This window comes from Rhizobium leguminosarum (genome assembly GCF_004123835.1).
GTDB lineage: Bacteria > Pseudomonadota > Alphaproteobacteria > Rhizobiales > Rhizobiaceae > Rhizobium > Rhizobium leguminosarum_M.
Map to the genome: position 1 here is coordinate 1 of NZ_MZMU01000022.1, position 57,671 is coordinate 57,671.

The following is a 57,671-nucleotide window of genomic DNA, read 5'->3' on the forward strand; positions in this document are numbered from 1 at the left end:
CCGCCAAGCTTGCCGGCGTCTCCAAGGTGCTGCTCGCCGAAAGCGACGAACTCGCCAACAATCTGGCCGAACCGCTGGCCGATCTGATCGTCTCGCTCTCCGCCAGCTACGACACGATCATCTCCGCTGCCACCTCGGTCGGCAAGAACGTGCTGCCGCGCGTGGCAGCCCTGCTCGATGTCGCCCAGGTCTCGGAGATCATCGAGGTGATCTCTGCCGATACCTTCAAGCGGCCCATCTATGCCGGCAATGCCATCCAGACGGTGCAGGCGAGCGATGCCAAGAAGGTGATCACCGTGCGCACAGCTTCCTTCGCCTCCGCACCGGAGGGAGGTTCGGCAACGATCGAGGCGATCCCGGCGGTTACCGATCCGGGGCTTTCGACCTTTGTCGGCGATGCGCTGTCGGCCTCCGACCGGCCGGAGCTGACGTCTGCGAAGATCATCATCTCCGGCGGCCGGGCACTCGGCTCGGCGGAAAAGTTCAGGGAAGTCATCCTGCCGCTTGCCGACAAGCTCGGTGCTGCCGTCGGCGCATCCAGAGCCGCCGTCGATGCCGGTTATGCGCCGAACGACTGGCAGGTCGGCCAGACCGGCAAGGTGGTGGCGCCGCAGCTCTACATCGCCTGCGGTATTTCAGGCGCCATCCAGCATCTGGCCGGCATGAAGGATTCGAAGGTGATCGTCGCCATCAACAAGGACGAGGAGGCGCCGATCTTCCAGGTCGCCGACTACGGACTGGTCGCCGATCTCTTCGACGCCCTGCCGGAATTGCAAAAGGCGCTCTAGCGAGGGAGGCCGAACGTGGCGCGCGTCGTGGGACGTCCAATCAAACCTGGTGCCGACCTTCTCCTGAATGATGACGAAAAGCCGGCATATATACGGCTGCACGACATCGGGAGGGAAAGACGTTCTCGGCCGCTGCAGGAATTTCTCAATGATGTCGGCGGCCTGATGCTGTCGGCGGAGGCTCCAGCCGTCGCCAGCTTCGTTGCCGGCAAGGTCCTCCAGAGGCTGCTCAAGACCGGGAAGGTGCGTCCGGAGGGCGGGCCTCTTCCCGGCGCGCCCGAAGGGCTGAATGACGCCATCGGCCATCTTGCAAAATCGGGACGGAAATACGAGGCGATCGCCGGCCAGTTCCAGAGTCTCGCCGATAAGCTGGTCTGGAGACGCGGCCGCTCCGGTCCCTTCGCAAGCCTGAATTTTGGCAATACGCACTCCCATGCGGTCTTGGTCGGTCCCGGCGGCATGGAGGAACGCGCCGATCTCAGGGTCGGCGTGATCTACATGGATCGCTATACAAGATTTCCCGATCATGTTCAGACGCAGCCCCGCGCTTTCATTCTGCTTTCGCCGGGTGAAATCTGCCTTGGCAATTCCCAATGGTTCTCCGCCGGTATCGGCACGGTCTTTGCAAACGACGCCGGGCAATCCTTTGCGATAAGATGCACAGCCCGGCCACTGCTGGCGGTCTGGTGCCAGGTTGAGCGGGAGACGTGATGGGGTCCTTGGCGACAATGGGTCCGAGATGAACAAAAAGCTCGAACGCCAGAGCTTGAAGTCTCGGCGGTAACGCAGCGAAGCAGATCGGCGAGAAGCCGGTCGATCCGAATATGCAGCATCAGAATTCAATTTAAGAGGAAGGATATCAAAATGGACGTTCGCGCCGCCGTTGCCGTTCAGGCAGGAAAACCGCTCGAAGTGATGACTGTGCAGCTGGAGGGGCCGCGGGCCGGCGAAGTGCTGGTGGAGGTCAAGGCGACGGGCATCTGCCACACCGATGATTTCACTTTGTCGGGCGCCGATCCGGAAGGCCTCTTCCCGGCAATCCTCGGCCACGAGGGTGCCGGCATCGTGGTCGATGTCGGCCCCGGCGTCACCTCGGTGAAGAAGGGCGACCACGTCATTCCGCTCTACACCCCGGAATGCCGCGAATGCTATTCCTGTACCTCGCGCAAGACCAATCTCTGCACCTCGATCCGCGCGACCCAGGGCCAGGGCGTGATGCCGGACGGCACCTCGCGTTTCTCGATCGGCAAGGACAAGATCCATCACTATATGGGGTGCTCGACCTTTTCGAACTTCACCGTGCTGCCGGAGATCGCCCTTGCCAAGGTCAATCCCGACGCGCCGTTCGACAAGATCTGCTACATCGGCTGCGGTGTCACGACCGGCATCGGCGCGGTCATCAACACCGCCAAGGTGGAGATGGGCTCGACGGCGATCGTCTTCGGGCTCGGCGGTATCGGCCTCAACGTGCTTCAGGGTCTGAAGCTTGCCGGCGCCGACATGATCATCGGCGTCGACATCAACCCTGACCGCAAGGCATGGGGCGAAAAGTTCGGCATGACCCACTTCGTCAATCCGAAGGAGGTCGGTGACGACATCGTGCCCTATCTCGTCAACCTGACCAAGCGCAACGGCGATCTGATCGGCGGCGCCGACTACACCTTCGACTGCACCGGCAACACCAAGGTGATGCGTCAGGCGCTGGAAGCTTCCCACCGCGGCTGGGGCAAGTCCATTATCATCGGCGTTGCCGGCGCCGGCCAGGAAATCTCCACCCGTCCGTTCCAGCTGGTCACCGGCCGCAACTGGATGGGCACCGCCTTTGGCGGCGCGCGCGGCCGCACCGACGTGCCGAAGATCGTCGACTGGTACATGCAGGGCAAGATCCAGATCGACCCGATGATCACCCACACCATGCCGCTCGAAGACATCAACAAGGGCTTCGAGCTGATGCATGCGGGCGAGAGCATCCGCGGCGTTGTCGTGTACTGAGCCATGAAAACGATCTCGACCGAAAATTCTCATGGCGGCACTCAGGGCGTTTACGTCAATCGCTCGGATGTCTGCGGGTGCGACATGACTTTTGCGGTATTCCTGCCGCCGCAGGCCAAAGCGCGGAAGCTGCCGGTTCTATGGTACCTTTCCGGTCTGACCTGCACCCATGCGAACGTCATGGAAAAGGGAGAGTATCGGCGTCTTGCCGCAGAACTCGGTATGATCGTCGTCTGCCCCGACACCAGTCCGCGGGGCGATGCCGTTCCGGACGAACCGGATAATTGGCAGTTCGGCAAGGGGGCCGGCTTTTATGTCGACGCCACCGAACCGCCATTCGCGCAGAACTATCGGATGTACAGCTACGTCGTCGATGAATTGCCGAAGCTTATCGCCGCAGAGTTTCCGGTCGACATGACGCGACAGGGGATCTTCGGTCACTCGATGGGCGGACACGGCGCGATCACGATTGCGCTCAAGAATCCCGAACGTTTCGGCAGCTGCTCGGCCTTCGCGCCGATCAGCCATCCTTCCGTCTCCGGCTGGTCAAAGCCGGCATTCCGGAAATACCTCGGATCGGATGAGACGGCCTGGCGGGCATATGATGCCTGCTCGCTGATCGAAGACGGGCACCGGTTCCCGGAATTCCTCGTCGACCAGGGGACGGCGGATAGCTTCCTGGAGGATGGATTGCGCCCCGAAGAGCTCAGGCAAGCCTGCGAGACGGCTGGCATCAGCCTGCGGCTTCGCATGCAGGAAGGCTACGGCCACTCCTACTTCTTCATTTCGACATTCATGGAAGACCATCTGCGCTGGCACGCGCGGAGATTGGGAGACTGATTGCAGAGCTTGGCCGGGCATATCGCAAACGGCCCAGAAGGGGAGGAGAAACCCATGACCAGCATAGCCATACATCCGGCAGTGGATTCAGGCTTTCGGGCGACTGACGCTGCTTTCGCAGGCGGGACGCTCGTCTGCAAGTGCGCAAGCAACCCCGTGAAGGTCAGGATCAAGAGTGACATCGCCCACAATCATGCCTGCGGCTGCACGAAGTGCTGGAAGCCCGAGGGCTTCGTCTTTTCAGTCGTGGCAGTTGCGCCGACCGAAAGCGTCGAAGTTCAGGAGAATGGCGACAAGCTCGCCGTCGTCGATTCCGCCGCCTTGATCCAGCGTCACGCCTGCAAGGAATGCGGGGTGCATATGTATGGGCCGGTCGTGCGCGAACATCCGTTCCAGGGATTGTCGTTCGTCCATCCGGAACGCTTTCAGGAAAGCGGCTGGGCGAAGCCGGGCTTTGCCGCCTTCGTGTCGTCGATCATCGAAAGCGGCTTCGACCCCGCGAAGATGGACGCCGTCAGAACGCAGCTGAAGGCGTCCGGCCTCGAGCCTTACGATTGCCTCTCACCCGGGCTGATGGACTACATCGCAACCTGGATGGCCAAGAAGAGCGGCGTGCTAGTCGCTTAAGTCTTCCGGGGGGCGCCGCAAGCGCTCCCCGCCGCAATTCGCATATGGGGACATCCTGCGATGGCCGGCGGCCGGGCTTCGGAAGCATGGTGCTTAGGTCGGCCGCAAACATTCCCGCCGACTGCGACAATTCCATAGACTAGTTCCGTGGCGGCTCCCGCTTTGTCGGTCACTCCCGAACCGGCTGCGGCAAAGGCATTGCTACGGCGTGCCCTCCTTCGTCTCGGCCGCGACCGCTAAGCAGCGCTGTGGCTGGCGTCAGCGGCGCCGCGGCTTCTCGGCTTCCACGCCAAACACGAGATGACGCTCGAGCAGATCATGGCGTTCTCACAAAGACCATGTCCAAAGGAGGTCTACTGACGCTCGCGCACTTGTTCAAACTGGTGCAATAAAGTGAGACACTTTGCCTACTTCAATATGACGTACAGCAATTAGTCCTCCAATTGACTCTTCAAAATCGCAGATGTAAGTGCTGTTGGTTTTGAAATTGCAAGTAGAATATATGTGTCACTTGGGCGAAGGTGACTAAGAGAAAAGTTGACCGGCGGAACTTGGTACAAGTCGAGCCGATTTATGAATCTCAGTCCCGGGATTCCCGCGCCCGATCGGGTGCCTCAACCTTCCATAGTCTGATTATCGGTAGGAGCTCAGTTTGTCGGTTTTGCACAGCGACGATATTCTCTTCAGTCATGTCAGTGAGAACCGATCCGCCGCGGCCGTAAAGGGTGCCTTCTGGTCGGCACTCAGCACCCTCATTCCGACGGTCCTGACCTTCGCTGTTTTTGTGGTCACTTCTCGCGTCCTCCAACCTCAGGACTTCGGTCTTGTTGCGCTGTCGTTCAGCATTGTCTCCTTTGCAGCGAGTTTTGGGCCGACTGCTTTTGGCGAGGCGATCATCCAGAGGGCCGAGATCAGGCGCAGCCACCTCGATACGATATTCCTGCTTTCGCTTGGCTTTTCGTTCTTGGTCTACGGCGCCTTATGCCTGGCCGCTTCGTCGATCGCGGCATATGTCGGGCATAAGGAAGTCACCTATCTCATATACATCATGGGATTGAAGGTATTCTTCGACTTCACGGCCGTCGTTCCGAATGCGATCGTGAACAGGAAAATGTCCTTCCATCTGGTGGCCGTCCGCACAGTTATAGCGACCGTCACGTCTGCTTGCATTTGCCTTGTTTTGGTTCTCGCGGGTTTCGGCTTGTGGGCGCTCGCGATTGCACAGATCGCGGCCACGGCGGCATCATGCGGCGCTGCTTTCTGGGGTGCAGGGTGGTCGCCCGGACTTCACTTGAAGAGACAAAGCCTGAACGACCTCCTGCACTACGGCTTTTTTGCATCCGGCACTCGGTTTTTGCAGACGATGAGCTTGGACAACTTGATCATCGGCGTGCTCTTAAGCCCGTCGGCGCTCGGCATTTATAATTTCTCGAAGCGTTTGTTTGATATGATCAACAACGTCATCGCCGGGGGCTTAACATCTGTCACCCACGTCTTGCTGTCGTCGTTGCGGACCGATCCGAAGAAAGTTCGAGAAGCATTTCTCATGGCAACGTTTGGATGCGCTCTGGTTTCCTACCCCGTATTCATTGGCCTTGCCGCAGTTGCCGATGATGCGATCGCGACAATTTTCGGTGCGCACTGGATCGAGGCCGTCTGGCCGGTCCGGTTCTACTGCGTTATCGGGTTGATGGCCGGGATCGGCTACGTGCAGGCATCCTTGATCAAGAGCCAAGGAGAGATGGATTGGTGGTTTTACTACCAGCTGGCACGAAACCTCCTCACACTCCTGACGATCGCAATTCTCTATCCTTATGGCGTCACGACGATTGTTTTCGCCATAATGATCGAAGTTTTGTTGTTTTGGCCAATCACCAGCTGGAAGGTTTCGCAGCATATAGAGCTGAGTATCCAGGCATATCTGGCGCAATTCCTGCGGCCTACCATAGCCTCTGCAGGAATGGTTGCAGTCGTTTTCCTCCTCCACGAATTGCTCATTCATTGGTCCCCGTATCCACGCTTGGCCATAGAAGTCCTCGCAGGTGGCATCGCTTACTGCAGTCTAATATTCGTGCTGTGCAGGGCTCGTTTGAATGTCTTGATCGGCAGCATCAAGCAGGCTCGGCAGCGCAAAACCAAGGCCGGCGCGATGGTAAACCTGTAGCACATCAATAGCGATGGCCGGCACTGCTACCGACTTGTGTTGCAGGTCAACTCAACTGGCACCCAGCTGTCAAGTCTAAGTTCTGAACCGCCGCAGGATTTTGACCACCGGAGTGGGGTCTTCCGGCTTCATTCAGGGAGTTGGGCTGGTTACGCGTCCTCTTGTAGCCTCTGCGCCAATCCTCCATTTTTTCGCAGATGCTTACATGGGAGGAGTTCGATCTTGGCCCACTATTGCGTTGCGGTCGCTGTGATCCCCGGCTGCATATACTCTGGGAAAGGCGAATACGAAGCGATATGTTTGTCGGGCACGTTCTGCGACATAACGGCCGGCAACTGTATCGGCTTCGGTACTCGGCTTTGATGCGGTAGAGTTCGCTGATCCGCTTCAGGCCTCCTCAGCAATTGGCGTGGAGCCGTACGAGCAATCTCGACCAGCTTGCGCCGCGCATGCGCTCAACAGTAGGCAAGCCGGATATCGGGACCGATACGGTCCCGTGCGGTCAGGCGATTGTATCCCGCATATCGATCGACCTGGAGCACGCCTATAAACCCTTGCAATATCCTCCGAAGGGTAATTCAGGCAGTGGAATGTTGCGACTACCCTTAGAACTTCACCTTGAAACCTGCATTGAGGTTGAGGCTGTAGCTGTCAGCGAAATTGGACAAGCTGGTGTTGACGGAGACCTCACTGTAGATGGAGTACTTGTCATTATTCCAGTTATAGCTACTGCCAGCGCCGATGCCGCCCCAGGTTCGGTCATTCTCACTAGCAAATTGGACGCCTGATACTGCGACATCCGTCCCGTCCAGGAACTCATAATAAAGATTGGCGATGCCGTAAAGATGGGTACGGGTCGTCGTTCCTGAAGCGCCCTCCCAGGCATTTTCGTAATCTGCCGAAAGCCCCAGGCGGCCTTTAAGACTCTCACCAGCCCCGAGAGATACGTTGGCGCCGAAGGAGTCGGTGAAGTTATCGAAATTCACATTGGAATATGCGATCTGGGCCTGCGGGGTAAGCGTCCAGCTCTGGTTCAGCGCAAGTCTGTTGCCGGTCTCCAAGCTGAAGGCGTAGCCGAAACCGTCATTCCCTGTCGAGAGGCCACCGGCGATGTCGGAAGATAGGTCACTTTCATACCATGTCGCCTGCGCCTGCCCGTCAAGATAGAAGCCATTCTGACCATACCAGGTGAGCGTAGCGCCAATTCCATAGCCATCGGTATCGACTGTGCCATTGCCGAAGATGGAGGATACATCTGCGGATGCGTTGCCATAGTGAGCCGTGATGCCTCCCATGAGGGTGCCGCTGCCGCTTTCGTAAAGCTGTTTGTCCAGGCCGCCTTGGAACTTCCACGTATCCACATCGTAGTCAGCGGAACTCGTTGACGTTCTTGGATCAAAGCTTTCACGTGTGCCTTCGAAGCGCGCCCACAAGCCGCGTCCCTCGACGAAGGTCGGGCCTCCGTCCGACGGCTGCGGAGCCGGTTCCATCGTTCCGGGACCATCGCCCTGAGACAGCGTTCCATTGCCAGCTCCTGACCAATAGCGGTTGCCAAGACGTTGTTGCAGCGTTGGCAGTCCGTTTAGGCCGAGCAATGTCTGCGCGTACGCCTCATAAACGGGAACGCCGGGCTGGTAGAGCGGCAATGATGCCGGGTCAGCCGCGTCTAAAGCGGAACGAAGATACCAGTCACCATCGGTTGGCGTTGCGATGCCATTCTTGTATAGTCGGTAAGCGTAGGCGCCGCCAATAACGGCTTCCTCGCCCTGAAAGCGATAGTCTCCGTCAAGTGCAAAGTTGCCGGCGGAAGAGCCAGCAACATCGATCACCCTTATTCCTTCCACAGTCAGCGCTCCCTTGCCGCCAACATTATTGACGACAAGCGTCGTCGATCCTGACGTGTTACCCGCAACAACAAGCCTGTCGGTCGTTGATGCGTCATCGCCCAGCGCCGTGTTCAACCGTAAAGTGCCGCCTGCGCCCGCATAGTTGCCGCTGACAGTCAGCGTTGCTCCCGGCGCACCTCCGATATTGACCAAACCGGCATTGGTAAGCACGCTAAGGGTCTGATCAAAACCGGCCGCATCGAGGGTCCCGCCAGCAAGCACGGAAGTCGACGAAGTGGGGCTAAAGGCGTTGGTTGTGCCAGCGGCGAGCGTTCCGGCCTCGACCGTCGTTGCGCCTGAATATGTATTCTGCGCGGTCAGGATTGTCGTTCCGCCGCCGATCTGCCGGACGCTGCCGGAGCCTGAAATCACCCCGCCGAAACTCATGCTGTCGGAGCGATTGAAAGCAAGAGAACCGGTATTTGAGACATTTCCGACGATAGAACCGGAGGTGCCACCGTTGCCGAGCTGCAGTGTCCCGGCGTTGATGGTGGTTCCACCAGTGTAGGTATTGTTGCCGGCGAGGACCGTGGTGCCCGAACCGTTTTGTTCCACGGCACCCGAACCGGAAATAGTTCCAGGTACCAAAAATGCGTCGGAGCGGTTGAACGTGAGCAGGCTGTTGTTCAACACATCGCCTGAGATCGAGCCGCTAGTTCCGCCATTTCCAAGCTGGAGGGTACCTGCGGAAATCACGGTGCCACCACTGTAATTACTGTTACCCGTCAGAACGAGAGACCCTGTTCCTGTCTTCGTAAGTCTGCCCGGTCCGGTTACACCCTGTGCCAATGTCGAATTGAAGGCCTGTGTGTCAATCGTGCCGCCCCCGACATTCAGGGTCACTGCCCGGCTAGCCGATAAGTCGAAACTGCTGTTGAGTTGCAAGGTGCCGCTATTGAAGCTGACACCGCCTGTCGAGGCGCCCAGCGCATTGTCGGCCCCGACAGCGACAACGCCGCCATTGATGAAGGTTCCACCGGAATAGGTATTGCCTGCCGCGACAGAGGGTGCAAGCGTAAGGGTGCCCGCGCCGGTCTTTTCGACGGCACCGGTTCCGACGATCTGACCGACATAGGTGCCATTAACGGGCTGAGTGAACCGTACAAGGCCGTTATTGGTGATGTTGGCGACGTTGTTTGCGGGGACTAGCTGCGTTGGGAGAGCCTGTGCACGTGCTTCCAAGATACCAGCAGGATCGATGATGACCTGGCCGGTATAGTTGCTGTTTGTCCCCGTCAGAACAAGCGTGCCGTTTTGAACCGTAGCGACGGTAACACCGGTAATTGTGCCCGTCAGTGTCCACCTTCCAAGATCGTTTTTAACGAGGCTTTCAAACCCGGTGAAGTTGCCAGCCATGGACGACTGCCCGTCACCGCTGAGGAAGATTGCATCAGTGCCCAGGCCGCCGGTAAAATTGCCGGTAACGCTCGATCCTGTATATAGGCGCAAGATATCATTGCCGTTGGCGAGGTTGATACTGCCTCGAATTGTGCCTTTGTTGGTGAAGTCGAGCGCGCCGGCGCCCGATCCGCCGATGACGGTGCTTGTTGTTCCGTTTCCCGCTTCGATAATTCCGGTTTCATTATTGATCACGGTGTTCAGGCCGGACGTATTCTGAGACCAGATAGCGACAGCATTGTTCGCGTCGATGAGGCCACTGTTGGTAAGCACATTGCCGGTGCCCTGGAAGTTTACAGCTTCCGCGCTTCCCTGGGTCCCGAGGGCAAGGAGCTGCCCCCCCTGTTCAATCGTCACCGTGCCATTGTTGTTGACCTCAATGGCGTTGCCACCCGTGTTGAAATTGCCAATAGTGGAGACTGCCGTAGCGCTGACGAGGCCCCCACCGGCAATGGTGATGACCGCGCCGTTGCGCAGGCTGATAGCATTCAAGTCGCCGACAGCAACCTGCGAACCGGTTCCAACATTCACAGTGATGTTGTCTGCAGCAGCAGAATTGCCGGCGCCTACGGTGGTTGTAAACGGATTGGGAGCTGTCGCGTCGCAAGTGATTACACCTCCAAGTGTGACGCAATTCGCGAACGCCGTCGCCGGCGCCATGAATGAGCCTGCGATGAAGATTGCCGCGACGATCGACGAACGGGAGGCGCACGAAGCAAAGCCGGATGGGAGTTTCTGCATTCTCTATCTCCGAATCTTTTCTGCATCTTTTCTGCCTGCTTAACCTAAAACCGGCCGTCTGCCTGTGTTCGATCGGCAACAAAGTGGAACAAATTGAAACTCTCCCGCGCAGAATATTAATAGTTCGATTACAGGTAGCTCCGAAGTGCCGCTGAGGCCGCGGGTGGCCAATAACCGGCGGGGACCGGTAAGTCTTCGCGCGGTTGCGACCAATAATTGCAGTTGGATGTGGAGAGCCTCGGTGTGAAAACTGCTGGAGGCATCATTTGTGGACTGTTAGATAACATCTCGTAACGAGCGGCCGATTCACCCACATTCGGAGCCGCCCTCCGGTTTCTTTACCATTTGCTTCTGCGAGATTCCTGGGAAAGATGGAGAAGAGCGGCGCGACGTGCTTTAGCAGCGGGGTTCACGCTTGACCATGTGGAGGATCTTGCCGAGAAGCTCGTCGTATCCGAGGCATACGTGTCGCAGGTGAACGCGCGGAATGCGAGGCGTCGCGCTAACGACGCTCGACGAGATGACGCGCGTTTGGAATGTCACGATCGAAGGTTTGTTTGCGGCCACAGAAGACGATCTCGCCAGCGTGTCAACGTTTAAGGTCGCCGCGGGAACAGGAAAAGAAGGTTGCCGAGATGTCCTCCTGATTACCTGCTCTTGGTGGTCCAGATTAAACCAGAACCTTTCCTCTATGCCTTTGTCATTCGGGATTGGCGCGGGTGACCAGGCACAATACTATATTGGTCAACGATAGCGGTCCAATGACAGGGTTTTCAAAATTCGACGAGCGCGTTCGAAGGAGCAGGAGATGACTATGCGACCCGAGCAGCATCGACAGGCAGACGACGCCGCGAAGTCGGCTGGCCGGCTCAAGGTCGGTTTCGTTCTGGCGCGATCGTTCACGCTGTCCGCCTTCGCGCTCTTCGTGGACACGCTGCGACTTGCCAGCGACGAGCAGGATCGTTCCGGAAGGGTCCTTGCCGACTGGCAGGTGATCGGCAGCACGCGGCACCTGATCACCGCGAGCTGCGGCGTCCAGGTCGCTCCGACATCCGATTTCGTCGATCCGTCGAAGTTCAATTACATCGTCGTCGTCGGCGGCCTTCTGACGGTGGAGAACCCTGTCGACCAGCAGACCATCGCTTTTCTCAAGCAGGCGGACGCCAAGAAGGTGCCGCTGATCGGCGTGTGCACGGGTTCGTTCATCCTTGCTGCGGCAGGCCTGATGAAGCGGCACGAGTCCTGTGTGAGCTGGCTGCATTATAAGGAGTTTCGGGAGCGGTTTCCCGACCTCAGCGTTCGCTCCGATCGGCTCTTCAATCTCGATCGCCAGCGCGGATCGTGCGCAGGCGGCAGCAGTTCAGCCGACATGGCAGCGTTGCTGGTCCGAAAATGTATCAGCCGCGACGCCGAACGAAACGCGCTGGAGGTCCTTCAGATCGAAAAGGCCCGGGCTCCGGCCGACATACAGCCCCGGCGTCCGCTCTACGACGACTATGACGACGCCCGCGTCAAGGCGGCGATGATTACGATGGAACAGTTCGTCGACGGCAGCATGTCTATACAGAAGCTTGCCGCCACGGTTGGCCTGTCACGGCGGCAACTGGAGAGAATCTTCATCGACAAGACGGGGATGTCTCCTGCCAAGGCCTATAATCGTGTTCGCATGGAGCGGGCGAAATCGATCCTTGCCCAGTCGAAGGCGCCACTGATCGAGATTGCGCTGGATGTCGGCTTTGAAAACGCCTCGCAGTTCACGAGAACGTTCAAACGCACATTCGGGCAAACGCCGTCGCAGCATCGTGCAGCCGCTGCGAGAGCGCACTGAGCTTATTCAGATATCTTCCCACGGAAACGTGTCCAGCCGCTCAGCGCCCCTTGCCGTGATCAGAGCCTGGGTTTCCAGCTTGATGCTTTCGGATCCGGTTTCGGCGATCAGGCTTTCGATGTTGAGAACCATGCCCTCCTCGATGATACCGCTGAAGTCACGGTCGAAATCCGGATGCAGAAGGATCCCCGGCCATTCGTCCGCCATTCCGGTTCCGTGCAGAGCAAGCGTGTATCGATAAGGCTGGGATTTTACTGGAATCCGCCACGACAGCGCATTGAACTCTTCAAACGTCATACCGGGCTTCAGGATGGCGAGATTGTGCTCGATCTGATCCCTGGCTGCGGCGTAGAGTTCCTTCTGCTTGGCGTTCATCGCAACGTGTCCCGCGGTCCACGAGCGCGAGAGGTCGGCGCAATAGCCGTAGGGTCCGATCATGTCGGTGTCGAAGGATATCATCTCCCCGCGTTTGACGACGTAGTCCGAGCATTCCTGATACCAGGGGTTCGTTCTGGGGCCTGCGGTCAAGAGCTTGGTCTCGAGCCATTCGCCGCCGCTCCGTGCGTTTTCGAAGTGAAGCTCGGCCCAGATCTCTCTTTCGGTGCGGCCCGGCTCGGAAACCTCGTACATCCGCGCCATGCCTGCTTCGCAGACACGGATCGTCCATCTCATCAGCTCGATCTCCTCAGTGCTTTTGATGGATCGCGCCCGCTCAGCCAGCTCCTGACCGTCTAAGAGCATGAAGCCGCGTTCCCGCAATTCGAACGCGCCGGCGGGTTCGAGCCTGTCCACCGCCACGCGCTTGTTGCCGCCATTGCGGCTCAAGAGGTCCGCGACCTCGTCCGCCCAGGCTTTCAGGCGGGGTTCCATAAGGTTTCCGGCCGTGAAGAATATCCATGACTTCGCCGGCCGGATCTCGTCGATGCCGGGAAGCCCGTCATTGACGTGTTCGGCACCTTCGAATTCGAAAAGTATGGCCGGACCATCGGCGAGAATCAGAGCGTAGCGCGAGGCATTGTGCATCGTCCAAATGCTCATATTCGATGAATCGAGGGCATATCGGATGTTGACGGGGTCGTAGAGAAGCAGGGCGCCGCAGTCCCATTCGCGCATCTTCCTGCGCAGGCGCTCCAGACGATAGCGGCGAGCCCGATCGAGCGTCGTGGCCGGCAAAGGACTGATAAGGGGCCGATCCGCTCCGTCGGGATTGAGGTATGCCTGCTTTCGCTCATCTTTGAAGACCGTCGAGCCGGTCAGCTCAACGGAATTGCTTTCCTCTCGCAGCATCTCAGTCAGTCCCTTTTGTCGGTGAGTGACGGTGTTTAGCGCTCGATGACCAGATCGCTGAGCGGCTTGGAGCAGCAGGGCAGGAAGAAGCCCGCGTCGATTTCCCTCTGACGAATTCCGCCATTGTGGTTCATGTCGACGGTGCCTGACGTAAGCTTCGACTTGCAGGTGCCGCAGACGCCATTCGCGCAGGACGACGGGATCCTGACGCCTGACTTCTTTGCACAAGAGAGCACGCTCTGGTCGCCGGAGACGTCGATGCTGCGGGCTTGCTTCGAGAAGGTGACCTGAAAGACCTTGGCAGCTGCCTCCTGAACCACGGGGATCTCGGGTTCATCGATGACCGCTGCGTCGAAGCTTTCCTCCAGGTAGTTCGAGCCGGGCACGCCGAGTTCGGCGGCAATGGCGCGCGCTGCGGCCATGAACGGGGCGGGGCCGCAGCACATCACGGTTCGCTCAGTGATATCGGGAACCGCAAGCCGCATGTATTCTTTCGAAATGCGGCCGGTCAGACCGGGCCAGGACGGCTCGTCGGCAACGGTCTCGGGCAAGAAATGCAGGCGAAGGCCTTTCAGCCTGCGGGCGATGCAGGCCAGTTCGTCGCGAAAGATCAGGTCCTGCGGCGTCCGTCCGGCGTGCATGAAGACGATGTCGGCGGGTTCGCAACTGTCGGCGAGTTCCCGCAGAATGGACATGACGGGGGTAATGCCGGAGCCGCCGGACAAAAGCAGAAGCTTACGTCCCGACGTCTCGGGCCTGACGAAGTGGCCGAGTGGCCCGTTCGCCTTGATGGCCGTCCCCGGAACCAGGGTGTCATGAAGCCAATTGGAGATCTTGCCGCCGGGAACGCGCTTCACCGTCACGGAGAAGGCGTTCGTCCGATGCGGCGAAGACGAGATGCTGTAGCACCTGTTTTCAGTGTCTCCATTGTGTTCCAGGTCGAACAGAAAATACTGCCCGGCCTTGAACGCGAACCGCTTGCCCTCAGGGGAGGCAAAGGTGAACGTCTTGACGTCATGGGTCTCCTGCTGGACATCGAGGCAGACGAGCGCGTCGTCTTCTTCAGGGTTCCATAGGTCGTGAAGGGCGGCCCTGGCTGCGGGCATCTGCGGGCTCCTAGTATCCATGGGCGCGCATCCGATCGATGTACCAGCTGGCGAACTTGTCGAGGTTCGTCTCGGAAAAGCGGGAGTAGGGGCCCGGCTGATAGGCCGGGTCGAGAGCGCCTGCATGGGAGCGCGCCACAAGATCGGCGTCCTGGTCCGTCGTCGCCACCCAGACATCCGTCAGCTTGTCGAGATCGTAATCCACGCCTTCGACGGCGTCCTTGTGGACCAACCACTTGGTTCGGACCAGCGTCTTGCCCGCCGAGAGCGGAATGACGGTTGCCACCACGGCATGGTCGCCCATGAAGTGGTTCCAGCTGTTATGGCCCCAAAGATGCGTGTCGCCGAGATCCTTGCGGGTCATGTGCCCAAGAAGCTTGGAGGATGCGGCGGTGGCATCGTGGGTCTGGGATTCACCGGCGCCAGCGATGATCAGTCGCTGGGTGCGGAAGTTGGTGGCGCAGTCGGCGAGCTGCTCGACCGCAGCCGAGGGGAAGCCGTCAGACTCCCACGCCTTGGTCCGCTCTTCATACAGCCTGAAATGCTCCTCGGCCTGTTCGCGATCCTCCGGGCTCAGCGTTTCCGGGTCGAAGCCGAAGTCGAGATCGACGAAGGAGACGCAGAGTTCCGGATGGTTCGCGGAGCAATGGTAGCATTCGCGATTGTTTTCCATCGTGAGCTTCCAGTTGCCATCCTCGATAACATCCGTTTGGAAGGCAACCTTTGCGTTCCGGATGTCGTAGGGGGCAAGGCGCTCGACCATGGCCTGTTCGAGGAGACCAATGTCCTCGGGCGGATTGTCGGAGAGGCAGACATAAATCAGTCCGCCGATCGACTTGAACGTGACGGGCTTGAGGCTCCGACACTCCTTGTCGAAATCCTTGCCCATGTGAGGCGCGTAGCTGAGCTCACCCGTCAGTTCATATGTCCAGGTGTGATAAGGACAGACGAGTTTTGAGACGATCGTCTTGCCCGGATCGAGAAGGCGGGAGCCGCGATGGCGGCAGACATTGTGCAGGACGCGAATTTCTCCGTCGTCGTCACGCAGAAGGATCAGGCTCGTCTTGCCGATATCGATCACCGTGGCGTCACCGAGTTCGGGAACATCGCAGTCGAGACCGACACAGATCCAGTGATTGTGGAAGAAGACGTCGATGTCTGCTTCGAACACGTCTTCTCTGACGTAAAGACCGGCCGGCAGGGAGTGACCGTTGGCACGAGCGTCGAGAAGGGCAGAAATGGAAGACGGGAGCTTGTTTAGCATCAGAACCTCTTATGCGAGAGTTTCCCCAGATTGCCCTTGCAGTTCCGTTGTTTCAACGGCATAAAAAATTAGGTTCGCATAAGTTTTTATCATGCGATGAGGGGTTCTGTGATGCACTTTAGAAGACGGATCCCGTCGCTGACGGCATTGGTAACCCTGGAGGCGGTGCTCAGAAAGAAGAGCTTCACCACGGCTGCGACCGAATTGGGTGTCACCCAGGCGGCGGTCAGCAGGCAGATTGCATTGCTGGAGGAGGAATTCGGCCAGCCCTTGTTCGTGCGCAAGCATCGAGCGATCGAGCCGACGGCGGCATGCATCAACCTCGGAGCCACGCTGGCCAAGAGCTTTGCCGATATTGCCGAGAGCGTGGAAGCGCTCCAGTCGCGCAGCCAGGACGTGTTGACCATAGGGGCGACCGTTGCATTCTCGTCTTTCTGGCTGCTGCCGCGGCTGGCCGAGTTTCGCCGTGCGAACCCCGGCATCCTGGTGCGGGTGATATCCCAGGACAGCCCGATCGCTCTCGACGACGGAGAAGTCGATGTGGCAATTCGATATGGTGTGCCTCCCTTCAACGATGGCACCGTCATCGCCTCGCATGGCGACGTTATCTGCCCCGTCTGCTCTCCCGACTATCTCAACCGTCGCGGAGATGGCCCGCTGGGCTCCGCCGACGAATTCATCGAGACGGACGTTCTCGATCGTTCATGGTATAGCTGGGCGCAGTGGTTTTCGCTGATCGGCGCCAACATCGAGGTAAAGCCGTCGCTTCGGTTCAACCACTATACCGAAACCATCGCAGCCGCGCGCGCAGGGCAAGGGATTGCCTTGGGATGGCGCATGCTGGTGGGCACCTTTCTGGAGGATGGAACCCTGGTGCGGATCGGCGGTGGCGAGCTTGCCGCGGAGGATCGTTACAACGTGATCGTGCCCGTCAAAGCCAAGCGAAGCAACGCGCGCGACCTTGCCGCCGCCTGGCTGACGGCATCACTGCACGGTTGATCGAAGCGTAATCACAAACCCAGCCCCACGGTTGCCGTTCGGTGAACGCCTTTAGGGACGAAGGCGAAGCGATCCGCCAGTCCCAGGAAATCGGCCGCCAGGTGAATGACGGAAAGCCACATTTCCGTTCCCTGCAAGCTCGGTTCAGCACCATCTGCAAACGGGAATCCCTCGCCATCCCGCCATCTATCCAGCGCCCTCGATATGAGCTTGCGGGCGATCGCTTCGCCATCGGCCCGCCTGTAGTCGGTCTGCCGGGCAATCAGCAGCAGAGGATGAATCGTATCGAGCAGGTTGCACGCATTGTATTTTGCAGCAACGAAGCCCTTGTGGTTGCGATAGTTGAGATGAACCGTTTCGAGTGAGGCGTGCGGGTGGGGAAGTGCCACGCCGAACTGGGCGTAGGTGCCGCGCGTCAGGCGATAAAAGCCGTTCACCGGTTGAAGCCATCCTTCCGCCGTGGTCGGTTCACCCCACAGCCCCGAAACGCTGTTGGCATTCCGGCTTAGCCACTCGAAGAGCGCCTGCCGTGAATACCTGATACCGAAATACTTCGCATTGAAGTACATGGCGGTTCCGATCGCATCGACCACGCTTCCGGCGTGCCATGCCCGGGTCGACCAGGGCAGGGCGCTCAGCCATTCATCCAGCTCCCCGGCGCCGAGCTCGACCGCATGGACCGGTTGCCGTGGACTGGAGCCAAGCAGTTCAAGCGCATAGCCAACCGCAAGGACATTATAGAGTGCCTTTGGATCATCCCTCAGCGCTTTGCCATGCATGCGCGAATGCTCTTCCGGGAAAAGGCCGGTCTCTCGTTCCTGGAGACCTTGGAGACGCTCGACGGTCTCCGCCGCATCGAGATCGGGCGGCAGGTGGCCGAAGCCGGCAGCGATCTCGATTGCATCGCATAAATGCCGGATCGCCGGTCTGCTGATGCCGTCCGCTTCCAGCGATTCATAGGCCCCTTGCGTTTTCCAGCGTGCAAGGATGTCCGGCCACTGGTCTTTCGTTTTCTGACCCAGCCTGGCCAATTGATCTTCGATGTCGCCAGTGCCGGATCTTTTGGGCGCCGAGCCTCGGCTCCGCAGCACCCGGGCGGGCACGCCACCGGCAATCGCCATGGAGGGAATGTCCCCCGTGACCACAGCCCCGGCGGCGATCACCGCGCCATTTCCAATCGTGGCGCCATCCAGGATGACGCAATTGGCGCCGATCCAGACATCGTCACCGATCACGATGCCGATACTGACGACACCCTGGCGGTGTATGGGAATGGTCGGATCGTCGAAGCCATGATTGAAGCCGACGATCGAGGCATGCGAAGCAATCCGCACCCCATTGCCGCACGTAACCTTGCCGGAAACACAGGAATAGGGATTGATGGTGCAATCGTCGCCGAGAATCACATCGCCGCGAACGAGCGCGTGCCCGGCGATCCACGACCGCTCGCCCATCGTCAGGCGTTCGGTGAAGATTGCAGCATGCTCGGCGATGTAGGACGTCTCGGCCAGCTCCGCACCGCATGATCGCCTGAGTTCCGCCTTGCGGGCGAGGTGGGCCGGATGATGGAGGTCAGACGCAATGTGTTCCCAGGTCAGGTATTGAAGCCTGCGCGCTTCCCTCTCATCGCTCGCCGATGTTTGCTGGCTACTGACGTGATCCATCCTGCTCCTCATTCCCAGGTTCAACCGCCGAATATTCGCTTGATTCAGCGATCCGTTGCCTCGCTGCATCAGACGGTCTGATCCGTCCAAAAGCAAGACTTCTGGCAATGGCGGCACAGTCCTCGTTGAAATGGCTCAATTGCTTTGATCAGCTCCGGCCTCCCGGCGACCGATGCGATCACAAGCGCCCGTAGGGATGGCCTCTTAGTGCTGAGCCATCTGGAAACCTTGAGGTCGAGTTATGCCGCCTTCAGAAGTTCAGCGCTAACCGGCATTCCCATGTGAAAGCCCTGGACGCGGTCGATGCGAAGATCCTTGAGAAGGGTAAATTGTGCTGCAGTTTCGACGCCTTCCACCAGGATCGTATTCCCTCGATTGCGGATAAGAGCAATCATGTCCTGAAGCATCATCAAACCGCGCGGGTTCGAGCAGTCGTGCAGGAAGGTTCTATCGACCTTGACCGTCTGAAACTCGATTGCCCTCAGCCAGGAGAGGCCCGCGAAGCCGCAGCCGAAGTCGTCAAGCCAGATTTCGACGCCGAGTGCCCGCAGATCGGCAATGCATTTAAGCACCTCCGACTGCATATCCATGTCCAGGCCCTCAGTGACTTCTAAGGCTAGTCGCGACCCGCAGACCCCGCACCGAGCAAGGATATCAGCGACACTGGCAGCAAAGCCGGTGGAACGCAGTTGTATCGGCGACACGTTGACGCTGACGGTCGCCATGCGATCGGTCATCAGTATATCACGGCATGCCGTCTCGATCGCCCACCTGCCCAGTTCGAGGATAGCGCCACTTCGTTCAGCAACGGGGATGAATGTCTTCGGCGAAACCGCCGTACCGTCCGGCATCCTGAGGCGCATCAAAGCCTCGACAGCTCTTGCTTTCCCGTTCGTCACGTCGAAGATCGGTTGGTACACGAGCGAGACAAGTTTGCGATCGATGGCGGCCGCCAGCAGCGGGACGAGTTTACCAGCATGGTCGTCGGGGCGAGGCAATAACGGATCAAAACTACGAATGCAGTTTCGGCCACTTGCTTTGGCATTGTAGAGAGCGAGGTCGGCTTCACGTACTATTCGTTCAACTTTCTCTCCAACTTTCTCGCGGGTTAAGGCGACGCCGATGCTGACGGTTACGATCGACATATCATCTGGTCGCTCGTCGTGAGCAATCGCAAGAGACTCGACTTCCATTCTGATCTTCTCGGCGATAGTCATCGCGACCCTGGGGAGGGCAGCCGGCATGACCACGATAAACTCCTCGCCACCATACCTGCCGATCATGCCATCGGACGACTCCACAACCGCCTTCAGCGCATTGGCGATGACAGTCAGGCATCGGTCTCCTTCCTGATGTCCGTAGCGATCATTGAAGCATTTGAAAAAGTCGACGTCGATGAGGAACACGGAGAAGTCGCGGCGTTCGTCTTTCCAGGCGGCCCAGCATTCGTCGAGCCGCCGATCCAGCGCGCGTCTGTTGCCTATGCCTGTCAGGTAGTCAGTATGTGAAAGCTCGAGCAGTGACCGTCCGCGCTCGGACGCTTCCCAGTGCTGGTGGCGAGCCTCCGCCGCGTTCAACAACACGTTTCGACGCTCCACGTTCAATCGCCAATTGACGAAAGACGTGAAGACAAAGCACGAAATGTAGAACAGCCCAAAGGCGAGCTTGTAGGTTTGGCTTGAAGGAAAAAATGCCTCGATCGTAATAAAAAATGCGCATAGAACGAGGCCCGAGGTGATCACCGAAAGCCGAAACGGGAAACTGAAAAAGAGGTTGGCGCCCATCATGAAGATGGCGCCGAATATCATGTAGTATGACATGGCGATGACGTCGCGGGTGGCAATCGCCGGGTAAAGCCAGCCAACGTAGCCGACAAGCAGTGCCGAGGCGCATGTGATGTCAAGCCAGACGGTTTTCGCATTTGCCAGACGCAAGATTTCGAACGCCAGCAGAGCGATCGTTGCAATGACGAATCGCGCGGCGATCGTCACAGGGGCAACATCGGGGATCAGCCATCGGTCGGGAAGTGCGAAGGCCACATAAACGGCGACCGCGATCCAAAGACCATGCCGTGAGCTCCGCCTTCGGACAGCATCATTTTCAGTTTTCAGAGAATTGAGGGCATCGGCGAATGAAAAGCTGGCGGTTGATTCGTCACGCGGGACATTAGCGTAAGCCGCGATCATGCAAAAACATCGGCCTGACAACCATCTAAAGTATGTTGAAAAGTAAGCCATACTTCGGCGCCCTCCAAAATCGCGTTCGGCAACCTGCAACCGGTTTGTCTTATTGCTTAGCTTTGTTAGAGGGGCAGCATCCGACCCGCAAGAGTAGAATTACCCTTATCCCGTGTAGATTCTAGTCGCATCCTATTTCGAGGTTGATTATGCTTAACGCTATGTCAAAGGGGTCTCGAAATGGCACAAAACCTGGTCTTGGACGGTGAAAGTCTTGTTGCGCCCGGTGAAATTCGTCGGATAGCAAGAAGGGTTCCAGCCCCAGATCCCGGCCACCTGATCGTTGCCAGAGCCGAGCTTGCCCTCAGCCTTGACGTGTCGATCCGTCAGTTCAAATCCGGCGTCGAGCCTGATGCGATCATCGAGCGTCTTACTGACGCCTTGCATCAGATACGGCGGCGCTTTCATCCGGAGGTGTGGGACGTCATCGTCCCGATCGCGCAATCCCATCCCGTTGCTCACTATCTCCATCAAGATCCATTGACCCGCTGGTCGTTCGAAAAGCCGCGCGGCTATTCTGGCGACGCACGCCTTCTCGACTTCATCTACGGCAGACCTGAGATTGAGGACGATGTCGCATCAGCGAGCGACTTGGGACGTTCGATCTACGCCTACACTCGGAATGCTTCGTCATCCGTCGCGGTAAGGGAGCGTCGAGACATTCTGGCGCGCCGCGTTGACGAAATCGCTTCGGCCCGGCCTGGTTCCACCGAAGTCCTCGCGATTGCCGCCGGGCATCTTCGTGAGGGGCCGTTGTCGCACGCTCTGAGCGCCGGCGCGATCAGACGCTGGGTAGCTTTGGATCAAGACCCGATGAGCGTTGGAACCGTCGCCCGCGATTTCGCCGGCACGTCCGTCGAGGCGGTGAACGGGTCGGTCAAATCCCTGCTCGGTGGAAGGCATGCGCTGGGAATGTTCGATTTCGTTTATGCCGCGGGTCTCTATGACTATTTGCCGGACGCGGTAGCCGTAAGGCTGACCAGAAAGTGCATCAGCATGCTGAAGCCGGGCGGTACATTCCTATTCGCCAACTTCTCCCCGGAAACGAACGTCGATGGCTATATGGAGACATTCATGAACTGGGCGCTGCTGTTGCGATCAGAACGAGAGATGGGCTTGATCGCCAGTGAAAGCGTGACCGGGGCGGATGTGAAGGTGTCTGTTTGGCCCGGCTCAAACCGCAGCATTGTCTACTGTGAAATTCAAAAACCGCAGTAGCCGCACGTTGGCTCGAAGGGCTTACCGTCAGCGTCTACTCGGCCACCAAGGTTTCGCTGCGCCAGGTTCCACTGGACAACGGGGCGCAACACGCTGCGCCCCTTGCTCATCGACGGTTACCGAAGGCTGTTCAGGCAGAGGCTCGAAGTGTCGTCGCCACCGTCCAAGGGCGTGGGAAGCTATCTCCTGAAGAGTTTGAAATAGGCTGCCGTTCAATCCGGTAGTCTTCGGGTAGTCCCTCAGTTCAATATCAGGGGTCGACCCTATCAGAGGCTGCATTAAGGGGCGTGGCTGCTCTCCGCCACGGCCTTTCAGCTGTTTATCGGCCGGGGCTAATCAGGCGGCCCATTGCTGTGTCCAGTGTGGTCGTGCCCTTCACCGGCTCGCCCTCGAACCGGATCCAGCCTTCGTTGAAGCCATCGATCATGCGCATCCGCGGGAGGGGGTTTTGCATGCCCTGGTCGGTGAAAATCTGCTCCCAGGTATCGCGGGCGACCGGCTCCGCCCGGACGGGTCTGCCGAGGATGGACGAGAGGACAGCGGCGATTTCGTTGGGCGTGACGCCCTCTGGCCCCATCAACTCGATGACCTGCTTGCCCACCCAGTCGTGCTGCAGCAGTTCTGCCGCCTTGGCTCCGACGTCGAAGACAGAAACCATCGGATAGGGCTGATCGAGCGGCTGGAGGAAACTCGAGAGGACACATGTCTCGCGCGCCGGCGCGATATCCCAAGCCGTGTTCTCCATGAACCAGCCGGCACGCAGAAAGGCGATCGGCATTGGCAAAGCAGATAACTTCTGTTCAACGAGACCGAGCTGGCTCAAGAGGTTAGGTTCTTTGGCCTGCGCGCCGATGGTGGAGAGGCAAACGACCTTGGCAGGACGAGACGAAAGAAGCGCGGTCTTCGGGGCCGCAATGACAGCGCGCACTTCCGCAAAGCCGGGGGTCGGATCGAAGGTCGGCGGGATCAACAGAAAGACACCGTCGGCGCCGGCGAAAGCCTTGGTGAGCGCATCGGCGTCGGTCATCTCGGCCAAGGCCAGTTCCGCGCCTTTGTCCTTCCATTCCGCTGCTTTCTTCGCATTGCGCGCGACGGCGCGGAACGGCACCCCCTCCTCCAGCAGACGCGCGGCAACAATGCCTCCGACTTGGCCTGTAACGCCGGTGATCACAAACATGGCTAGACTCCTTTGTTGCCTCCGCCGCCAGCAGGTTGGCGGTTTGTTATGCTGATCATGTCCTTCGGAAGCCTTTGACTGAAGCGCGCTTCTGTCACATGATTGGTGACTAAAAATCACGGATACGCGATGTTTGACGGACGATTATTGAATGGCGTGAGCGTATTGGCCGCCGTTATCGAGAGCGGAAGCTTCGCGCGGGCAGCGGAGCTAATGGGATTATCGGCGTCAGGTGTCAGCCGCGCCATTTCCCGGCTGGAGGGGCGGATCGGTTTGCGGCTGCTCGACCGGACAACACGCACCATGCGGCTGACCGATGATGGCGCGCGGTTCTACGAACAGGTGGCCCCACTCTTGAGCGGCATCGAAGAGGCAGCGCAGACAGCTGTTGGCGCCAGACAGGCGGTGCGTGGCCGGTTGCGAGTCAATGTCGACCCATATTTCTCACGCCTTGTCCTCGGCCCGCGGCTCGGCGCCTTCCTCGATCGTTACCCGGATATCCAGATCGAGATCATTATCCGCAACGAGATCGGCGATCTTGTTGCTGATGGCATGGACGTCGCGGTGCGCTTTGGCGAGCCCGCACAGAGGTCGCTTATTTCGCGCCTGTTGATGCAGACGCGCGTGATCACGATTGCGGCTCCCGCTTATATCGAGCGGCATGGTCGGCCGGGCCGTCCACAGGATTTGAGCGAGCATACCTGTATCCAGTTCCAGGACCCGCTGACCGCCAGGCCTTTCGAATGGGAGCTTCGGCGGGGTGACGAAGTCGTCTCGATCGAGACCCGCAGCCGCATTTTAGTCAATGATGCCGGCACGACCTTGGCGACCTGCCTTGCGGGGATCGGCATCGCGCAAGTCTTCTCACTCGGGATGGTGGATTATCTGAACAATGGGCAGCTCGTGAACCTCTTTCCCGACTGGTCGGACGAGACATTCCCGCTCTACGCCTTCTATCCCTCGCGTCAGCATGTTCCGGCTAAGGTCAGGGCCTTTATCGATTTCTGCGCCGAGATCATCGAATAGACGGAGGCGCCCCGTCGAGCGCCTCTGCTGGCTTAAGCCGGCCGCGGCTTCTGGTTCTGATATTGGCCATTGCGGAAATTCGCCCTATTGGGTTCTTTCATGCTTGGGAGGAAGCGATTTCAGATTTCCGGGCATGGAACCGTTGTCAGATGCGTTCTATGCGGACCGGATACTCGCCGCGCACCAGCAGCGGCTCGAAGCCATTGTCGAAGCGGCCGAGCCGGATCAGCCCGTCCCAGCGGTAATCCCCGTGGAACAGGGCCAGGTTACCCCACAGTTTGAAGTAACAAAGGTCGCCCGGCTGCTCGTTTCCGAAAGGACCGCTGCCTTCTTCTGTGAGTTTGCGTGGCAGATGGACGATCTTCTCGTTCCTGCCGTAGTCCTCGATCGTCAGGTTCAGGGGCAGCATGGAAGCGAGATCGCGCGCCGTCGGATTGTCGGAGAGTGTTGCAGTCAGGGTTAGATTGTTGAAGCCTATCCTGATCCTGACGTCTGTCGCCTCGGGACTCGCCGGGCGATGCTCGTCTTGCCCTTGCGCCACGAGAGGCACAGCGGCGGCGGCCAAAGTTCCGCCCAGCACCGCGCGACGACTCATGAATTTGGATGTCATCGACATAGCGCGCCTCGCGTCAGACAGGTTGAGCCGTGGGCCGGAACAGGATTTCGTTGATGTCGACATCGTCTGGCTCGTTTACCGCGAAGGCGACCGTTCGCGCGAAGGTGTCCGCGCTGATTGCGATTTTGCTGACGAACTCCTTGGTGCCTGCCTGGATGTCCTTTTCGCTGATGTGTTGGAGGAGTTCGGTGCTCACTGCGCCGGGTGAAATGATCGTGGTGCGGATGTTGTATGGTTTCACTTCCTTCCGCAGCCCCTCCGAAAGGGCGCGCACGGCAAATTTCGTGGCGCAATAGACGGCCGCACCAGGATCGACCACGTGGCCGTAGACGGAGGACACGTTGATGATGTGCCCCGATTTCTGCGCTTTCATGTGCGGAAGCGCTGCTGCGATGCCGTAGAGCACACCTTTGATGTTCACGTCGATCATGCGATCCCACTCGTCGACTTTGAGCCGTTCGAGCGGCGCAAGCGGCATCAGGCCGGCATTGTTCACCAACACGTCGATACGGCCGAAGGCGTCGACAGCCGTGTCGACGAGGTTTTTGACTTGATGTCGGTCCGTGACGTCGGTTTGGACTGCCTTGGCCTTATGGCCCTTGGCGGACAATTCCTCGGCCAGCGCAGCGATCCGGTCGGCTCTGCGCGCACCAAGAACCACCGAAGCGCCGCGCTGGGCCAGGCGGCGCGCCGTGGCTTCGCCAAGTCCGCTGCTTGCGCCGGTGATGACGACGACTTTGTTTTCGATTCCTTGAGACATGATGATCTCCTTTGAGCTTCGGAAGGTTCAGGAATGGCGGCCGGCCAGGGCAGCGAGGGCAGCCGAACCTGCGAGAAGGCAGGCGGCCAGCAGGAAGGTGCTCCACCATCCCGCAGTGTCGAACAGCATGCCGCCGGCCAAAGCGCCGCCGGCAATGGCGAGCTGGATCAGCGCCACCTGCAGTCCGCCTGCCGCTTCCAGTTCGCCGGGGACGATGGCGGCCATCCAGGTGTTCCAGGCGACCGGAATGGGGGTCGAGAAAAATCCCCACATGACGAGCAGAGAAGCGGTCGCCACTGCGAACGGCCCGAGCGCGATCAGCAGCAGGGCGAGGACCGCAAGGGCCGCCGGCAATCCGACGAGAACGAGGAGGAGGTGACGGCGGGCGACGAAGCCGATGACGGAGGTTCCGGCCAGCCCGCCGACGCCAAGGCCGAGAAGCACCATGGACAGGACATTCAATTCCAGCCCCGTGACGCCTTCGAGGAATGGGCGAAGGTAAATGGACAATGCGTTCTGGCCGATGAAGGCCAGACCGGTCGCAGCCATTCCGATCGCGAATCTACGATTGCGCAGCAAGCCGAATATTCTGGCGACCGAGACGGTTGATATCGCGGGCATGCTCGGCAGGGCGATCAGTTGCCAGATGAGCCCCGCAATTGCGATCGGCACAGTGATCAGGAAAGTGCCGCGCCATCCGATCAGCCCGCCGAGAAAACTGCCGAGCGGCGCAGCAAGGACGAGCGCGAATGCGGTGCCGCCCTGAAGCAGGGCAATGGCCTTGGGCAGGTCACGGCTCGATGCCAGGCGTGCCAGAATGGCCGTCGACAGCGACCAGAAGCCGCCGATCGAAATGCCCACCAGGACCCGTCCAACGAGAAAGACAAGGAAGTTGGGCGCCAGCGCAACCGCCAGGCTCGAAGCAGCGAGAACCGCCGTATAGAGCAAGACGACCGTCCTCCGGTCGATCTTCGTCAGGATTGCATTGCCGAAAAGGCTGGTGGCAACCGCAAAGACTCCGGACACGGTGATTGCCAATCCGGCTTGCCCCTCCGACACCGAGAGGTCCTTGGCGATCGGGGTCAGAAGGCTCACAGGGAGAAATTCCAACCCCACCAGAAGGAAAGTCAGAAGCGAGAGACAGGTCACCGCGCTCCAGCGGGTCGCCGCGCCTTCTCTCAGAGAGGTCTCATTCAATGTCAGCTCGATGCCCATGCATGGTCTCCTGTCCGGTGCCAGAGAGATAGCCGGACTGGTTTTGCACGACTAGAAGCTATAATCTGAACGTCGTGATGAAGGAGATTCAACAATGCGGCGCGATGAGTTCACCGAAATGCGTGCGTTTCTGGAGGTGGCTCGGGAGCGGAGTTTTACGCGCGCCGCATCCAAGCTGGGTGTCACGCGCTCGGCGCTCAGCCATACGATCAGCGCGCTCGAAGCGCGGCTCGGCGTCCGGCTTCTCTCCCGCACGACGCGTGATGTGGCGCCCACGGCGGCCGGCGCGCGCCTCGTGGAAAGCATTCAACCGCATTTCGAAGGCATCGCAGCGGAGGTCAGTGCCATCAGCGCACTGCGCGACAGGCCCTCGGGTCATATCAGGCTCGTGTGTCCCGACGATGCCGTCGACCTCGTGTTCCGTTCAAGGCTCCCGGCATTTTTGCGCGACTATCCTGATATCAGCGTGGAACTCATCGTCGACAACGGTTTCACGAATATCGTCGAACGCCAGTTCGATGCCGGCGTGCGGCTCGGCGAAGCGATTGCGCGCGACATGGTGGCCGCTCGCATCGGTCCCGACGTTTCCTACACCGTGGTCGGATCGCCGGAATATTTTGCGGGCCGCTCCGCGCCTGCGACCCCGCACGACCTGACGGACCACAATTGCGTCAACCTGCGGCTTCCGACGTCAGGCGCGCTCTATGCCTGGGAGTTCGAAAAGGATGGTCGCGAGTTCAGCGTTCGCGTGGAGGGCCAGCTCGTGATGAGCAACATAGGACCGGCGATCAATGCCGCTCTCGATGGCGCGGGGCTGTCCTATGTGCCGAGGGACCTCATCCGGCAATATTTGAACAGCGGTCAACTGATGGAAGTGCTCGCGGACTGGGCGCCGACGTTCCAAGGCTATCATCTCTATTACCCCAGCCGCCGCCATCCATCTCCTGCTTTCTCTGCCTTCGTCGAAGCCTTCCGATACCGGCAGAGGTAGCCTCAAGGGGCGCAGCCCGCTGCGCCCCTTTGCTCGCTGGTGGTTATCGAGCGCTGTCGATGATTGCGCCGCCGTCGGGAGCGAGGCTAGCCGGTGATGAACTGCGAGTCCTTGCTGGCAAGGAACAGGACCACCGGGGCAATATCCTCTTCCGGCGAACCGAAACGAGCCAGCGCGCTCATCGGCGGAGGAACCTCCTTTTCCGCAGCACCCCAGGTGTCCGCGATCGGCAGAACGTTGTTCACGGTGATCTTGTCGGCGCCCCATTCGCGTGCCGCTGTGCGGGTCAGCGCGCGCACCGCCTCCTTGGCCATGTTGTAAGGGCCATAACCAGCCAGTCCGCTGGTGCCGGCCATCGAGCCGAAGTTGATGATCCGGCCTTCTCCGCTTTCCCTCAGGTGAGGATAGCAGGCCTGCATGAAGAGCAGATAGGCGATCGGCCCGGTATCGAAGTTCCGTTGCAGTTGCTCGACCGAAAGGTCGATGACCGAAGACAGGACCGCAGAACCATCGAAAGCATTGTTCACGAGAATGTCGATGCGGCCATATGTTGCGACAACCTTGTCCACAGCGGCCGTGATCTGATCGGCTTCACCGACGTCGCAGACGACGCCGAGCGCGGTGCCGCCCGCTTCGACGATATCCGCGACAACGCGTTCGACGCCTTCGGATGTCCGCGAGAGAATTGCGACCTTCGCGCCTTCGGCCGCAAACAGCTTTGCGGTGGCGCGGCCAATGCCGCGGCTTGCGCCTGTGACGATGGCAACTTTTCCATTGAGTCGACCCATGTGTATCTCCATTTGGTGGGGCTTGGGAATCATCGAGACGTCAGAGCGCAGCGGCCTGGACGTAAGGGGAGGGCATGTCGCGGGCGTCGTTCTGCGTCATGAACGAGGCGACCAGCAGCGCGAGGCCGATCGCCGCGGGCAGGGCGCCGGCGGGTTTTCGAATGCCGATATGCGCCAGGCCCGAGAGCAGCAGGTGAAAGAAGATGCCGGCATAGGCGAGCTCGCTGAGCGGCACGCTGACACGTGAAAGGATCGCGACCGGGCCGAGAATCTTGATGACGATCATGAACGGAATAAGAAAGGGAGCCGTATATCCGAGCTCCGCCAGAACCTGGCGAACCCAGTCCCGCTTGGTGACATAGATGGCGGCTGAGGCGAAGTAGAGCACGGATAGAAGTGCCGTGCTGATCCAGTACATGTAAAATTCAGGCATGAGTTCATCCCTGTCGCTGCCCAGGCAGCAACATTCCTCTCGTCGGGTCTGTCTGTTTGTTTTAAGAGGCGCTTTTACTGCGCTCCCTTGTGCATGCAGAGAAATGTCGCCTAAGATTTATATTTGCAAGTAGGATGAATTACTTGCTGCTAGTATGGAAAACCAGACTATGGCCGATGGCGAAATCAATATGCATGAGGAGATGCGGCGCGCATTCGCGCTGCTCTCCGGCAAATGGAAGCTGGAAATCATGTGGCTGCTCAATCGGCGGGTCTACCGTTTTGGCGAGTTGAGAAAGGCTATTCCCGGCATCACCCAGCACATGCTGACGGCGCAACTACGCGAGCTCGAAGCAGACGGCCTCATATCTCGCACCGTCTTTGCGGAGGTTCCCCCGCGCGTCGAATATGAGATCACGCAAAAAGCGCGCGGCCTCGGCCCCACGATGGAGGCGTTGACGGCGTGGTGGAACGAGTACGGCAAAAGCGTGCCGGTGAAACCGAGCGCACGCGGCCGCAAAGCGAGAGACGTCTGAACTGCCTGGGAGACAATTGCCGCTATTGCAACCGCTTATTCGTTCATGATCATGAAAGACTCGAGCCGAACTTGTCCCAGCCTTCCTTGATCGTCTCCATCGCGACATTGGTCGAGGTGTTGGCAACGTGGGGCAGCGTCGAGATGCGCTCGCCGAGAACGCGGCGGTAGCGGCCGATATCGCGGGTGCGGATCTTCAGGAGATAATCGAACCTGCCGGCGATCATGTGGCACTCCTCGACTTCGCTGATCTTCTTGATGGCCTCGTTGAAGCTTTTCAACGCATGCTCGCGGGTATCGGAGAGCTTCACCTCGACGAAAGCGATGTGGTCGAGCTGCATTTTCGACGGATTGAGGACGGCCTTGAAGCCTTCGATATATCCTTCGCTGATCAACCTTTTGAAGCGGATCTGGCACGGCGTCTTCGACAATCCGACACGCGCGGCCAGATCGGTGATCGACAGCCTGCCGTCCTCGGTGAGCGCGGTGAGGATCTTTCTGTCGAACTGGTCCAATTCACTAAAGATGTCGGTTTCAGTAGCCATTTGAACTCTCGTGGGCGGATTAATAAGTTCATACAGCCTGGAAACTGTTGAAATCAAGTGAGATTGCGATTTGCGATTATGATAGATTATCCGCCGGGCAGAAGAGTGCTGAAATCGGTATCGGCGCCGCGCTCAAAGCGGGGATCATACATGCATAACAAAGAAGCGGATGACGATCGGACGCCGGATCTGCTCGCTCACTACCGGCCGCTGGCGATCAGGGCCGTGGCCGCGGCGCTCACCCTCAAGCGCGACAGACGGATGCGCGCCCGCTGCGAGAGACGGAATATTCCGGCCCCGCCTGCACGGACGATGCACAGTGGGACGACGAGCCCGGCATCTCGTTCATCCGTTAAACCAGAAATCGATTGAATAGGGACTCTCATGTTGAACGCAGCGATCGACCCCGCCCCCTCCAATGATCCGGCCGACGGCGCGCCGTTTTCCGGCTTTGCCCCACCGATCCGACCGCAATCCGAACTTCGCCAGGCTATCACGGCAGCCTATCGCCGGCCGGAAACCGAATGCCTGCCGCCGCTCGTTGCAGCAGCGCGCGTCTCCGAGGCAAAACGCTATGACATTCGCAGCACGGCCCGCAGCCTGATTGAAGCATTGCGCGCCAAGCACAAGGGAACCGGTGTCGAAGGGCTGGTGCAGGAATACTCGCTCTCCAGCCAGGAAGGCGTGGCGCTGATGTGCCTCGCCGAAGCGCTGCTGCGCATTCCCGATACCGAAACCCGGGACGCGCTCATCCGCGACAAGATCGCCGAAGGCAACTGGACCTCCCACATCGGCGGCGGAAAATCCATGTTCGTCAATGCCGCCACCTGGGGGCTCGTCGTCACCGGCAAGCTCACCTCGACGGTCAACGACCGGAGCCTGTCGGCAGCGCTGACGCGGCTGATCTCGCGCGCCGGCGAGCCGGTCATTCGTCGCGGCGTCGATATGGCGATGCGCATGATGGGCGAGCAGTTCGTCACCGGTGAAACGATCGCAGAGGCGCTGAAGCGCGCCCGGCCGCTGGAAGCGCGCGGTTTCCGCTATTCCTACGACATGCTGGGCGAGGCTGCGACGACCGCCGCCGACGCGGAGCGCTATTTCAAGGATTACGAAAAGGCGATCCACGCCATCGGCAAGGCGTCGGACGGGCGCGGCATCTATGACGGCCCGGGCATATCGATCAAGCTTTCGGCCCTGCATCCCCGTTACGTGAGGTCGCAGGCCGGCAGGGTGATGAGCGAGCTGCTCCCGAAGGTCAAGGCGCTGGCCGTTCTCGCCAAGACCTATGATATCGGCCTCAATATCGACGCCGAGGAGGCCGATCGGCTGGAGCTTTCACTCGATCTCCTCGAGGAGCTTTGTTTTGCCCCGGAACTTGCAGGATGGAACGGGCTGGGCTTTGTCGTGCAGGCCTATGGCAAGCGCTGCCCCTTCGTCCTCGACTATATCATCGATCTCGCGCGCCGCTCCGGGCGCCGGGTCATGGTCCGTCTCGTCAAGGGCGCCTATTGGGATGCGGAGATCAAGCGCGCCCAGCTGGACGGTCTCGATGACTATCCGGTCTATACCCGCAAGATCTACACCGATGTCGCCTACGTCGCCTGCGCGCGCAAGCTGCTCGACGCTCCGGATGCGGTCTTCCCACAATTTGCCACCCATAATGCGCAGACGCTCGCCACGATCTATCGTCTGGCGGGTCCTGATTTCACCGTCGGCAAATACGAGTTCCAATGCCTGCATGGCATGGGCGAACCTCTCTACGACGAGGTCGTCGGCAAGGAAAAGCTCGACCGGCCCTGCCGCATCTATGCGCCTGTGGGAACACATGAGACGCTGCTCGCCTATCTGGTTCGACGCCTTCTGGAAAACGGCGCCAATTCCTCCTTCGTGCACCGCATCTCCGATCCGAATGTCTCGGTTGAGGCACTGATCGCCGATCCCGCCGAAATCGTTGCAGCCATGCCCGTTATTGGCGCGCCGCACGCGCAGATCGCTTCGCCAAAGGCTCTTTACGGCAACGCCCGGGCCAATTCCGATGGTCTCGATCTCTCGAACGAGGCGACCCTTTCCGATCTGGCGCAGGTGCTCGCCGCCTCGGCAGCGAACCCGTGGCATGCGCTTCCGATCCTTGCCGATGGCTCGACGGATGGGGTGACGCGTGAGGTGCTCAATCCTGCCAATCACCGCGACGTCGTCGGCACGGTCACCGAGCTGAAGGTCGAAGACGCCGCCCGTATCGTTCGCATGGCTGCCGAGCATGCGCCGCAATGGGCGGCCGTGCCGCCGGCCGAGCGTGCCGCCTGCCTGGAGCGGGCCGCCGACATCATGCAGGCCCGCATCAAGGTGCTGATGGGCATCGTCATGCGTGAGGCCGGCAAATCCGCGGCCAATGCCGTCGGCGAAGTGCGTGAGGCCATCGATTTCCTGCGCTATTACGCCGAGCAGGCTCGCAAAACCCTCGGCCCCTCGCATGCGCCTCTCGGCCCGATCGTCTGCATCAGCCCGTGGAATTTTCCGCTGGCGATTTTCACCGGGCAGGTCGCCGCAGCCTTGGTGGCAGGCAATCCCGTGCTTGCCAAACCTGCCGGCGTCACGCCGATCATCGCGTCGGAGAGCGTCAAGATCCTCCACGAGGCGGGCGTGCCTGTCGGTGCCCTGCAGTTCGTGCCCGGCAGCGGCCGTCTCGGCGCCGGCATGGTCGGGGCGGAGGAGACTGCAGGCGTCATGTTTACCGGGTCGACCGAAGTTGCCCGCATGATCCAGGCGCAACTGGCCGAACGGCTGTCAGCAAGCGGCAAGCCGATTCCGCTGATTGCCGAAACCGGCGGCCAGAACGGCATGATCGTCGACTCCTCGGCATTGGCCGAGCAGGTGGTGGCCGACGTCATTGCTTCTGCTTTCGATAGCGCCGGTCAGCGCTGCTCGGCGCTCAGGGTTCTTTGCCTTCAGGACGATGTGGCCGACAGGACCCTCAATATGCTGAAGGGCGCCTTCCGCGAGCTGACGATCGGCCGGACCGATCGGCTGAGCATCGATGTCGGCCCAGTCATCAACGACAGCGCCAAAACGGAGATCGACCAGCATATCGAGTATATGCGCGGCTTGGGCCGCAAGGTGGATCAGCTGGCGCTGCCCGAAAGCGCTGCGGCGGGGACCTTCGTTCCGCCGACGATCATCGAAATCAAGTCGCTGTCGGACCTGACGAGGGAGGTCTTCGGACCGGTGCTGCATGTCATCCGTTTCAAGCGAAACGGGCTCGACAGGCTGATCGACGACATCAACGCATCGGGTTACGGCCTCACATTCGGGCTTCACACCCGGCTCGATGAGACGATCGCGCATGTGACCAGCCGCATCAAGGCCGGCAACCTCTACGTCAACCGGAACATCATCGGCGCGGTCGTCGGCGTGCAGCCTTTCGGCGGCCGCGGCCTGTCGGGCACCGGTCCGAAGGCCGGCGGTCCTCTTTATATCGGCCGGCTGGTGCAGCGTGCGCCCGTGCCGCCGCAGCAGGATTCCGTTCATACGGATCTCGCCCTTCGTGACTACATCGTCTGGCTCGACAAGAAGGGCCTGTCGGGCGAGGGGGAAGCGGCGCGCGGATATGCAAGCCGCTCGGCGCTCGGGCTCGAACGTGAACTCACCGGTCCGGTGGGCGAGCTCAATCTCTACGCGCTCCATCCCCGCGGCCGTATTCTCCTCGTGCCGCAGACGGAAGGCGGGCTTCATCGCCAGATCGCCGCAGCCCTATCGACCGGCAACCACATCGTCGTGGACGCGGGTTCCCTATCGAAGTCAGTCCTGGCGGATCTTCCGGCGGCTGTCGCCGGCCGGATTTCCTGGACATCGGATTGGGAAAAGGACGGGCCGTTCTCCGGCGCGCTCGTCGAAGGAGACCGCGACAGGGTTCTGGCCGTCAATCAGAAGATCGCTCACCTGCCCGGTCCGCTGCTGCTGGTCCAGGCCGCGACGACCGAGGAATTGGCGGGCGATCCCGAAGCCTATTGCCTGAATTGGCTGCTCGAGGAGGTGTCGACGTCGATCAACACCGCGGCTGCCGGCGGCAATGCAAGCCTGATGGCCATCGGCTGAGTGACAGACGAGGGCGCAGAAAATGCGCCCTCGGACGCATATTACATGCGTCGATGAAATTCGAAATGGTCATGCACGATATTGAGGTCTTGCTTGCTCGTGCAATCGCAGGGGTACGTTAAGTTTTCTCGATGCCACCAATCGTTCGAATATCGCCGAGATGCACCTCAGTGAATCGAAGCCGAGTTGGTTGACCCGCCAATTCCACCTCAATCTCAGGACTGGTGGCGGCCGCGATCGACGCACGCAGATCCAAGTCTTCGGCAGGATTTGCATACCTCCATTTAGCTGCGCAGGTTGGACACAATGCAAGATGATTTTCCGCGTGCTCCGTCGTGAGTGATTCCAAGAGTTCGCAGGTTTCGAAATAGTGTGTGCCGTTGGGCAGCTTAAACGGCATCACGTCGTGGCAGGCTTGGCAAACCATATCTCCGAGATGGTTGGAATAGTGATCCTCGAGATACGTCCGTGCCACGCCTTTGCTCTCGGCGTTGCTCACCCGAACGCTGCGTGATCTCACTTCATAGCTCTTGGATGGTGCCGCCTGAGCCCGAGCAGCCAATCGTTCTGCTCTCCGTCCAGGATCCCGCGTCTCACGCTCCGGGAAGGCGATCGGCTCGTACGCGTGGCTCGAAAGCTTTCGGATTATGTCGGCATTCAGTGCGGCAAGCACGTTTGCAGGCAGGCCTTGAAGCTGATCCACTAGCTCTGGGGCAAGGCCGATCAGTTCCCCGGCTCTGCGTCGCTCCTTGTGTTGCTCGCTCTTGAGGCGATGGTCTTCGGCAAAGCCGATCGCTTGCAACCAGCCTTCGTTGCCCCCGATTGTGTAGCCGGTTGCCAAGTCTCCTGTCACCATGGTTCTTGGCTGCCGCAGCGTCCCATCTTTCGCTGGAATCCATGCCGCCCCCCGCAGTAAGATTGCAAGGGAGGAGGGCGCCTGCTTTGCCGCCTTTGTCTGATTTGGAGAATAGCGGGCAGCCATGGAGCTGGCGCCAGCCGTACGCACGGCATCCCAGATAAGACGGGATATTTCGGGGTCGGAGCGCTTCAGAAGTTCGGGTAGCTGTTCGATATGGTGGTCGCTGTCGATACCTGTACCGGTCGCTCTGCTGCTGCCAAATCCCCGACGGAGTTCGTACCACTGCGGATGATCATAGCGGATCGTGCTCGCCGTGACGCACAATTTAGTTTCCATTCCACACGCCGATAGAAAGTCGATCAGTTCCTTCCTTCTAAGCTTCTGATAGCCGTCCCAAAGAGCCAACTTCTCTCGCCCTTGCACAGATCCATCGTAGACCTTCGTCAAAGCGGATTCGAGATACGGGCTGCTCAAATAGACGTCGGCTGCACTGTGGTACGAGGCATCCGCCCCCGCTCGGACGAAATGAAGTCCAGCGAAAATCCTCTTGTCCCCGTGCTCCGTTGACCAGCGGATGAATCGACGCATATGCTGAAGATGTCGCTCGCGGTTAGGCCTAGGCCCATCTCCCATGTAGTGGGTTCGGATAATGGCTGAGAGATACGCCCTTTCGTCGACATCTTTGACCCCGATCCGACGGAGAAATTGTTCCACATCCCGTCCGCGGCCCCGACCTGTTCGAATTAAACTGCTTTTGACCAAATAAAGGCCGCAGTTCTCCGCTTCGGGATCAAGCGCCGTGTCCGCTGGCGCAAACACTGCAGCATTTGGAGAGTGCCTGCGTCCGTCCTCCAGCCGAATGAACTGATAATTGGCTACGGACACTGCGCGCTTCTGCGCCTTCATCGCAGTATCAAGCGCAAGCAAAAAGCGTTGCATCGTTTCGTCCGACAAACCGTTGAACCAAGCCAATGCGAGTTTTTGAGCGTCATTTTCGGACTGATAATAGTGTGTCGCGAACGCGCGCTGGAAAGCTGCGAGAAACTCGCCGTACGACCACTCTTCGATCTTTAATGTGGTCAGGAGGGATTCGGAACGGCTGTTGCGAAGCCCGCTCACGATCCATCGCCGATCAGGCTGTCCAGCGAACAACTGCAGTCCATCGTCACCGAGTAGTTCCCGCAAATCAGCTGGCCCACGAATGGCGGCTCTGACCGTCGCGTAACCGCCGCCGTGGACGGGTATGAGGGCCTCTGCGGCGAACTTGGCAACAATCTTTTTGAGGATCGGCGCGAAGACGGGAGGGAGTTCGTCGGTTGCGTTGGGAAGTAGGTCAAGCACGCCGCGCTTCAGAAGTCCGCGATCGCGAAGATCCGGCAGTGCGTCTGTCAGCAAGTCGGCGATTGTGTCGATGAGCTTCGCGTTCCAACTGTCGTCGCGCTTGATATTTGCACGATTGTCAGTCAGCTGGAATGGTCCATGAATCAGGAAATGTAGGCCGGTAGTTTCCTCGGTTTCGAAGAACACCCGCAATCGGGTCGCTGCGTCTTCGGGGATCAATTCACCATCGTCGTTCAGTCGCAGTGCTATCTTTACGCCGTATTGCTTGTGATCGGCATCGCGCTCGACACCCCGTGTGAGAACCAGGAATCGTTCCCGCTGTTCCTGCTCGTGCGGCAAGCGAGATTGAATTGAACGAATAGCATTAGGGAGGTCATCAACCCGGGCGCTACCAGTGCTACCTTGGTCAACCCATTCAAGCAGCTTGACGTGTTCGAGGAAGAGTAGCGCGCGAGGCCCTGCTGTGGCCAGACCAAGGCGAGCACGCGCAAGGGTTATTTCTGCACGATCGATGCGGAACGGCAGAATAATGCGTGTAGTTGAGTCATCGAAGTCGGTCGAAATCAGTTTGGGGATAACGAGATCTTCGATCGCGAACGCCAAGGATTGCCCCTCAATTCGAGAATGCACCTCAGGCCGTTCGGTGACGACATAGACAGATTTGAAGCCAATGCCGAAGCAGCCGATCTTATGGCCATCATCGAGTTTTGTCGTATTTCCGATGCCGGTGATGCCCTCGATGTCCTCTCGATCGAATGCTCTTCCATCATGCTCAAACAAGATGCGATCGGGCTCCAAGGTGAAGCGTACCCAAGTCGCCCGCGCGTCCTCGGCGTTCTGCAGCAACTCGAAAATGAAATGGCTCGGATCAGCGTATTTCTCGACCGTGGCGTTCCAAATACCGCGATCAAAGTTATTCTCCCGGCTCGCCGTAACCCAACGTTCCCGCATTGCTTGTAATGATTGCAGCCAGCTGTTGAATGATTGTAGCATTTTAATGCTCCACGCGAAGGGTGCCAGCGGCGACGCGCCGAGGCAGGATGTCGGCACGATGCTCGGCGGCGGAGAGCTGCTCCAGGGCTTCACGATGATCAGCATTGGCGCGGGCAAGTTGGCCCGCGCGCATCCGTCGAATCCTGTCTTCGGCGACACGGGCGAGTTGCTCTTCGAGGATCGCAACACGAGCGCGATGGCTTGCTTCGAGACTGTCTCGTCGGAATCGGGCAATCTCCGCGGCATCTGAAACATGCGCCGCACGCCGGCGTGTCCAGAGTTCGTGATGCCATCCATCAAGGCCTTCCAGCACGGTCGAACTCGGAGCAGGTACGTCCGATGCATCTTGTGCGACCCCAAATACCCCCATGAAGGCGGCACCAATCGTCCCGTCTTCTACGACCGGCACGAGCATGGCGTCTTCCTTGAGGCCGTGCATTTGCCATTGGTAGATAGCGAACGCATGATCACCACGCGGCAAAGCCGGATCGGCGACGCGCAAGGTCACGATGACCTCTTCATCACGTATGAATGACCGAGCAGCGGCTTGGGTCAGGGGATGGACCGGAGTAATGAATGCGAGGGATCGATCTTCGTTCGCGGTCTCGCGATCGAAGGTTAAACCGAGCGACTGCTGATCTCCTCGAAGCCAGCCTTCCCATTCCCGTTCGGCAAGGTTGAGCCGCACGCCGCGCACTCGTGGAGGCACGAGACGACGGCGCGCATCTGCCGACAGCCGCAAATTCTTGACCGATCCCTGGCCAGTTATCGGGTTGCGCCCGACTTCGAGTTCTCGCTCGAGGTGGAGACCTACGAGGCGCTCGATCGCCTGCGGCTCCAACCAGCGGCTGGACGCCTGAGCGATTTCGTCGTTGATGCGATTATGCTCGACGCGAACTCCAAACAGTTCTGCCTCTCGCTCCTCAAGCGTGTCAGTCTCGATGATCTGTCGGATTTCATTGTCCGCCAGCTGCTGGAGACGCTGCTCGCGCTCATCATCTGTCAGGAGAAAGTCGTCTGCAACCGCTTGCAACTGACTTGCGATCTCTCCCAAAATGGCTTCGCTGCCGCCGATCGCACGCTCAAAGACACCAATGCGGGCGAGGCATCGATTGAAAATGTCGAAGTCGACGGTGCCCGGGGTCACAAAATTATAGATTGCGACCGTTTGGCTGGCTTGGCCGTACCGATCAATCCGCCCGATACGCTGTTCAATTCGCATGGGGTTCCAGGGGATGTCGTAGTTGACCAGAGCGTCACAGAACTGGAAGTCCAAGCCTTCCGAGCCGACCTCCGACGACAAAAGAACGTCAATCGCACTTGCATGCTCTGGCGGCAAGGCGAACGCCTTCCTGAGCGCCCGACGCTCGTCGTCGGCAACCCCGCCATGAATCAGTCCAACCCGAACGCCGCGCTCGCGCAACTTCCGCTCCAGGTAGAAAAGTGTATGACGGAAAGAGCTGAAGAGGAGCAGGCGACGATTGCGCATCGCACCCTTCTGCGTCACGATTTCGATCAGGCGCTCGCACTTAGGATCTTCCGCTGGCAACGAACGTGCGCGTTCGACGATGCCAGTGATTTCGCCTCGAATCGCAGCCAGCTCGGGATCGGTTTGCTCGAGCCGGTCATCGCCCAGCTCGAGCCACTCGAGATCAGATAACCGGCGCGTGAGAATGTCCTCCAGGAACGGCGCCAGTCCGTGCAATGAACTGGCCGCCTGGCGTCGGATCGTTGTCATCAAGAAACCAAGTGGACCCGCGCCATGCGTGCGCAGGTAGATGGCACGTTGAATCGCAAGCAATTCATCATGGAGAGCCCGCTGATTGGCCGTAAACAATACTTCTTCCGTCCGAGCCTTGCGGCTCGTAAAGTTTCCGATATCGCGCCGGCGCGTTCTGCTAATCATCGACGAAAAGCTGTGCAAGCTCTCCGCGGGCTGTATCAATCGGACGCGATCATCGTCGGATGTAGCGACCGGAATTGCTGCTAAGAGATTGCGATACTCAGGCGAGGGCGCCAACATGATTTGGCCCCAGTCTGTGACGGCTGCCTCTGCAAGATGATCGAGCGCGGCTTGTTGCCAGCCAGGAACCGCGCCTCGGATTGATGCGATCGCCGCGTTGATAGCCTCGTTCGGCTCCGCCATTCGCTCGAATGTAGGTCGATCTATCACGAGGTCGGGCCGCAGCAAATTGAGCAGCGAAAAGAGGTCCCCGGTCCCAAGCTGAACAGGTGTTGCAGTTATGAGTACCACCGCTTCGGCATTGTCGGCGAGGATTCGAAGTCCCTGATGGAGACTTGTCTCGGTGTTGCGCGCATTATGCGCCTCGTCGACGATCAGTAGGTCGAAGCGGGGCGGCGCATCGAGGGTGCTGAGTCCGGGGCCACGCCCACTGCCTCGTTGTTGGAAGCCTTGGAGAAGATTTTCGTTCACGAGAGAGAATGGCAAGATTGCGCGCGAGAATCGATCGGGCCATTCGCCTTCGAGGTCGGTCTGATCGAGGCAGTAACGCAAGTCGTCGCTCGCCAGGGTCACGAACTCTTCATCGAACCGGCGCATTTCGCGATGCCACTTTTCCTCGACGACAAGAGCTTTCGAGCAGACCACAAGGACCGAACGCAGCGGACGTCTGGCTTGGAGTTCGCGAAGAAGGAGCCCTGCCTCGATCGTCTTGCCTACACCAACTTCATCGGCAACGAGCAGCCGCGGCCGATCGGCACGTATGAACTTGAGGACTGGCCGGAACTGATAGGGGATAAAATCGATCCGGCCGGCCTGCAGTGAATAGAGGTTGGTGACGCTGGGCTCAGCGAGCTGTAGGGCGGTAAGCCGCGCATTAAATTCATCCAGCGTGGCACGAATAGCCCCCGGCGCCAGATCAGCGCGAGCAACCTGGCTTTCATAAAGGGTTTCAAGCCGCCCGCCGATAAAAACGCCGAGCCGGGTTTCACGATTGCTAGGTGTAATGCTGGTGATCACACCGATGCGAGTCGGATCAGATCGAAGGGCGACTGCTTCGCCAATCTGGAGTGGCGGCATTGGCAATTGCCTTGCTTCGTCTACCCGCCTCCCGACAATCTCGCGAACCTTGCGTTCGAGAGCTGCGACATCGACACCGTGAGCGAGCGCAGTCGCAATGATCTCTTCGTCGCTGGCATCAAGAATACCTTCGGCGATGAGCGCGAGAATTTCGTCTGATGCAGGCCTTGTCATTTCGAATTCCAATCTGGAGAAAATTTGCGTTGTAGCGTACGGATCATGCGGCGCCTGGCGGTGTCGTAGCCGGTGGCGTCCAGCCCCAGGTGCATGCGCGTAAGATCTCGACTTGTTTGCTGAAGGACGTGGTCAAAAATCCCTTGCGCTGGGGCATCGTCGTCGAGCGCAGCGCGCATGTTGTGGACGAGATCGACGAACTCAGCGCTGTTCATTGCCGGTTCGTCGGGGATTTCGTTGCAATCTTCTGCTAATAGTTCCCTAGCATCCTCATGCCGCCATTGACTGGCAATGCTGCGCATCACCTGGGAGAGAAATGCCGGCAACGGCACATCGATGGGCCATGGCCGTTGCCCCGAGAGAACCCTGCAAAGCGCCTCGTTAAGGAGATCGGTTGAATCTCTGCGATCGAGACCAATCGCCCAAGTGCGGGCAAGCGCCGCCAACCGCAGAAGATCAGCTTGGCGCAGTCTACTTAAGATGCGCCCGACTTCTTCAATTGAAAGTATATCGTCCTGATCCGTCATGAAGCTGGCCAACTCGTATGTTCACCACTATTGCGCAGTTCGAACGGAAAATGGGAAGCAAGCCAGAAAATTATTTGGAATTCTCAGTTTGCGGTCTGCAACAGCGCGTAATTTTCACGCATAAGGCTCAAGATGACAGATGACGAAGACAAATTTCTCTCTGAAAAATATTCTGAATACAGGAACTCTCTCCGAGAGAGTGAAGCATGCACGGAGTTTATGCCGTACGGCTGGTTCAAGCCCCCAGAAACCATTAGACTCGATACCGAATTTGGCCGCCAGCAGATGATCTATCGGGATGTGGCGGACGATGCCGCACGAGATCTCGCTAACGGGATCAATCATCTGATCAATCTCACGAGGCGATTGGATGCTTGGCATAAAGTCATTGCTAAACTCGACGTTCACGGGAAGAGCGATATTCTCCATGAATTTGTTCAGGATTTAGCCTCCACGGCACTTCTGAAGCCATACACGCTCAAGGCAAGATTTTACTTTGCGGTCGCGCATCTGTCTCATCAGGCTAACAGCACTAGCCAAGGCGTAGATTGGTCAGACGATTTCGTGACTCTCCCCGAAGATTGGCGCATCAACGAGGAGGCGGCAGTTAGGTTGGCGAGGCCGTGGCGTTCTTGGAAGAAGCTGATCAAAGCCCTGAATACAGTCGATATGCGTGACTACAAGACCGCAACAGACGACTTTCGCAGCAAGCACACTCATCGGTTCACACCGCAGGTAGAACTCGGGATAACTCAGATGGTGAAGCGATTGCCTTCGAAACCTGGTGGAAAACCCTATTATGGGGTGGGAGGCAGCGAACCTATTCAGTTGGAAATCTTGGTGCGTGAAGTGAAGGGGCAGTGCGTTCGTCTGTCAAAATGTTACAGCACGTTCCGAATGCTCGTGGCCGAGCAAAGCGAAGCGCTATTTGGAACTGCTTGCGAAGCGTCTTCATAACATAGAACGTCGATGGGGTGGGTCGCGGAGCGTGCGTCCATTGTTGGATCCTACAGCCGCATCGACGTGAGGATTTCAGGCGCAACTTTGGGTCAGCCAATTCTCCGCTATGTGCAGTGCCACAGGATGCTTACATTCACGCAGACAACGATTACGCGCATGCGTTGACGAATTTCCACGCCGATCATGTTACGGTTAGCCGACTGCCTAACAGCTTCCTATTGGGGTTGCGTCGTGGATGGAATTTCTTTGATCCGAAGAATGGTAACTAAATTCTTACTGGGCTTGTCAATCGCCCTCGCGAGAGCGCTGTTCCAAACGTTCAACGGCGTTGTAATCGCGACCGCATTCAGCTGGATGTTGGTAGGTATTGGGGGTTTGGTTGGGATTGGCCTTCAAATAATATTCGATCGTTTTGGGTTAAAATTGTTTACAGGGCTGGGTTTGGCATTTTTTTTCATATTCTTCTTACTCTCGATACTCGCGCTTGTTCTGATGTTCATCGGTCGATTTATTCACGCGGCAGAAGATGTTGACGTGTCAGATCAGGCCTTTGATATCCTCTTTATGGGATACGGGATGTTTGCAACACTAGTAATAATGCAAATATACTCGTATCATAAATTTGACGGCTCCATATTTACTCAACGCAATATAGGTTTATTGGACATCGTTTGGTATGTATTACACCTGACGTTTCTTGGATTCATCCCGGATGTACTGCAATACAGTCCGCTCTCTCCGAGTCTTTCGGCCGTCGGAATCATGAAGGTTGTTGAATTCATATTGAAAATTATTATGGCAGCCACAGTTATTTCGGGTACCTTCCGGTACTTGGACGCGCGGCATAAGATAGTGATATTTCCATTCTGACGGGATCGACAGCCACCACCCGCATCATCCCACAGCCAAGGACTCGGACGTTTTCCGTCGAATGGAGCGCGCTCCCCGACGCAGAGGTTTTGCCGTCGTCGCGCAGGAGGTGCGTGAGCTTGCGCAGCGTTGCGCCACGGCTGCCCGCGAGATCAAGGGTCTGATTTCCACCAGCGCATCCCAGGTCGGCACAGGCGTCCAGCTCGTTGAGGAGACCGGCCAGGCACTTTCATCCATCATGGAGCATTTCACCTCGATCAATGGGCTGGTGCAAGTCATCTCGTCTTCGGCCACCACGCAATACAAGGGGATCGACGAGGTCAACAACGCCGTTCGCGATGTCGAGCACATCACCCAGCACAATGCCGCCATGGTGGAGGAGAACACCGCGGAGATTCATCGGCTTCGGCATCAGGTGGAAGTATTGAACGAAGAATCTCCCACTTTCAGACCGCCGATATCCGCGGGGCATCGCCCGCCGTCCGCCCGCCGATGTCTCTGGTCTCCTGAGCGGACGCCTTCGGAAATCTCTCCGATACGCAAGAGAACCTGGTGCTCAATGAAAGCAGGCAGAAGGTGATTGCTCAGGCGTAAGTCGTGCCTGCCAGTGCAACGTTCAGGCCGATGGTTCGCCTATCGACCGCGGCGAGAATCGGTTGGTGGTCATGCCGCCGCGCGCCATCCATCGCGGATATGGCGGTAGCCTTCGCGATAGACCGCTTCCGGCGTCTCGGAAAAGTCGCGCCAGACCTTTGTCGCGGCGGCGAGCTCCTTGAGCGCCCGGCCGAAGGCCTCGATTGTCAGCCACCCGTCGTAACCGCTCGCGCGTAGTGCCTTGAACGTCTCCGCCCAGGGAATGTTGCCACGTCCGGGTACGCCGCGGTCGTTCTCCGAAATGTGGACATGGACGATGCGGGCACTGTTTCGCGTGAAGGCGCCGATGGGATCGGCCTCTTCGATATTGCTGTGGAACGTGTCGTACATCGCGCGGATATTCGGATGTCCGATCGCGTCGATATGGGCCGCAAGGTCGTCCATCGTGTTGAACAGGTAACATTCGAAGCGGTTTAGCGCCTCAAGCCCGATCGTGACGCCGTGCTTTGCTGCATGGTCGCCGATCGCGCGTTGCGAGGAAACCGAGCGCTTCAGTTCCGCCGGGCTCGGCCCGCTGCCGGAAAATTTGCCGAGTGTCGAATGCAGCGGGCCGCTCAGCATCGTTGCGCCCAGCGCATCGCTGCAGTCGATGGCCCATTTCACGTAGTCGATGCCGCGCTTGCGGGTTGCGGCGTCGGGGGCGATCAGGTTCATCTGCGGGTCGCCCATTGCGGAAACGGCGGTCCGTTCCAGGCCGATCCGGTCGAGCAAGGCCCCCAGCCGCCGGTACTCGTCCGGTGTTCCCGAAAAGATCGGGATCTCGACACCGTCAAACCCCGTGTCCTTGATATCGCGTAACAGTGTCTCGTGTTTCCGGCCGACACTTGTCGTCCACAGGAACATGCACATGCCGATCTTCATCTCTCCTCCCCTTGGCCCTGCGGCCACTGCGCGGCGGTTTCAACGCCTTATCACTTTCCAGATCTGGTCATACCAAATCTTGGAATCTGGTCAAGCCAGTTCATGGTGCGCTTGGGATGTTGGATTCGCGCCTAAGCAGCAAATGCAGCATAAAATGTCGATCGGGGAAAGAAATATCGACCTTTTGGCCCGTCTTGCAGAGGGTGAGGAATTACGTTAGAGCTTTCAGATAACGAGAATTGGCCAAACCAGATTGCCGAACGTGGCGAGAGTGGCCAACGATAACATGACCTTTTGCCGCCCGATTGGCGATCGAACGTGCTGCAACTGTCTGGGAGGACCTCATGCATCTTTCGACACACAACTGGATGCGGGCCGAACCGCTCGCCGTCACGCTGAAGCGCATCAAGAAATATGGCTATGAAAGCATCGAGATATCCGGCGAGCCGGCGCAGTACGACGTCAAGGAGACGCGTTCGCTGCTGAAAGAGCATGGCATTCGCTGCTGGGGCGCCGTTACGCTGACGCTCGGCGAGCGCAATCTTGCCGCCAGGGACGAAGGCCAGCGCGCCAGGTCGGTGGACTATGTCAAGAGCGTCATCACCATGGTCAGCGAACTCGATGGCGAGATCGTCACCCTGGTGCCGGCGACCGTCGGCAAGGTGGTGCCGGATGGTACCGAGGAGGAAGAGTGGACATGGGTGGTGGATGCCACCAGGGAGTGTTTTGCCCATGCGCAGAAGAGGGGCGTGCGCATTGCCGTCGAGCCGCTCAATCGTTTCGAGACTTATTTCTTCAACCGTGCCGCCCAAGCGCTGGCGCTCGCCGATGCCGTCAGCCCCGAATGCGGGGTTTGCCTCGACGCCTTCCACCTGAACATTGAAGAGGAAGATATGTATGAGGCGATCCGGCTCGCTGGAAGGCGGCTGTTCGATTTCCACGTCGCCGATAACAATCGTTTCGCCGCCGGCCTCGGCCAGCTCGACTGGCCGAAGATCATCGGCACGCTGAAAGAGATCGGTTACGACGGCGCCGTTACCAACGAATTCGTCGCTCCGGTCGACCGGACGCCGGCCTCAAAATATCCGGACATGGTCGAGCGAAACCCCGTCGACATACCCCCGGAGCAACTGAAGTTTATCCAGGACCACGGCTCCAGCCTTCTCACTGAGAAATTCTACGACGATCAGATGCGGATTACCGCCGAGACGATCCTGCCACTGATCAAGTAACGAACGGAAACACATGTGCCCTGCGGCTCGCGGGCCGTGAGGGGCAGGGGATCCGAAACATGCGTATCAAGACCGTAGAGGCCTGGTGGATTAAAATTCCCATTGAGGCGAGCCGTCAGCACAGCAGCGACTTCGGCCGACTGACGACCTTCGATAGTGCGATCCTGCGGATCGAAACGGACGACGGCATCGTGGGCTGGGGAGAGGGCAAGAATGCCGCGGGCAGTGCGGGCACCTATGGCACGCTGGTACACATGCTCAATCACGAGATTGGGCCGAAGCTCATCGATCGCGATCCTGCCGACATCTCCACCATATGGGAGATGCTCTACAACGGCGTACGCCACGAGACGGCGGCGAGTTCTGGGCACGCCATGCCCGAGATCGCGCGGCGCGGGCTTTCCGTCGCGGCGATCAGCGCGGTCGACATCGCGCTCTGGGACATACTCGGCAAGTCGCTCGGCGTCCCCGTCTGGAAGCTGCTGGGTGGTCGCAAGGCGGACAGGTTGCCCGCCTATGCCTCGGGCGGTTGGGAGAGCGTGGACCGGATCGGCGAACAGCTCCGATCCTATATCGCCGCCGGCGGTTTCAAGTCAGTCAAGATGCGCGTCGGTGCGATGGATCGTGCGCTGCATGTCTCGGCATCGCGCGTGCGGGCGGCTCGCAAGGCAATCGGCCCCGACGTCGACCTGATGGTCGATGCGCACGGCACCTATACTGTTGCGGAGGCAAAGCGCTTCATCCAGATGGTCGCCGATTGCGACCTCGCCTGGTTCGAGGAGCCGGTGATAGCCGATGACAAGCCGGGCATGGCGGAGGTGCGCTCGGCTGGAAACGTGCCGATCGCTGCCGGCGAGAGCGAGGCGACACGTTTTGCCTTCCGCGATCTTGCCATGCTTCGGGCCGCCGACATATTCCAGCCGGATCCCGCCTTCTGCGGCGGCATTACGGAGGCGATGCGCATCAGTTCGCTCGCCAGCGCCTTCAATCTCCGTTTTGCACCGCATCTTTGGGCCGGTGCGCCCTGCTTCTTTTCCGGCCTGCATTTGTGCGCGGCTTCCCCGGCAAGCTTCATCGTCGAATATTCGCTCGGCGCCAATCCGATGATCCATGATCTTGTCGAGGACACTGTGTCGGTGAAGGACGGCATGGTAGAGATCCCGGACAGGCCTGGCCTGGGCTTCACGATCAATCAGCGGGTCCTGGAGACTCACGCGCAAAGACAGTGACGATGAAAGAAAACTCCCTCCTCTCCGATCTCGCGGCGCATCTTTTCTCGAACTCGAGCGGCAATGGCCGCACGCCTTCGGAGCGAGAGCTTGCGGAACATTTCGGCGTCAGCCGGGGCCAGGTCCGCGAGGCACTGGCCATTCTGGAGGCAATGCGCATCGTCGAGCGCCGGGCCAAGTCGGGCATCTATCTGACGACCACGGAGGCGAGCGTGGAGGCAATGGCACTTTTTGCCCGCGCCGGCGTGCCGCTTGATCCTATCCTGATCTACGAGACCGTGGAGCTTCGCAAGATCCATGAGATCAAGGCCGCGGAGCTCGCCTGCGATCGGGCGACGGAGGAGAATTACCAGCAATTGCGCGATATCCTCGCGGCGTCGGAGGCGAAGCTTGCCGCCGGCGAGGGGCTGGCGCGCGAGGACCGGGATTTCCATTTGGAGATCGTCCGGGCCACCAAGAACAGCGTCTTCCATCGGGTGTGCAGCGTCTATTACGTCATGGGCGAGCACCGCCTGCCGATCTATTTTGCCGACGCCGCCCGCAGCCGGCGCTCGCATGAGGAACATATCCGCATCTACGAGGCGCTGCTTGCCCGAGACGGCAATCTGGCCCAGGCGCTGATGAGCGCGCATCTTCAAGGTGCGGAAAGCTATTGGAAGGGCCTTATCGGCGGTCCAGCGACGGCAGCCTGATAGGCATAACCGGCGGGGAGGGCCGATGAGCATCATCTTTTCCACACATCCCCTGCACCCTGCGGCCAGGTCCATGCTCGAGGCTGCGGGTGATCTGCGCGTCGCTTCGGCGCCCGATCCCGAAACATTGCTGCGAGAAGGCCGCGGCGCGGGCATCGTCGTCGTACGCGCGCCGATCCCGCCGGCCTTCTTCGAGGATGCGCCGGCGCTTCGCGCGGCGATCCGCCATGGCGCCGGGCTCGACATGGTGCCGATGGATGCGGCGACCCGCGCCGGCGTGCTTGTCGCCAACGTCCCGGGCGCCAATGCCTCGACTGTCGCCGAGCACGTCTTCCTCGTGACACTGGCCCTGCTTCGGCGCTTTCGCGCGATGGACCGCGAACTGCGTCAGAGTGGCTGGGTGGCGGGCCGCGCCCAATCGGACACAGCCGTCGACCTCGCCGGCCGCACCATGGGCATCGTCGGAATGGGCAATGTCGGCAAGGCGATCTTCCAGATCGCGAAGTTCGGTTTCGGCCTGGAGGTGGTGGCCACGAGCCGGTCGCCGGAAAGCGTGCCGGACAGCGTGCGTTTCGTGACGATCGATGAGCTTGTTGCGACGGCCGACATCGTGGTGCTCTGCTGCCCGCTGACGCCGGAGACGACCGGCTTGCTCAATGCCGGTCGCATCGGGCGCATGAAGCCCGCGGCCATTCTGGTCAACGTCTCGCGCGGCCCAGTGATCGATGATGCGGCGTTGATCGAGGCGCTGCGCGATGGTCGCATCGGCGGAGCCGCGCTCGACGTCTTCGCAACACAGCCGCTGCCGCTCGACCATCCCTATTTCGGCTTTGACAACGTCATCGTCACGCCGCATCTCGCTGGTCTGACGGAAGAGAGCATGATGCGCATGGGAACAGGCGCGGCGAGCGAAGCCCTGCGCGTCATCAAGGGCGACTTGCCCGTTAATTTGCGCAATCCCGAAGTGGTGGAACATTATCGCAGGCGCTTTCCCGCATAGCGCCTCGTCGCGACAATTCGAAACGCTCGCTGCCCCTGCCGTGCCGCCGAGACCGCTGGCATCCTTCCGACCGATCAGGTCAGCCCGCGTGCCGCAGGCTTACACCGCTTCCGGCGTCAAACAGCACGACCTTTTCCGGATTCCATGAAAAGCGAACCTCATCCTCGATCCGAAGCGCCGTCTGTGTCGGCACGGTCGCGTGGATGAACTTCTCGCCGGTGCGCAGCGTCACGATCTTTTCGACGCCATGGTTTTCCACGTCGTGGACCCGTGCTTCGCCGGGCGCGCCACTGTCGAGAAAAATGTCCTCGGGACGGATGCCGAAGGTGAGCGGGCGACCGTCTGTCGCGATCCCGTGTCCGTTGCCGAGCGGCAGCCGATAGCCCTCGCTGGCCACTGCCTCGCCGCCGGCAAGCGTGCCGGCGATCAGATTCATCGGCGGCGAGCCGACCGCGCGCGCGACGAAGGTGTTGACCGGGTTTCCGTAGATCTCCTGCGGCGTACCCGTCTGCACCAGTTGACCATTGTTCAGGACGCCGATCTTGTCGCCCATCGACATGGCCTCTATCTGGTCGTGAGTGACGAAGAGGAAGGTCGCGCCGAGGTTCATCTGCAGGTTTTTCAACTCGGTGCGAAGTGCTTCGCGAAGTTTCGCGTCGAGCGCCGAAAGCGGTTCGTCCATCAAGAAGACCCGCGGTTTGCGCACGATGGCCCGGCCGATCGATACGCGCTGCATCTCGCCTCCCGACAGCCGGTCTGTCTTGCGGTCGAGCAGATGCTCGATGCGCAGTGTCTTCGCAACGCGGTCGACGCGCTCCTTGATTTCTCCGGGTTCAACGCGGCGGATACGGGACTTCAATGGAAATTCCAGGTTTTCCCGCACGGTATAGCGCGGGTAAAGCGAATATTGCTGGAGCACCAGGGCTACGTCGCGCTCGGCGGCACCCCAGTCGGCGACGTCCTGCCCGTCGATGAAGATCTGGCCTGCGGTCGGCTTCTCGAGACCGGCGATCAGGCGCAGCGTCGTCGTCTTGCCGGCGCCGGTCTGCCCGAGCAGCACGAAGAACTCGCCGTCAGCAATGTCGATGTTCAGGTTTTTCAGCGCCGTGTGGCTGCCGAAGGTCTTGGTGATGCCCTTGAGTTCGATATGCGCCATCAGAGTCTGATCCCCAGCGACGAGCCGGTCGCGGTGTTGAAGAAATGTGCCTGGGCGGGGTCGATGCGTGCCCAGACGGCTTCGCCGGGACCAGGCACGAAACCGCTCTTGGTGCGTGCCCTGATCATCTGGTGACCGACCTTCAGGTCCACGATGTCGTGCGAGCCGAGAGGCTCGATGATATGCGCTTCGACCGGCATGAAACCCTCGCGGGCCTCGCGTGAAACGAGCACGCCCTCAGGCCGGACCCCGAGTGTCAGCTTGCCGTTCTCGGCTCTTGCGTCGGAGAGGCGGTTGGCCAGCACGGCGGGGAACTCGAAGCCCGTCGTCCCGTCGCCGACCTGCACGCTGGTATGGCTGCCCGTTTCGCTGACGGTCGCCGGCGCCATGTTCATGACCGGGCTTCCGACGAACTGGGCGACGAACGTGTTGGCGGGTTGCGCATAAACCTCTTCCGGCGTGCCGACCTGCTGAAGGATGCCCTCGTGCATGATGACGATGCGGTCGGCGAGCGACATGGCCTCCACCTGGTCATGCGTCACGTAGATGGTGGTTGACCCCTGCTTGATATGCAGGCGCTTGATTTCCGCCCGCATCTCCTCGCGCAGCTTCGCGTCGAGCGCACCGATCGGCTCGTCCATCAGCATGGCCTTTGGGCGTCGCACCAGCGCGCGGCCGATTGCGACCCGCTGCATGTCGCCGCCTGACAGCGCCGAAGGCTTGCGGGCCAGCAGACCGGTGATGCGCAGCACACCGGCGATCTCGCGGACCGACGCATCGACATCGGCACGGCTCATCCGGGTAGCGCGGAGCGGGAAGGCGATGTTCTCGTAGACCGTCATGTGCGGATAGAGCGAGAAGGATTGGAACACCATGGCGATGTCCCTGCCGGATGCCTTGATATGCTGCACCGGCTGCCCGTCGATCAGAATGTCGCCTTCGTCGATCGTCTCCAGCCCCGCGACGGCGCGCAATGTCGTCGTCTTTCCGCAGCCCGATTGTCCAAGCAGCACGATGAATTCATTGTCGGCGATGGCGAGATTAAGGTCTTTGATGACCTGGACGGCACCGAAATATTTCTGGATCCCGCGAAGTTCGATCTGCGTCATGAATGGCTGCCTTCGTCTGGTTGCGCGTCCCGCGGGATTTTGGTCGTCACCATGAAGGCAATCAGTCCGACGAGCGTCATCGTCATGCCGTAGCGATGCAGAAACAGGTTCCAGGGCTGGCAGAGCGCGACGATGCCGAGGATCATCAGATACTGCGACGCGGGTTCGAGATATTTCTGGTTCAAGGCGCGGAAGGTCATTTGCGGATCGCTCCGAAGCTCATGCCGCGCAGGAGATGGTTCCTGAGCAGGAAGGTGAAGATGGCGACCGGTAGCAGGAACAGGAACGTGCCGGCCGCAATGACCGTCCAATCCGGCAGGCCTGAGCCGACCTGGCTCGGAATGAAGGGGGGAGCGGTTTGCGCGCGCCGGTTCGTCATGATCAGCGCAAATGCATATTCGTTCCAGGCCGTAATGAAGCAGAAGACCGCGGTCGCGGCGATGCCGGTCGCCGCTTCCGGGATGACGATCTTGAAAAAGGCCTCCATCCGCGTGTAGCCGTCGACGAGCGCGGCCTCCTCGTATTCCTTCGGGATCTCGTCGATGAAGCCCTTCATCAGCCAAACGGAGAAGGAAAGGTTGAAGGCAGTGTAGAGGATGATGAGGCCCCAATGCGTGTCGTTGAGGCCGACGACACGGTACATGAGGAACATCGGGATCGCCACGACGACGGGCGGCAGCATGCGCGTCGACAGGATGAAGAAGAGAAGGTCTGCCTCCCCCTTCACTTTGAAGCGCGAGAAGCCGTAGGCCGTGAATGTCCCCATACCGACAGCCAGCACCGTGGACGTGATGGCAACGATCAGCGAGTTCATGAAGCGGTTCGGATAGCCGGAGGGCTGCACCTCGCCGCGGCCGGAGCGAACGATCTTCTCGCCGCCGTCGAACACCATCCGCTCCCACCAGGGGGCGGCGGCATATTCTTCAGGAGTAGGCGCCCCGCGCAGTTGCGAGCGCTTGGTGAAGAGCTTCACGAAGGGCGAGAGTTCCGGCTCGAAGAGCACCGTCGGCGGAATGGTGGTGGCGAGGTTGCGCGGCTTGAAGGCCGTCGAGGTGATCCAGTAGATCGGCGCCAGGAAGATCAGCGTGATGACCAGTACGGCGGCGATCGCCACCCGGTTCAGCGCGCGTTCGGAGCGGGTTTGGACGGCAGCCATCTCAGCGCTCCTTCACTTTGTTGAGGTACTTCACGTAGATGTTGGTGATGGCGAGAACCATGACGAGCACGATGTAGGCGAGTGCGCAGGAGCGCCCCGTCTGCCATTCCTGGAAGGCCATCTTGTAGAGCCGGATGGAGATCACCTCGGTCGTCGGTTGGCTGGTCAGGATGTAGGCGAGGTCGAAGGTCTTGAAGGCCTCCATCGTACGGAAGATGATTGCGATCATCAGGATCGGCGCCACCAGCGGCAGCGTGATGCGGAAGAAGGTATAGAACGGTCCCGCCCGGTCGATCGCCGCTGCCTCGTAGAGATGTTTTGGCACGGCCGAAAGGCCGGCAAGCGACAGCAGCATCACGAAGGGCGACCACATCCAGATGTCGGTGATTGCGACCGCATAGAGCGCCATGTCCGGATTCGACAGCCACTCGAAGGAGCCGAGGCCGAGTGTGTAGTTGATGATGCCGAAGGACGGATCGTAGAGCAGCTTCCAGAAGAGGCCGACCACGGCCATCGAGAGCATCATCGGCAGCAGCAGCAGCGTCGTCAAAAGACCCTTCAGCGGGATATCGCGGTTGAGCAGCATCGCGGTGCCGAAGCCGACGATCACCTGCCCCGTCACAGAGACGATCACATATTTCGCGGTGATGGCGAAATTCGACCAGATGAAAGGATCGTTCAGCAATTCGCGGTAGTTTTGGAGGCCGACAAAGTTGGCCGGCGCGTTCGTCGAGGCGCGAAAATCCGTGAACGAATAGCCGAGCGAATAGATCAGCGGAAAGATGTTGAAGATGATCAGAAACAGGATCGTCGGGATAATGAAGAGATTGCGAATGCGGATGTCGCTCATGCCGTGGGATGCGGCACGCGATTTCGTGTCCAGCGATGTCATGACTGCGGTTGCCAATCCTCTCCTCCTCCGAGAGTCGGCGCCGGATGCCGGAAAAGGCATCACGATGCGCGAAGTGAATTCCGGGCGCCGCGCCCTCTCGAACCGCGCCTTTGGGCGCGAGATGCAGAATGCAAACGGAGGGGCGACGGAGCCCCTCCGCTGATCGCGTTTGCTATTTATTGCGTCCGTATTTCTTGAACGTCGCGTTCCAGTCCGCTGCCAGAGAGTCGAGCACTTCCTTCGCCGTGCCTTGCCCGGCGGTGACGAAGGGGTAAATGCGCTGGTTCATCTGGATCAGCAGTTCGGCATATTCAGGCGTTGCCCAGAAATCCTTCACCTTGAACATGGTCTCGTAGAAGGCCTTGTTATAGGGTGTCGCGTTCTGAAATTCCGGCGATTCAAGCACCTTGGCGCTTGCCGTGTAGCCGCCGAGTTCGGCCCAGCGCTTCTGGGTCTCGTCCTTGATGAACCATTCGAGGAATTTCATCGCCTCTTCCTGGTTTTTTGAGTAGGAGATGACCGATATGCCTTGGCCGCCGAGCGCTGCGAATTGTTCGCCGTTCGGCCCCGCCGGATTGGCAAAGAAGCCGGTAACCTTGGCGTTCGGGTTGGACGCCTCGTTCACCAGGGCCGGGAAGAAGGCGAAGTAGTTCATGCTCATCGCCGCCAGGTTCTCGGTGATCGCCTGATTGTTCTCGACGAAGAAGGACTTGGCCCAGCCCGGGGGCGTAAAGCCGTAGAGCTCGCGATACAATTCGAGCGCCTTGACGTTCTTCTCGGAATTGATGATGCCGTCGACCTTGTAGCTCTGGTAGTCGCCGAGTTCGCCTCCAAAGGAGAAGATCGCGTTCTCGACACCCATGACGAGACCGTCATAAGAATTGTCGGTGTAGATGGCGATTCCGTAGCGCTTCTGGTCGGGACGGTGGAAGAACTCGGCGATGTCGCGCATCTCGGCCCATGTCTTCGGCGGGGCGAGGTCGTAGCCGTATTTGGCCTTGAACGCCTCCATCTCCTTGGGATCTTCGAACCAGTCCTTGCGGTAGGACCAGCCGACGGCGTCGCCTTCGGCCGGAACTGACCAATACTTTTTCGAGTTCGCCGGATACTCGGCGTAGTATTTCACTGTTGCCGGGGCCATCACCTGGGTCAGATTGTGCTTGGTGAAGAATTCGGTCAGATCCACGTAATGTCCGGCTTCTGACGCTGCCCCGATCCATTGGCTGTCGCCGACGACCATGTCATAGGCTGAACCCTTGGCGTTGAACTCCGTGAAGGCCTTGGTCTGGAAGTCGGCCCACGGTGTGGTCTCGACCGTGACTTTGACGCCGGTTTGAGCCTCGTATTCGTTCGCGAGTTCCTGAAGATAGTTAGCCGGGTCCCACTCGGCCCAGAAGATCGTCAGTTCCTGGGCCTGCGCGGATGTTCCGCAGGCCCACATCAATCCGACACCGGCCAACAGACCGGTCATAGTTTTGCGCATAACGTTTCCTCCCATTTATGCACGCTTCCCGCGTCATCGCGGGCCTCCCGATCTGGCTTCCCGATCCTCCTGGGTAATATTCGTGCTGGGGGTCCTCCTCGACCCCTAGCGCGTTTCAGATCTCAAGCCTGAATGTCGTTTCCCTGATCTGGTATTACCAAATGCCATTATCGTCAAGCGCAACCTCGGAGAGCTTTCATCAAAGACTCGCCTTCGAAGTTTCGATGTCTTTCCCCCGCAATTGCAGGCCTGCTGACGCAGGTTTGTTGGACCGTCTCGCATTCATCATCGCTGATCCAGACCGCAATACAAGTATATATTACTGACACTGGTCTAACCAGTTGGTGCGCCAAGTCCGGGCGCGCCACGTCATGCTTTGCTCTCCGCTTGCCGTAACGCGGTATCAACAAGCGCCTTGGCGGCCCACTCGGCAACAGACTGCGCACTTTCCGAGGTCAGGCCCCAGATATCCTTCAACACGATCAGCACCTCGACGCCGAAGACAAGCGAAAGCGCCTGCGCAAGGCGTTCCCGGGATTCGGGCGGCACGGTGCCCTGCAGGGGGGCCGTCACGCACTTGAGCAGGTCGACCCGGTGGCCGCGCGTGAATAGCGGCTCGTTGCCGAGCGTGCCGGCCTGGCGCTGCGCCCACTGGTCCAGCGAAAGTTTCAGCGCCGCCTTGAAGGTGGCTTCGAACTCGTCGATGCGCGGCATTGCGGTCGCCAAGAGGTCGGCAACGCGGGTGCGTGCATCCGGACTGTCCGACGACCAGCTGAGTATCGGCCCCAGAGCCTCGTCCACCACGGCATGCACGAGCGCGGCCTGGCTCGGAAAGTAACGGTAGGCCGTCGCGCGCGAGACTTCGGCAGCCTCGGCGACTTCACTTACCGACGGAGTGATGCCGGACTGCATGATCCGCGTTGCCGTTTCGAGCATCAGTTTTCGCGTTCTGGCACGCGGGCCTCGCTCGGTCCTGATTGTTTCGTTCTGTTGACGTGAGACATCCATGTCTTTATGATACGCACGTCTCACAATTTTGCAAGGGCCTGTCGCTTTGCCTCGAACGTGAGATATGCCGGGAGGAAATCCACCCGGTCGCGGAGGGGACATGAAGCAGATCTACGTCGTCGGCACCGCCGACACGAAGGGCGAGGAGCTTGCTTATCTGGCCGCTTGCATCGAAGCGGCGGGCGGGGGTGTTGTCCGCGTCGACGTCGGCATAGGCGAGCCTGCGACCGCCGTCGATGTGAAAGCCGATACTGTCGCCGCATGCCATCCGGACGGGGCTGGAGCCGTCCTTGCCAGTGGCGACCGCGGAACGGCGGTCGAGGCGATGGGCATTGCCTTCGCGCGCTTCCTCGTGGAGCGCCAGGACATTGCCGGCGTCATCGGTATCGGTGGAGGCGGGGGCACTTCGATCATCACCGCAGGCATGCGCCAATTGCCGCTCGGCCTGCCAAAGATCATGGTCTCGACGCTCGCATCCGGCGATGTCGCTCCCTACGTCGATGTTTCCGACATTGTGATGATGCCCTCGGTCACCGACATGGCGGGCCTGAACCGGCTGAGCCGTGTCATCCTTCACAACGCCGCCCAGGCGATCACCGCCATGTCCCGCCGGCCGGCTGAGGTGACTGCATCCAAACCCGCCCTCGGGCTTACCATGTTCGGCGTTACCACACCTGCCGTATCCGCCATGGTCGAGCGCCTCCGAGCGGATTATGATTGCCTGGTCTTCCACGCCACAGGCACGGGTGGGCGCGCGATGGAGAAGCTTGCCGACAGCGAGCTCATCTCTGGCGTGCTCGACATCACGACGACCGAGGTCTGCGACCTGCTTTTCGGCGGCGTCCTGCCCGCCACCTCGGACCGCTTCGGCGCCATTGCTCGCAAAGGCCTGCCCTATGTCGGCTCGGTCGGTGCGCTCGACATGGTGAACTTCTGGGCGCCGGAGACCGTCCCGGAGCGCTATGCCGGCCGGCTGTTTTACCGCCACAACCCGAACGTCACCTTGATGCGCACGACGTCGGCCGAATGCGCGCAGATTGGCCGCTGGATCGGCGACAAGCTCAATCTCTGCCGCGGCCCCCTACGCTTCCTCATTCCTGAAAAGGGCGTTTCGGCCCTCGACATCGAAGGCGGTCCGTTCTTCGATCCGCAAGCCGACGCCGCGCTTTTTGCCGCGCTCGAGGCGACGGTGAAGCCGACGGCATCGCGACGTATTATTCGCCTGCCGCTCCATATCAACGACCCGCACTTCGCCGAGGCCGCCGTCGCGGCCTATCGTGACATCGCCAACCCCTGAGAGACAAATTGATGCCAGCCATACCGCGCAAGACCATCCTCGAAAAATTTCACGGCATGATCGCAGCCGGCGTGCCAATCGTCGGCGGCGGTGCCGGCACCGGCATCTCCGCCAAGGCCGAGGAGGCAGGCGGCATCGACCTCATCATTATCTACAATTCTGGGCGCTACCGAATGGCGGGGCGCGGTTCGGCGGCCGGACTGCTCGCCTATGGCAATGCCAACGAGATTGTGAAGGACATGGCGCTCGAAGTGTTGCCGGTCGTGAAAAAGACGCCGGTTCTCGCCGGGGTCAACGGCACGGACCCCTTCGTGCTGATGCCGCGCTTCCTCGCCGACCTCAAGGCAATGGGCTTTTCCGGCGTACAGAACTTCCCCACAATCGGCCTCTTCGATGGCCGGATGCGGCAGAGTTTCGAGGAGACAGGCATGAGCTACAATCTGGAGGTCGAGATGATCGCCACCGCCCACGGGCTCGACCTGCTGACGACGCCCTATGTTTTCAACGAGAGCGAAGCTATCGCCATGACGGTCGCCGGCGCCGACATCATTGTGGCGCATATGGGGGTGACGACCGGCGGCACGATCGGGGCCACCTCCGGCAAGTCCCTCGATGACTGCGTCGATGAGATCGCTGCAATTTCCAAGGCGGCACGTTCCGTGCGCGACGACGTCATTGTGCTCTGCCATGGCGGCCCGATCTCCATGCCGGAGGATGCGCGCTACGTTCTCGAGCGTTGCCCTGGCTGCCACGGCTTTTATGGCGCAAGCTCGATGGAGCGCCTGCCGGCAGAGGCGGCAATTCGCAAGCAGACCGAAGATTTCAAGGCGCTCGCCATCGGCGCGGTCGTCTGAGGAAGGATGTGGAGGAGGCGGTTTCATGGTAAAGGACAAGTACTTCATCTATCCTGAGGATGTGAGCG

General features: G+C 59.6%; 45 protein-coding genes and 4 pseudogenes (1 of these 49 running past the window's edge). 24 read left to right on the forward strand and 25 right to left on the reverse strand.

What is annotated here, in order from left to right; genetic code table 11:
• From B5P46_RS28725 to B5P46_RS28755, 6 genes are all read left to right on the forward strand, one after another.
• On the forward strand, positions 1-788 hold a 788-nt coding region (locus B5P46_RS28725), incomplete at its 5' end, for an electron transfer flavoprotein subunit alpha/FixB family protein (protein WP_164986566.1).
• 15 nt (positions 789-803) lie between these two features.
• Positions 804-1,499, forward strand: a complete 696-nt coding sequence (locus tag B5P46_RS28730; protein ID WP_129421702.1) for a dimethylsulfonioproprionate lyase family protein — start codon at positions 804-806, stop codon at positions 1,497-1,499.
• A 153-nt stretch (positions 1,500-1,652) separates the two neighbouring features.
• Entirely contained in the window at positions 1,653-2,780 is a 1,128-nt protein-coding gene (locus B5P46_RS28735; RefSeq protein ID WP_129421703.1) for an S-(hydroxymethyl)glutathione dehydrogenase/class III alcohol dehydrogenase, read from the forward strand.
• Positions 2,781-2,783: 3 nt separating this feature from the next.
• Entirely contained in the window at positions 2,784-3,620 is an 837-nt protein-coding gene (gene fghA, locus B5P46_RS28740; RefSeq protein ID WP_129421704.1) for an S-formylglutathione hydrolase, read from the forward strand.
• A 54-nt stretch (positions 3,621-3,674) separates the two neighbouring features.
• Positions 3,675-4,247 (forward strand): S-(hydroxymethyl)glutathione synthase, encoded by a 573-nt coding sequence (gene gfa / locus B5P46_RS28745; RefSeq protein ID WP_129421705.1) that lies wholly within the window; start codon positions 3,675-3,677, stop codon positions 4,245-4,247.
• Positions 4,248-4,899: 652 nt separating this feature from the next.
• Positions 4,900-6,411, forward strand: a complete 1,512-nt coding sequence (locus B5P46_RS28755) for a lipopolysaccharide biosynthesis protein (protein WP_129421706.1) — start codon at positions 4,900-4,902, stop codon at positions 6,409-6,411.
• A 346-nt stretch (positions 6,412-6,757) separates the two neighbouring features.
• On the opposite strand, the pseudogene B5P46_RS28760 reads toward B5P46_RS28755, so the two are convergent.
• Positions 6,758-6,977, reverse strand: a pseudogene (locus B5P46_RS28760) (IS66 family transposase); the annotation flags it as partial.
• A 39-nt stretch (positions 6,978-7,016) separates the two neighbouring features.
• A complete protein-coding gene (locus B5P46_RS28765) occupies positions 7,017-10,436 on the reverse strand; it encodes an autotransporter outer membrane beta-barrel domain-containing protein (RefSeq protein WP_164986568.1) in 3,420 nt (1,139 codons plus the stop codon).
• An 814-nt stretch (positions 10,437-11,250) separates the two neighbouring features.
• On the opposite strand from B5P46_RS28765, the gene B5P46_RS28770 reads away from it, so the two are divergent.
• Entirely contained in the window at positions 11,251-12,264 is a 1,014-nt protein-coding gene (locus tag B5P46_RS28770; RefSeq protein WP_129421856.1) for a GlxA family transcriptional regulator, read from the forward strand.
• Positions 12,265-12,270: 6 nt separating this feature from the next.
• On the opposite strand, the gene B5P46_RS28775 is transcribed toward B5P46_RS28770, so the two are convergent.
• The 3 genes from B5P46_RS28775 to B5P46_RS28785 are packed head-to-tail and all read right to left on the reverse strand — an operon-like array spanning position 12,271 to position 15,921.
• A complete protein-coding gene (locus B5P46_RS28775; RefSeq protein WP_129421707.1) occupies positions 12,271-13,551 on the reverse strand; it encodes a M24 family metallopeptidase in 1,281 nt (426 codons plus the stop codon).
• 35 nt (positions 13,552-13,586) lie between these two features.
• Positions 13,587-14,657, reverse strand: coding sequence for an FAD-binding oxidoreductase (locus B5P46_RS28780; RefSeq protein WP_206735420.1), 1,071 nt, complete (start codon positions 14,655-14,657; stop codon positions 13,587-13,589).
• A gap of 10 nt (positions 14,658-14,667) precedes the next feature.
• Positions 14,668-15,921, reverse strand: coding sequence for an aromatic ring-hydroxylating oxygenase subunit alpha (locus tag B5P46_RS28785; RefSeq protein ID WP_129421709.1), 1,254 nt, complete (start codon positions 15,919-15,921; stop codon positions 14,668-14,670).
• Between the two features lie 111 nt (positions 15,922-16,032).
• Here B5P46_RS28785 and B5P46_RS28790 point away from each other — a divergent pair, with 111 nt between their 5' ends.
• Positions 16,033-16,920 carry a LysR substrate-binding domain-containing protein gene (locus B5P46_RS28790; protein WP_129421710.1) on the forward strand — a complete coding sequence of 296 codons (888 nt, stop codon included), beginning with the start codon at positions 16,033-16,035 and terminating at the stop codon, positions 16,918-16,920.
• Positions 16,921-16,931: 11 nt separating this feature from the next.
• On the opposite strand, the gene B5P46_RS28795 is transcribed toward B5P46_RS28790, so the two are convergent.
• The gene (locus B5P46_RS28795; RefSeq protein ID WP_129421711.1) at positions 16,932-18,584 is read right to left on the reverse strand and encodes an acyltransferase; all 1,653 of its coding nucleotides are present in this window, start codon (positions 18,582-18,584) and stop codon (positions 16,932-16,934) included.
• A gap of 239 nt (positions 18,585-18,823) precedes the next feature.
• On the reverse strand, positions 18,824-20,821 hold the full coding sequence (locus B5P46_RS28800) for a putative bifunctional diguanylate cyclase/phosphodiesterase (RefSeq protein WP_129421712.1): 1,998 nt from the start codon (positions 20,819-20,821) through the stop codon (positions 18,824-18,826).
• Between the two features lie 180 nt (positions 20,822-21,001).
• Between B5P46_RS28800 and B5P46_RS28805 the strand changes: the two genes are divergently transcribed.
• Positions 21,002-22,039 (forward strand): class I SAM-dependent methyltransferase, encoded by a 1,038-nt coding sequence (locus B5P46_RS28805; protein ID WP_129421713.1) that lies wholly within the window; start codon positions 21,002-21,004, stop codon positions 22,037-22,039.
• Between the two features lie 319 nt (positions 22,040-22,358).
• Here the strand turns inward: B5P46_RS28805 and B5P46_RS28810 are convergent, their stop codons facing one another.
• Complete coding sequence (locus B5P46_RS28810; protein ID WP_129421714.1) at positions 22,359-23,216, reverse strand: NmrA family NAD(P)-binding protein; 858 nt, start codon at positions 23,214-23,216, stop codon at positions 22,359-22,361.
• 129 nt (positions 23,217-23,345) lie between these two features.
• Here B5P46_RS28810 and B5P46_RS28815 point away from each other — a divergent pair, with 129 nt between their 5' ends.
• On the forward strand, positions 23,346-24,242 hold the full coding sequence (locus B5P46_RS28815) for a LysR family transcriptional regulator (RefSeq protein WP_129421715.1): 897 nt from the start codon (positions 23,346-23,348) through the stop codon (positions 24,240-24,242).
• 145 nt (positions 24,243-24,387) lie between these two features.
• Here B5P46_RS28815 and B5P46_RS28820 read toward each other — a convergent pair whose 3' ends face one another.
• Genes B5P46_RS28820 through B5P46_RS28830 form a run of 3 tightly spaced genes read right to left on the reverse strand, consistent with a single transcriptional unit; the run spans position 24,388 to position 26,833 of the window.
• Entirely contained in the window at positions 24,388-24,858 is a 471-nt protein-coding gene (locus B5P46_RS28820) for a cyclophilin-like fold protein (protein WP_129421716.1), read from the reverse strand.
• Positions 24,859-24,871: 13 nt separating this feature from the next.
• Entirely contained in the window at positions 24,872-25,618 is a 747-nt protein-coding gene (locus B5P46_RS28825) for an SDR family oxidoreductase (RefSeq protein ID WP_129421717.1), read from the reverse strand.
• A gap of 27 nt (positions 25,619-25,645) precedes the next feature.
• Entirely contained in the window at positions 25,646-26,833 is a 1,188-nt protein-coding gene (locus B5P46_RS28830) for an MFS transporter (RefSeq protein ID WP_129421718.1), read from the reverse strand.
• 94 nt (positions 26,834-26,927) lie between these two features.
• On the opposite strand from B5P46_RS28830, the gene B5P46_RS28835 reads away from it, so the two are divergent.
• Positions 26,928-27,824 (forward strand): LysR family transcriptional regulator, encoded by an 897-nt coding sequence (locus B5P46_RS28835; RefSeq protein WP_129421719.1) that lies wholly within the window; start codon positions 26,928-26,930, stop codon positions 27,822-27,824.
• Between the two features lie 43 nt (positions 27,825-27,867).
• On the opposite strand, the pseudogene B5P46_RS28840 reads toward B5P46_RS28835, so the two are convergent.
• Together B5P46_RS28840 and B5P46_RS28845 are read right to left on the reverse strand one after the other, a co-directional pair.
• Positions 27,868-28,612 (reverse strand): annotated as a pseudogene (locus B5P46_RS28840) (SDR family NAD(P)-dependent oxidoreductase).
• 40 nt (positions 28,613-28,652) lie between these two features.
• Positions 28,653-29,045 carry a DoxX family protein gene (locus B5P46_RS28845; RefSeq protein WP_129421720.1) on the reverse strand — a complete coding sequence of 131 codons (393 nt, stop codon included), beginning with the start codon at positions 29,043-29,045 and terminating at the stop codon, positions 28,653-28,655.
• 154 nt (positions 29,046-29,199) lie between these two features.
• On the opposite strand from B5P46_RS28845, the gene B5P46_RS28850 reads away from it, so the two are divergent.
• Positions 29,200-29,580: a winged helix-turn-helix transcriptional regulator gene (locus tag B5P46_RS28850; RefSeq protein WP_129421721.1), complete on the forward strand. Its 381-nt coding sequence runs from the start codon at positions 29,200-29,202 to the stop codon at positions 29,578-29,580.
• Between the two features lie 49 nt (positions 29,581-29,629).
• On the opposite strand, the gene B5P46_RS28855 is transcribed toward B5P46_RS28850, so the two are convergent.
• On the reverse strand, positions 29,630-30,124 hold the full coding sequence (locus B5P46_RS28855) for an Lrp/AsnC family transcriptional regulator (protein WP_129421722.1): 495 nt from the start codon (positions 30,122-30,124) through the stop codon (positions 29,630-29,632).
• Between the two features lie 150 nt (positions 30,125-30,274).
• On the opposite strand from B5P46_RS28855, the pseudogene B5P46_RS35190 reads away from it, so the two are divergent.
• Both B5P46_RS35190 and putA read left to right on the forward strand, forming a co-directional pair.
• A pseudogene (locus B5P46_RS35190) lies at positions 30,275-30,480 on the forward strand (hypothetical protein).
• A 28-nt stretch (positions 30,481-30,508) separates the two neighbouring features.
• Positions 30,509-34,216: a trifunctional transcriptional regulator/proline dehydrogenase/L-glutamate gamma-semialdehyde dehydrogenase gene (gene putA, locus B5P46_RS28865; protein ID WP_129421723.1), complete on the forward strand. Its 3,708-nt coding sequence runs from the start codon at positions 30,509-30,511 to the stop codon at positions 34,214-34,216.
• A gap of 118 nt (positions 34,217-34,334) precedes the next feature.
• On the opposite strand, the gene B5P46_RS35610 is transcribed toward putA, so the two are convergent.
• The 3 genes from B5P46_RS35610 to B5P46_RS28880 are packed head-to-tail and all read right to left on the reverse strand — an operon-like array spanning position 34,335 to position 41,150.
• Positions 34,335-37,514, reverse strand: a complete 3,180-nt coding sequence (locus tag B5P46_RS35610; protein WP_129421724.1) for a sacsin N-terminal ATP-binding-like domain-containing protein — start codon at positions 37,512-37,514, stop codon at positions 34,335-34,337.
• Complete coding sequence (locus tag B5P46_RS28875; protein WP_129421725.1) at positions 37,411-40,623, reverse strand: DEAD/DEAH box helicase; 3,213 nt, start codon at positions 40,621-40,623, stop codon at positions 37,411-37,413. The genes B5P46_RS35610 and B5P46_RS28875 overlap by 104 nt, the downstream gene beginning before the upstream one ends.
• Positions 40,620-41,150, reverse strand: a complete 531-nt coding sequence (locus B5P46_RS28880; RefSeq protein ID WP_129421726.1) for a hypothetical protein — start codon at positions 41,148-41,150, stop codon at positions 40,620-40,622. Before B5P46_RS28880 ends, B5P46_RS28875 begins: the two co-directional genes overlap by 4 nt.
• Positions 41,151-41,282: 132 nt before the next feature.
• Between B5P46_RS28880 and B5P46_RS28885 the strand changes: the two genes are divergently transcribed.
• The 3 genes and pseudogenes from B5P46_RS28885 to B5P46_RS28895 form a co-directional block, all read left to right on the forward strand.
• The gene (locus B5P46_RS28885; protein WP_129421727.1) at positions 41,283-42,107 is read left to right on the forward strand and encodes a hypothetical protein; all 825 of its coding nucleotides are present in this window, start codon (positions 41,283-41,285) and stop codon (positions 42,105-42,107) included.
• A gap of 234 nt (positions 42,108-42,341) precedes the next feature.
• Positions 42,342-42,980: a hypothetical protein gene (locus B5P46_RS28890; RefSeq protein WP_129421728.1), complete on the forward strand. Its 639-nt coding sequence runs from the start codon at positions 42,342-42,344 to the stop codon at positions 42,978-42,980.
• An 82-nt stretch (positions 42,981-43,062) separates the two neighbouring features.
• Positions 43,063-43,490: pseudogene (locus B5P46_RS28895) on the forward strand (methyl-accepting chemotaxis protein); the annotation flags it as partial.
• Between the two features lie 153 nt (positions 43,491-43,643).
• Here the strand turns inward: B5P46_RS28895 and B5P46_RS28900 are convergent.
• A complete protein-coding gene (locus B5P46_RS28900) occupies positions 43,644-44,495 on the reverse strand; it encodes a sugar phosphate isomerase/epimerase family protein (protein ID WP_129421729.1) in 852 nt (283 codons plus the stop codon).
• 344 nt (positions 44,496-44,839) lie between these two features.
• Here B5P46_RS28900 and B5P46_RS28905 point away from each other — a divergent pair, with 344 nt between their 5' ends.
• From B5P46_RS28905 to B5P46_RS28920, 4 genes are read left to right on the forward strand one after another with little or no spacing between them, the layout of a single operon-like run.
• A complete protein-coding gene (locus tag B5P46_RS28905) occupies positions 44,840-45,727 on the forward strand; it encodes a sugar phosphate isomerase/epimerase family protein (RefSeq protein WP_129421730.1) in 888 nt (295 codons plus the stop codon).
• A 59-nt stretch (positions 45,728-45,786) separates the two neighbouring features.
• Entirely contained in the window at positions 45,787-46,956 is a 1,170-nt protein-coding gene (locus B5P46_RS28910; protein ID WP_129421731.1) for a mandelate racemase/muconate lactonizing enzyme family protein, read from the forward strand.
• Positions 46,957-46,958: 2 nt separating this feature from the next.
• A complete protein-coding gene (locus B5P46_RS28915; protein ID WP_129421732.1) occupies positions 46,959-47,648 on the forward strand; it encodes a FadR/GntR family transcriptional regulator in 690 nt (229 codons plus the stop codon).
• Between the two features lie 25 nt (positions 47,649-47,673).
• Positions 47,674-48,648 carry a hydroxyacid dehydrogenase gene (locus tag B5P46_RS28920; RefSeq protein ID WP_129421733.1) on the forward strand — a complete coding sequence of 325 codons (975 nt, stop codon included), beginning with the start codon at positions 47,674-47,676 and terminating at the stop codon, positions 48,646-48,648.
• A gap of 79 nt (positions 48,649-48,727) precedes the next feature.
• On the opposite strand, the gene B5P46_RS28925 is transcribed toward B5P46_RS28920, so the two are convergent.
• The 7 genes from B5P46_RS28925 to B5P46_RS28955 form a co-directional block, all read right to left on the reverse strand.
• The gene (locus tag B5P46_RS28925) at positions 48,728-49,804 is read right to left on the reverse strand and encodes an ABC transporter ATP-binding protein (protein WP_062942813.1); all 1,077 of its coding nucleotides are present in this window, start codon (positions 49,802-49,804) and stop codon (positions 48,728-48,730) included.
• Positions 49,804-50,913, reverse strand: coding sequence for an ABC transporter ATP-binding protein (locus B5P46_RS28930; protein WP_129421734.1), 1,110 nt, complete (start codon positions 50,911-50,913; stop codon positions 49,804-49,806). Before B5P46_RS28930 ends, B5P46_RS28925 begins: the two co-directional genes overlap by 1 nt.
• Positions 50,910-51,113 (reverse strand): hypothetical protein, encoded by a 204-nt coding sequence (locus B5P46_RS28935; RefSeq protein ID WP_129421735.1) that lies wholly within the window; start codon positions 51,111-51,113, stop codon positions 50,910-50,912. The genes B5P46_RS28930 and B5P46_RS28935 overlap by 4 nt, the downstream gene beginning before the upstream one ends.
• Positions 51,110-52,069 carry a carbohydrate ABC transporter permease gene (locus B5P46_RS28940; protein WP_003549729.1) on the reverse strand — a complete coding sequence of 320 codons (960 nt, stop codon included), beginning with the start codon at positions 52,067-52,069 and terminating at the stop codon, positions 51,110-51,112. The genes B5P46_RS28935 and B5P46_RS28940 overlap by 4 nt, the downstream gene beginning before the upstream one ends.
• 1 nt (position 52,070) lies before the next feature.
• A complete protein-coding gene (locus tag B5P46_RS28945; RefSeq protein WP_129421736.1) occupies positions 52,071-52,976 on the reverse strand; it encodes a carbohydrate ABC transporter permease in 906 nt (301 codons plus the stop codon).
• Positions 52,977-53,133: 157 nt separating this feature from the next.
• Entirely contained in the window at positions 53,134-54,444 is a 1,311-nt protein-coding gene (locus tag B5P46_RS28950; protein ID WP_129421737.1) for an ABC transporter substrate-binding protein, read from the reverse strand.
• Positions 54,445-54,813: 369 nt separating this feature from the next.
• Positions 54,814-55,452, reverse strand: coding sequence for a TetR/AcrR family transcriptional regulator (locus B5P46_RS28955; RefSeq protein WP_164986570.1), 639 nt, complete (start codon positions 55,450-55,452; stop codon positions 54,814-54,816).
• A gap of 100 nt (positions 55,453-55,552) precedes the next feature.
• Here B5P46_RS28955 and B5P46_RS28960 point away from each other — a divergent pair, with 100 nt between their 5' ends.
• The 3 genes in view from B5P46_RS28960 to B5P46_RS28970 are tightly spaced (at most 25 nt apart) and all read left to right on the forward strand, a layout consistent with a single transcriptional unit that may run on beyond the window.
• Positions 55,553-56,749, forward strand: coding sequence for a Tm-1-like ATP-binding domain-containing protein (locus tag B5P46_RS28960; RefSeq protein ID WP_129421739.1), 1,197 nt, complete (start codon positions 55,553-55,555; stop codon positions 56,747-56,749).
• A gap of 11 nt (positions 56,750-56,760) precedes the next feature.
• Positions 56,761-57,603 (forward strand): phosphoenolpyruvate hydrolase family protein, encoded by an 843-nt coding sequence (locus B5P46_RS28965; RefSeq protein ID WP_129421740.1) that lies wholly within the window; start codon positions 56,761-56,763, stop codon positions 57,601-57,603.
• A 25-nt stretch (positions 57,604-57,628) separates the two neighbouring features.
• On the forward strand, positions 57,629-57,671 hold the 5' portion of the coding sequence (locus B5P46_RS28970) for a cupin domain-containing protein (RefSeq protein ID WP_129421741.1). The gene runs 371 nt beyond the window's last position; only the first 43 of its 414 coding nucleotides appear in the window; it begins with the start codon at positions 57,629-57,631; the stop codon falls past the right edge of the window.

Bases quoted from the DNA above. Each gene is read 5' to 3' on its own strand.
- B5P46_RS28735 (WP_129421703.1), top strand. From the start codon at position 1,653: ATGGACGTTCGCGCCGCCGTTGCCGTTCAGGCAGGAAAACCGCTCGAA.
- fghA (WP_129421704.1), top strand. From the start codon at position 2,784: ATGAAAACGATCTCGACCGAAAATTCTCATGGCGGCACTCAGGGCGTT.
- gfa (WP_129421705.1), top strand. From the start codon at position 3,675: ATGACCAGCATAGCCATACATCCGGCAGTGGATTCAGGCTTTCGGGCG.
- B5P46_RS28765 (WP_164986568.1), bottom strand. From the start codon at position 10,436: ATGCAGAAACTCCCATCCGGCTTTGCTTCGTGCGCCTCCCGTTCGTCG.
- B5P46_RS28770 (WP_129421856.1), top strand. From the start codon at position 11,251: ATGCGACCCGAGCAGCATCGACAGGCAGACGACGCCGCGAAGTCGGCT.
- B5P46_RS28775 (WP_129421707.1), bottom strand. From the start codon at position 13,551: ATGCTGCGAGAGGAAAGCAATTCCGTTGAGCTGACCGGCTCGACGGTC.
- B5P46_RS28780 (WP_206735420.1), bottom strand. From the start codon at position 14,657: ATGCCCGCAGCCAGGGCCGCCCTTCACGACCTATGGAACCCTGAAGAA.
- B5P46_RS28785 (WP_129421709.1), bottom strand. From the start codon at position 15,921: ATGCTAAACAAGCTCCCGTCTTCCATTTCTGCCCTTCTCGACGCTCGT.
- B5P46_RS28790 (WP_129421710.1), top strand. From the start codon at position 16,033: ATGCACTTTAGAAGACGGATCCCGTCGCTGACGGCATTGGTAACCCTG.
- B5P46_RS28795 (WP_129421711.1), bottom strand. From the start codon at position 18,584: ATGGATCACGTCAGTAGCCAGCAAACATCGGCGAGCGATGAGAGGGAA.
- B5P46_RS28800 (WP_129421712.1), bottom strand. From the start codon at position 20,821: ATGGCTTACTTTTCAACATACTTTAGATGGTTGTCAGGCCGATGTTTT.
- B5P46_RS28805 (WP_129421713.1), top strand. From the start codon at position 21,002: ATGGCACAAAACCTGGTCTTGGACGGTGAAAGTCTTGTTGCGCCCGGT.
- B5P46_RS28810 (WP_129421714.1), bottom strand. From the start codon at position 23,216: ATGTTTGTGATCACCGGCGTTACAGGCCAAGTCGGAGGCATTGTTGCC.
- B5P46_RS28815 (WP_129421715.1), top strand. From the start codon at position 23,346: ATGTTTGACGGACGATTATTGAATGGCGTGAGCGTATTGGCCGCCGTT.
- B5P46_RS28820 (WP_129421716.1), bottom strand. From the start codon at position 24,858: ATGTCGATGACATCCAAATTCATGAGTCGTCGCGCGGTGCTGGGCGGA.
- B5P46_RS28825 (WP_129421717.1), bottom strand. From the start codon at position 25,618: ATGTCTCAAGGAATCGAAAACAAAGTCGTCGTCATCACCGGCGCAAGC.
- B5P46_RS28830 (WP_129421718.1), bottom strand. From the start codon at position 26,833: ATGGGCATCGAGCTGACATTGAATGAGACCTCTCTGAGAGAAGGCGCG.
- B5P46_RS28835 (WP_129421719.1), top strand. From the start codon at position 26,928: ATGCGGCGCGATGAGTTCACCGAAATGCGTGCGTTTCTGGAGGTGGCT.
- B5P46_RS28845 (WP_129421720.1), bottom strand. From the start codon at position 29,045: ATGCCTGAATTTTACATGTACTGGATCAGCACGGCACTTCTATCCGTG.
- B5P46_RS28850 (WP_129421721.1), top strand. From the start codon at position 29,200: ATGGAAAACCAGACTATGGCCGATGGCGAAATCAATATGCATGAGGAG.
- B5P46_RS28855 (WP_129421722.1), bottom strand. From the start codon at position 30,124: ATGGCTACTGAAACCGACATCTTTAGTGAATTGGACCAGTTCGACAGA.
- putA (WP_129421723.1), top strand. From the start codon at position 30,509: ATGTTGAACGCAGCGATCGACCCCGCCCCCTCCAATGATCCGGCCGAC.
- B5P46_RS35610 (WP_129421724.1), bottom strand. From the start codon at position 37,514: ATGCTGATCATCGTGAAGCCCTGGAGCAGCTCTCCGCCGCCGAGCATC.
- B5P46_RS28875 (WP_129421725.1), bottom strand. From the start codon at position 40,623: ATGACAAGGCCTGCATCAGACGAAATTCTCGCGCTCATCGCCGAAGGT.
- B5P46_RS28880 (WP_129421726.1), bottom strand. From the start codon at position 41,150: ATGACGGATCAGGACGATATACTTTCAATTGAAGAAGTCGGGCGCATC.
- B5P46_RS28885 (WP_129421727.1), top strand. From the start codon at position 41,283: ATGACAGATGACGAAGACAAATTTCTCTCTGAAAAATATTCTGAATAC.
- B5P46_RS28900 (WP_129421729.1), bottom strand. From the start codon at position 44,495: ATGAAGATCGGCATGTGCATGTTCCTGTGGACGACAAGTGTCGGCCGG.
- B5P46_RS28905 (WP_129421730.1), top strand. From the start codon at position 44,840: ATGCATCTTTCGACACACAACTGGATGCGGGCCGAACCGCTCGCCGTC.
- B5P46_RS28910 (WP_129421731.1), top strand. From the start codon at position 45,787: ATGCGTATCAAGACCGTAGAGGCCTGGTGGATTAAAATTCCCATTGAG.
- B5P46_RS28915 (WP_129421732.1), top strand. From the start codon at position 46,959: ATGAAAGAAAACTCCCTCCTCTCCGATCTCGCGGCGCATCTTTTCTCG.
- B5P46_RS28920 (WP_129421733.1), top strand. From the start codon at position 47,674: ATGAGCATCATCTTTTCCACACATCCCCTGCACCCTGCGGCCAGGTCC.
- B5P46_RS28925 (WP_062942813.1), bottom strand. From the start codon at position 49,804: ATGGCGCATATCGAACTCAAGGGCATCACCAAGACCTTCGGCAGCCAC.
- B5P46_RS28930 (WP_129421734.1), bottom strand. From the start codon at position 50,913: ATGACGCAGATCGAACTTCGCGGGATCCAGAAATATTTCGGTGCCGTC.
- B5P46_RS28935 (WP_129421735.1), bottom strand. From the start codon at position 51,113: ATGACCTTCCGCGCCTTGAACCAGAAATATCTCGAACCCGCGTCGCAG.
- B5P46_RS28940 (WP_003549729.1), bottom strand. From the start codon at position 52,069: ATGGCTGCCGTCCAAACCCGCTCCGAACGCGCGCTGAACCGGGTGGCG.
- B5P46_RS28950 (WP_129421737.1), bottom strand. From the start codon at position 54,444: ATGCGCAAAACTATGACCGGTCTGTTGGCCGGTGTCGGATTGATGTGG.
- B5P46_RS28955 (WP_164986570.1), bottom strand. From the start codon at position 55,452: ATGGATGTCTCACGTCAACAGAACGAAACAATCAGGACCGAGCGAGGC.
- B5P46_RS28960 (WP_129421739.1), top strand. From the start codon at position 55,553: ATGAAGCAGATCTACGTCGTCGGCACCGCCGACACGAAGGGCGAGGAG.
- B5P46_RS28965 (WP_129421740.1), top strand. From the start codon at position 56,761: ATGCCAGCCATACCGCGCAAGACCATCCTCGAAAAATTTCACGGCATG.